This window comes from Streptomyces sp. NPDC055189 (assembly GCF_053606765.1).
Window position 1 is genome coordinate 111,913 of the sequence record NZ_JBSGSG010000012.1, and the last position, 54,824, is coordinate 166,736.

Consider the following 54,824-nt stretch of genomic DNA (forward strand, 5'->3'; position numbering starts at 1 on the left):
AGGGCGAGGATGCCCGTGGAGAGGAGTGCGGCGCCCGCGAAGTCGATGCGGGCCTTGACCCGCTCGGTGTGCAGGCGAAGGCGCAGGCCGATGATGAGCAGGGCGAGGCCGCCGATGGGCACGTTGACGTAGAAGACCCAGCGCCAGTCGAGCTGGTCGGTGAGGAAACCGCCGAGCAGCGGGCCGCCGACCAGCGCCACGGGCATCATCGCGCCGATCATCGACTGCGAGCGGCCCGCCTGTGAGGGCGGCAGCATGACGCCGATGATGGAGATGGCGCCGACCATCAGGCCGCCCGCGCCCAGGCCCTGCACGGCGCGGAAGGCGATGAGCTGCCCCATGTCCTGCGCGATTCCGGAGAGGACCGAGCCCGCGAGGAACACCGCGATCGACCAGATGAAGCTGCCCTTGCGCCCGTAGAGATCGCCGAGCTTTCCCCAGATGGGCGTGGAGACCGACGCGGTGAGCAGGTAGGCCGTCACCACCCAGGAGAGGTGGTCGAGGCCGCCGAGGTCGCCGACGATGGTGGGCAGGGCGGTGCCCACGATGGTGCCGTCGAGCAGTCCGAGCATCAGGCCGAGCAGCAGTCCGAAGAGGACCAGCTTGGAGGGGCCGGACTCTTCGGGCGGTGGTGGTCCGCCGTCCGCGGGTACGGCGCCCGGGGTGCTCGTGTCTTCCGTGGTCAGGCTCATGGATCCCCCTGGTGTGAAGTGGCTTCGGGTCAGGCGGCGTACGGCGTGTGGGACTTGGCGTCCCGCAGGGCGTGCGCCCACCAGGCGAGTTGGTCGAGCAGCGCCTTGGCCGCCGTGTCGACCGCGGGGTCCTCGACGGTGCCGTCCTCGCCGAACTGGCCGAAGGCGTTGTGGAAGCTGACCGTGTTGCGGATGGTCATGGCGTTCAACTCCGCCATGACCAGGCGCAGTTGTTCCACCGCACGCAGGCCGCCGGAGAGGCCGCCGTAGGAGACGAAGCCGATCGGCTTCCCGTGCCACTGCGTGTTGTGCCAGTCGACGGCGTTCTTCAGGGACGCCGGGAAGCTGTGGTTGTACTCCGGCGTGACGAAGAGGAACGCGTCGGCTGCCGCCAGGCGCGGCGAGACCAGGGCGAGGGCTTCCTCGGTGCCGGGTGCGGGCGGTTGCCCGAAGGCGGGGAAGACGGTGGGCAGCGGGGTCTCGGCGAGGTCGACGACATCGGTGGTCATGTCGCCGCGCTGGTCGAGGTGTCCCGTGAGCCACCGGGTGACGACGGGTGCGAACCGGCCCTCGCGGGTGCTGGCGACGACGACGGCCACGCGGAGAGGCTCTGTGGTGGTGGACATGGGTACCCCTTGGGAGCAACGGAATGTGTACGGCGTATCGAGCTGCGTACAACGTACACGCGAGATGTGTACAGCGTCTACAGAGAGATACGTTGTACGCTCACGTTCCGACGTCGATCCGAGAGAGGTGCCCGGCTGTGGCTGGCCAGAAGAAGGACGGCAAGGACGGCAAGGACGGCAAGGCGGTGCCGGACAAGTCGCTGTGGGAGCGCCTGGAGCAGCCGGCCGCGCCCCGCGCATCGCTCTCCCTGGAGCGGATCGGCGCCGTGGCGGTGCAGGTCGCCGACGCGGAGGGCTTCGCCGCCGTCACCATGCGGCGGCTCGCGACCGAGCTCGGGGTCGCGCCCATGGCGGCGTACCGGCATGTCTCGGGAAAGGACGACCTGTGGGCGCTGATGGCCGAGCGGGTGGCGGCCGAGTACCGCATCCCGGACGAGGTGACCCAGTGGCGCGAGGTGCTGCGCGCCTACGCCCTGCTGACCCGGGAAATGATGCTGCGCCACCCGTGGGTGGGTGAGCTGCCCACGGCCCTGTTCGTGCTCACGCCGGGCCGGCTGACCATCGCGGAACGGCAGTTGGCGGCGCTCGACGGCCTCGGGCTCGACGAGGACACGATGATGATGGCCTTCCGCACGGTCAGCGCCTACGCGCACGGCGCTGCCTCGTCCGAGGTGGCCGTGCGGGAGTGGACGCAGGCCGAGGGCTGGTCGTCGGGGGCCGAGACCCGGATGGGCCTCGCGCCGCAGATGACGTACCTCATGGACACCGGCCGCTACCCCACCTACCGGCGCTATGGACTGCGGTCGCGCCGCAAGGACGACGCCACCTGGACGTTCGAGACGGGCCTCGAATGCGTCCTGGACGGGATCGCGGCGCGGCTCGGCATCTGAATCCGACGCGAGCCGAAAAGGGCGAAGCCCCGGCCCTCCTGGACGGAGGAGGGCCGGGGCTTCCCCCTTTTCTCGGCGCGGCGAGAGGTCTTGCGGCTCAGTACGAGGAGCCGGACGCGCCCAGCGAACCCGTGGGGTGCCAGACCGTCTTGGTCTCCAGGAAGGCCGTCAGGCGGTGCGTGCCCGGATCCGCCGACCAGTCCACAGGCTGTGGACGGACGACGCGCTTGAGGTTGTCCGCGGCGGCGACCTCCAGCTCCTTGGCCAGTACGTCGTCCTCGACGCCCGCGAGGTCGATCGCGTTCACGTCCTGGTGCGCGGCGAGCGACGGGGTGATCTCCGCCGTCCTGCCGGACAGGATGTTCACGACGCCGCCCGGCAGGTCGGAGGTGGCGAGCACCTCGCCGAGGGAGAGCGCCGGGAGCGGGGAGGACTCGCTCGCGATCACCACGGCCGTGTTGCCCGTCGCGATCACCGGGGCGATCACCGAGACCAGGCCGAGGAACGACGACTTCTGCGGGGCGACGACCGTCACCACGCCCGTCGGCTCGGGCGAGGAGAGGTTGAAGAAGGGGCCCGCGACGGGGTTCCCGCCGCCGACGATCTGGGCGACCTTGTCGGTCCAGCCCGCGTACCAGACCCAGCGGTCGATCGCCGCGTCCACGACCGCGGCGGCCTTGGACTTGGACAGGCCCTCGGCCTCGGCGACCTCGCGGACGAACTGGTCCTTGCGGCCCTCCAGCATCTCCGCGACGCGGTAGAGGATCTGTCCGCGCAGGTAGGCTGTCTTGCCCGCCCAGCCGCCCTGCGCCTTGCGCGCGGCGACGACCGCGTCACGCGCGTCCTTGCGGGACGACAGCGGGGCGTTGGCCAGCCACTTGTCCTTGGAGTCCGTCACCTCGTACACCCGGCCGCTCTCGCTGCGGGGGAACTTGCCCCCGACGTACAGCTTGTAGGTCTTGAAGACACTCAAACGGTCAGACATCGAGGTACGCCTCCAGGCCGTGGCGACCGCCCTCGCGGCCGTAACCCGATTCCTTGTAGCCGCCGAAGGGCGAGGTCGGGTCGAACTTGTTGAACGTGTTGGCCCAGATGACGCCCGCGCGCAGGCGATCGGCGACCGCGAGGATGCGGGAGCCCTTCTCCGTCCAGATGCCGGCGGAGAGGCCGTACTGGGTGTTGTTGGCCTTGGCGACGGCCTCTTCCGGCGTACGGAAGGTGAGCACCGAGAGCACCGGGCCGAAGATCTCGTCGCGGGCGACGGTGTGCGCCTGCGTGACGTTCGTGAAGAGCGTCGGCGCGAACCAGTAGCCGGACGAGGGCAGTTCGCACGGGGCGGACCAGCGCTCGGCGCCCTCCGCCTCGCCCGTCTTGGTCAGGGCGGTGATACGGGCGAGCTGCTCGGCGGAGTTGATCGCGCCGATGTCCGTGTTCTTGTCGAGCGGGTCGCCCAGACGCAGGGTGGTCAGGCGCCGCTTCAGTGCGTCGAGCACCTCGTCCTGGACCGACTCCTGTACGAGGAGACGCGAGCCCGCGCAGCAGACCTGGCCCTGGTTGAAGAAGATGCCGGTGACGATGCCCTCGACGGCCTGGTCGATGGGGGCGTCGTCGAAGACGATGTTCGCGCCCTTGCCGCCCAGTTCGAGCGTGACCTTCTTGTCCGTGCCCGCGACCTGGCGGGCGATGGCCTTGCCGACGGCGGTCGAGCCGGTGAAGGCGACCTTGTTCACGTCCGGGTGGGCGGTGAGGGCGGCGCCCGCGTCGCCGTACCCGGGAAGGATGTTGACGACGCCCTTGGGCAGGCCCGCCTGGCGGCAGATGTCCGCGAAGAACAGGGCGCTCAGGGGAGTGGTCTCGGCGGGCTTCAGGACGACCGTGTTGCCCGTCGCGAGGGCCGGGGCGATCTTCCAGGCCAGCATGAGGAGCGGGAAGTTCCAGGGGATGACCTGGCCGGCGACGCCCAGCGGCTGCGGGTTCGCGCCGTATCCCGCGTGGTCGAGCTTGTCGGCCCAGCCCGCGTAGTAGAAGAAGTGCGCGGCGACCAGGGGGAGGTCGGCGTCGCGCGTCTCCTTGATGGGCTTTCCGTTGTCGAGGGTCTCCAGGACGGCCAGTTCGCGGCTGCGCTCCTGGATGATCCGCGCGATCCGGAAGAGGTACTTGGCGCGCTCGGCGCCCGGCAGCGCCGACCACTTCTCGAAGGCCTTGCGCGCGGCCTTCACCGCGCGGTCGACGTCTTCGGAGGATGCCTGCGCGACTTCGGAGAGGACCTCTTCGGTGGACGGGGAGACCGTCTTGAACACCTTGCCGTCGGCGGCTTCGGTGAACTCGCCGTCGATGAACAGGCCGTAGCTCGGCGCGATGTCGACGACGGAGCGCGACTCGGGCGCCGGGGCGTACTCGAAAGGAGTGGAAGTCATGGGTCAGTCCACCGTCACGTAGTCGGGGCCGGAGTAGCGGCCCGTGGCCAGCTTCTGGCGCTGCATCAGCAGGTCGTTGAGGAGCGATGAGGCGCCGAAGCGGAACCAGTGGTTGTCCAGCCAGTCCGCGCCCGCGGTCTCGTTCACCAGGACGAGGAACTTGATCGCGTCCTTGGTGGTGCGGATGCCGCCCGCGGGCTTCACCCCGATCTGCACGCCGGTCTGCTCGCGGAAGTCGCGCACCGCTTCCAGCATCAGGAGGGTGTTCGCGGGGGTCGCGTTGACGCCGACCTTGCCGGTGGACGTCTTGATGAAGTCCGCGCCCGCGAGCATGCCGATCCAGGAGGCGCGGCGGATGTTGTCGTACGTGGACAGCTCGCCGGTCTCGAAGATGACCTTGAGCCGGGCCTCGCCGGAGGCTTCCTTCACGGCGCGGATCTGCTCGAACACCGTCATGTAGTCACCCGCGAGGAAGGCGCCGCGGTCGATGACCATGTCGATCTCGTCGGCGCCCGCCGCGACGGCCTCGCGGACGTCGCCGAGCTTCACGTCGATGGCGGCGCGGCCCGCGGGGAAGGCGGTCGCGACCGAGGCGACCTTGACGCCGCTGTCGCCGACGGTCTCCTTGGCGGTGGCCACCATGTCCGGATAGACGCAGACCGCGGCGGTCCTCGGGGTGCCGCGGTCGGTCGGATCGGGGTTCACGGCCTTCGCGCCGAGCGCCCGGACCTTGCCCGGGGTGTCGGCGCCCTCCAGCGTCGTCAGGTCGATCATCGAGATGGCGAGATCGATGGCGTACGCCTTCGCCGTCGTCTTGATCGAACGGGTGCCGAGGGCAGAGGCGCGCGCCTCAAGGCCGACCGTGTCGACGCCGGGCAGCCCGTGGAGGAAGCGGCGCAGCGTGCTGTCCGACGCTGTGGCGTCCGTCAGCGCGTGTGCGATGGGGGCGGATGCATGGGGCATGGTCACGAGGGGAGCATATCTACGCGCGTAGCGGCTGTACAGGGGGCGGGTCGCACGAGAGGTCGAGGGGGTACGGCAGGACCGGCGGCGGCCCGGCGCCCGACCTCAGGCAGAATCAGAGGTATGACCGACCCCCAGCCCCCTGTCGCGGAGCCCGAGTACAAGGACCGGACCTTCCGGTCGTCCGGCGGTATCGCCGGAGGCGTCCTGCTGCTCGCCCTCGGCGGCTGGCTCGGCATCGACGCGATGATCCGTGGCGAGGGCCGCACCCCGTGGCTCGCGCTCGCCGGACTGCTCCTGGCGGTGCCGCTCGTCGTCGCCTTCACCGTGCGCCCCGCCGTGTACGCCAACGACGACCGGCTCCGCATCCGCAACCCCTTCCGGACCATCACGCTGCCGTGGGCGTCCGTCTCGGGGCTGCGCTCCGGGTACTCGAACGAGGTCTTCACCCAGTCGGGCACCAAGTACCAGCTCTGGGCCATCCCGGTCTCCCTGCGCGGACGCAAGAAGGTCGCAAGGCGGAAGTCGCAGGGGGCGGCGGCCGGTGATCCGAGCGTCCTGGACCCGCGGCGCCCCCCTCGGTCGGAGTCCCTGCGCTCGGCCGGCGACCAGATCATGGACGACCTGCGCGAACTCTCCGAGCAGCGCGCCGGTGCGGAGTCCGCGCAGGGCGAGCCCGCCGTGCGCTGGGGCTACGAGGTCATCGCCCCGGCCGTCGCGGGAGCGGTACTGCTCGCGGTGCTGCTCGCCGTCGGCTAGGGCAGTGCGGGGAGCACGGGCAGCGCGGGGAGCGTCCGGCGGCTCACGGCGGCCCGTGCCAGGCCAGCAGCATGTGGCCGCCGAAGGCCGCTGACGTCAGCGCCGCCCCCAGCATCACCGTGACGGTGACGTGCGTGCGCGCCCGTGCCAGGGCTGCCGCGAGCGGCAGCAGCAGGGGGAACGCGGGGAGCAGGAAGCGGGCGCGCGGGAAGTAGACGCCCTTGCTGCCTAGGACGATCAGCAGCAACAGGCCCGTGAAGAGCAGCAGCGGCAGCGGCTGGCGGTCGGCCGCCGACAGGACGAACAGCGCCACCGAGCCCAGCAGGGTCGCCGTCACCATCATCAGGAACAGTTGCGGACGCTCGACCGACAGCAGGTCGAAGACGGTCCGCAGGGTGCCCGCCCCGCCGTCCCACTCGTTGCGCCACAGCTTCTGCACGGCGAAGTAGCCGTCCCAGCGGCCAAGCCGGAACCCGACCCAGACGACGTACGAGAGCCAGCCGAGCGGGGCGAGCAGGGCACCCGCGAGGACGCGTACCGCGAAACGGCGACCCCTTCCCCGGCGCCACAGCGTGAGCAGCGCCGTCAGGGAGACCGCAGCCGCGAGCGCGACCCCCGTGGGGCGTGTCAGGCCCGCGAGCGCGGCCAGCGTGCCCGCCCAGATCCAGCGCCCGGTGAGCGAGGCGTACAGCGCCCACGCGGTGAGCGCCGTGAAGAGCGACTCCGTATAGCCCATCCACTGCACGAGGGCGACGGGCAGTGAGCCCCAGAGCGCCGCGAGCAGGACGCCGGCCCGGCGTCCGTACAGATGGTCGCCCACCACGAAGATCCCCCACGCCGCGAGGAACGAGCAGGCGACGGAGACCGTGAGCCCCACCGCCCCGCGCGGCTCCGGCACGATCACGCTGCCCGCCCTGATGAGCAGGGGATGCAGGGGGAAGAACGCGAGGTTGTTCGCGTCGATCTGCGTGCCCAGGGTGTGCGCGTAACCCTGGTCGGCGATCTTCAGGTACCAGTCGCAGTCCCACGACTCCGCGAGGAGGTGCCAGACGTCCCGGTGCTCCCTGCGGGCCCAGAGCGCGAAGACCACGGCACCGAAGAGACGTACGGCGGCGTACGCGAGGAGCGCGGGCGAGGCGTGGCGCAGAGGGGAGCGCCGCTTCGGGGTGGGGCGGCGGGACGGGGAAACGATCCGGGGCGCGGCGGCGGGGGCCGCTGCGGCCGAGGTCTCTGGGGTCGGTCCGTACGGCACTGCGGCAGCTCCCGGAACGTGATCGTGCGCTGCCGGTCACCCTTCCCGGGGGACCGGCAGCGCACCGGATCACTGCGGCAGCCGCGCCGTCACAACCACTCGAAGGGGTGGCCCTGCCGGGCCACCCGCCTCAGGAGACCGCTAGATGCCCGCGGCCGCGGACAGGTCGCGCTTGATCGCCGCGAGGAGGTCCGCCGCCCTGGCGCGGGCGGCGGGCAGGTCGGCCTTGGCCGCCACCGGGACCACGACCTCCAGGTAGCACTTGAGCTTCGGCTCCGTGCCGCTCGGGCGGACGATGACGCGGGCCCCGTCGAGCGTGTAGCGCAGGCCGTCCGTGGGCGGCAGCTTGTCCGTGCCCCGCGTCAGGTCCTCGGCCTTCGTCACGGGCAGGTCCGCGAGCGCCGTGGGCGGCTGCTCGCGCAGGCGGCGCATCGCGTCGGCGATCAGGGAGAGGTCCTCCACGCGGACGGACAGCTGGTCGGTGGCGTGCAGCCCGTGCTCCACGGCGAGGTCGTCCAGGAGGTCGAGGAGCGTGCGGCCCCCCGCGGCGGAGCCGCTATCGGACTCAGCCTTGAGCTCGGACGCGAGCTCCGTGAGGAGCAGCGCCGCCGTGATGCCGTCCTTGTCGCGTACGCCTTCGGGGTCCACGCAGTAGCCGAGGGCTTCTTCGTATCCGTAGCGCAGGTCGTCGACGCGGGCGATCCACTTGAAGCCGGTGAGGGTCTCCTCGTACGCGAGGCCCGCCTTCTCGGCGATGCGGCCCAGGAGGGAGGAGGACACGATCGACTCGGCGAACGTGCCGCGGGCGCCCCTGCGCACGAGGTGCGCCGCGAGGAGCGCGCCGACCTCGTCGCCCCGGAGCATGCGCCAGTCGGCGCCGTCCTTGACCGCGGCGGCACAGCGGTCCGCGTCCGGGTCGTTGGCGATGATCAGGTCCGGGTCCGTCTCGCGGGCCTTCGCGAAGGCCAGGTCCATCGCGCCCGGCTCCTCCGGGTTGGGGAACGCGACCGTCGGGAAGTCCGGGTCGGGCTCCGCCTGCTCGGCGACGAGGGCGGGCACGGGGAAGCCGGCCCGGTCGAACGCCGCGAGCAGGGTGTCCTTGCCGACGCCGTGCATCGCCGTGTAGACCGTGCGGGCCGTCCGGGGGGAGCCGGGGGCCAGGACGGCGTCCGTGCGGGCCAGGTAGGCGTCCAGGACGTCGTCCGCGAGGGTCTCCCAGCCGGACTCCGGGCGGGGCACGTCGTTCAGCGAGGCGACCGCGTCGATCTGCGCGGCGATCTCCGCGTCCGCGGGCGGCACGATCTGCGAGCCGTCGCCCAGGTAGACCTTGTAGCCGTTGTCGCGCGGGGGGTTGTGGCTCGCCGTCACCTCTACGCCGGCGACGGCCCCGAGGTGCCTTATGGCGAAGGCGAGTACGGGGGTGGGGAGCGGGCGGGGGAGAACGGCGGCCCGCAGGCCCGCGCCGGTCATCACGGCCGCGGTGTCGCGCGCGAAGTCCGTGGACTTGTGGCGGGCGTCGTAGCCGATGACGACGAGACCGCCGGTCTGGCCCTGCGCCTTGAGGTACGCGGCGAGGCCCGCGGCGGCTCGGATGACCACGGAGCGGTTCATGCGCATGGGGCCCGCGCCGAGCTCGCCGCGCAGGCCCGCGGTGCCGAACTGGAGGGTGCCGCTGAAGCGGGCGGCCAGCTCTTCGGTGTCCCCGGTGTCGATGAGCTTGGCGAGTTCCTCGCGGGTCTCGGGATCCGGGTCCTCGGCCAGCCACGCCTGGGCCAGCGCGATGAGTTCAGAGTCGTCCGGCACGTGTCTTCAGCCTCTCGTATGCGGTTCCTTGGCAGGGGCCTGGCGGGTGTTTCTGTCCCGCCGCTTCGCGGCGGATGTCTCCTACCCACTCGCCTGATTACCCCGCGTCGGGGTGGGACTGCCTGTGCCGCCGCTTCGCGACGGATATCTCCCGCCCACCCACCCGATTACCCCGTGACGGTGAGGGGTTCTTGTCCCGCCGCTTCGCGGCGGGTGTTCCCCGCCCACCCACCCGATTACCCCGCGTCGACAAGGGCTTGTGCGCTCGGCCGGTGATGCGGGGTAAACGGGCGGGTGGGCGGGAAAGCCTGTGCGGCAATGGGCACCGCAGGGCGCCAAGGCAAAGAGCGCGGCGGCCCCGCCAGGCAGGCCCCCGTCAGCTAAGGCGCCCCGCCAGGCAAGGCGCCCCGCCGGGCAAGGCGCCCCGCCGGGCAAGGCGCCCCGCCGGGCAAGGCGCCCCGCCGGGCAAGGCGCCCCGCCAGGCAAGGCGCCCCCGCCCGGAAAAATCAGATCCGGCCCAGCACCCGGCCGAGCAGCTCCCCCATACGGGTAGCGCTGTCGCGGCCCGCCTGGAGGACCTCTTCGTGGTTCAGGGGCTCGCCCGTCATGCCCGCGGCGAGGTTCGTGACGAGGGAGATGCCGAGCACCTCCGCGCCCGCCTCGCGCGCGGCGATCGCTTCGAGGACCGTCGACATGCCTACCAGGTCCGCACCGATGGTGCGGGCCATGCGGACCTCGGCCGGAGTCTCGTAGTGCGGGCCGGGGAACTGCGCGTAGACGCCCTCTTCGAGGGAGGGGTCGACCTCCTTGCAGAGGGCGCGCAGGCGCGGGGAGTACAGGTCGGTGAGGTCGACGAAGTTCGCGCCGACGATCGGCGACGTGGCCGTCAGGTTGAGGTGATCGCTGATCAGGACCGGCTGGCCGGGGCGCATGCCCTCGCGCAGGCCGCCGCAGCCGTTCGTCAGCACGATCGTCTTGCAGCCGGCGGCCACCGCGGTGCGCACGCCGTGCGAGACGGCGGCCACGCCACGGCCCTCGTAGTAGTGGGTGCGGCCCAGGAAGACCAGGGCGCGCTTGTCACCGACCTTGAAGGAGCGGATGCGGCCGCCGTGGCCCTCCACCGCCGGCGGCGGGAAGCCGGGCAGCTCGGTGACGGGGAACTCGGCGTCGGGCACGCCGAGTGCGTCCACCGCCGGCGCCCAGCCGGAGCCCATCACAAGGGCTACGTCGTGGGTCTCGGCGCCCGTCAGCTCACGCAGGCGCGCGGCGGCGGCGTCGGCGGCGGCGTAGGGGTCGCCCTGGATGTCGTCCGGAATAACTGAAGCGTTCACGCGGATGAGAGTAGCCGCTCGCGCCCTACGCGCGTAGATGACGATGCTCACGGGATTCGGATCGTTGTCTTGTCGTTTCCGACGAGAGCCCCGGAGCGAGGGGGCAGGTGCGCCTAGCAGGGGCGCTTGCGGAGCTCCATCACATAGTCGTGAGGTGCGCCCGCGGTCTCCGCCGCGTCGGCCAGCTCCCCGAGATAGCGCGCGGACGGCAGGCCGCCCTCGTATCCGTTGAGGACGTACACCCAGGCCGGTTCCTCGCCGTCGAGCGTGTGCACGCGCACCCGCATCCGGCGGTAGATGTCGAGCCCCACGCCCTCCCACCGGTCCATGGAGTCCTCGTCCATGGGGGCGACGTCGTACAGGGTCACGAAGACCTGCGAACGAGGCGCCTCGACGATCGTGGCGAGGGCGCCCTCCCACCCCATGTGCTCCCCGCCGAACGTCAGCCGCCAGCCGTTCAGCCAGCCGGTCTGGCGCAGCGGCGAGTGCGGGGCGCGGCGGGACATGAGCCGCGGATCCAGATTGCCGGCGTACGCGGCGTAGAGCGACATGTGGTCGAGGGTACGGCAGGTGACGCGTGCGTCCCTCCGGCAACGGAAGTGCCCTTCTTGTAGGAAGAACGGCCCGGATCGGCCCGGATGGCGCCCCCGGGGGCGAAGCACCTTGAAGCGTGCGGGACAATGGAGTACGTGACTCGGATCGTGATCATTGGCGGCGGACCCGGCGGATACGAGGCGGCACTCGTTGCCGCCCAGCTCGGCGCGGAGGTGACCGTCGTCGATTGCGACGGTCTTGGCGGGGCGTCGGTGCTCACCGACTGCGTCCCGTCGAAGACTCTGATCGCCACGGCCGAGGTGATGACCAGCTTCGACTCCTCGTACGAGGAGCTCGGCATCATCGTCGCGGACGACACCCCGCACATCGACACTCCCGCGCGCGTGGTCGGCGTCGACCTCGGCAAGGTCAACCGGCGTGTGAAGCGCCTCGCGCTCGCGCAGTCCCACGACATCACCGCGTCCGTCACGCGTGCGGGCGCGCGCGTGCTGCGCGGCCGTGGCCGCCTGGAGGGCCAGCAGGACACCGACGGTTCGCGCAAGGTCGTCGTGCGCGCGGCCGACGGGACCGAGGAGACCCTGGTCGCCGACGCCGTCCTGATCGCCACCGGCGGTCACCCGCGCGAGGTCCCCGACGCGCTGCCCGACGGCGAGCGGATCCTGAACTGGACCCAGGTGTACGACCTGGACGAGCTCCCCGAAGAACTCATCGTGGTCGGATCCGGTGTCACCGGTGCCGAATTCGCCGGTGCCTATCAGGCGCTCGGGTCCAACGTCACGCTCGTATCCAGTCGTGATCGCGTGCTGCCCGGCGAGGACCCGGACGCCGCCGCCGTCCTCGAAGACGTCTTCCGGCGTCGCGGCATGAACGTCATGTCGCGCTCGCGCGCCGCCTCCGCCAAGCGGGTGGGCGACCGCGTCGAGGTGACGCTCGACGACGGCCGTGTCATCTCCGGTACGCACTGTCTGATGGCCGTGGGCGCCATCCCGAACAGCAGCGGCATGGGTCTGGAGGAGGCCGGGGTCAGGCTCAAGGACTCCGGGCACATCTGGACCGACAAGGTCTCGCGCACGTCCGCCCCCGGTGTGTACGCCGCCGGTGACGTCACCGGGATCTTCGCCCTCGCCTCCGTCGCCGCCATGCAGGGGCGCATCGCGATGTACCACTTCCTGGGCGATGCGGTGCAGCCGCTGAACCTGAAGACGGTGTCGTCGAACGTCTTCACCGACCCCGAGATCGCGACCGTCGGCTACAGCCAGTCCGACGTCGACAGCGGCAAGATCGACGCCCGCGTCGTCAAACTGCCGCTCCTGCGCAACCCGCGCGCGAAGATGCAGGGCATCCGCGACGGCTTCGTCAAGATCTTCTGCCGTCCCGGTACGGGCATCGTGGTGGGCGGTGTGGTCGTCGCGCCGCGCGCTTCGGAACTGATCCACCCCATCTCGATCGCGGTCGACAACAATCTGACCGTCGAGCAGATCGCGAACGCGTTCACCGTGTATCCATCCCTTTCGGGCTCGATCGCCGAGGTCGCACGTCAACTTCACACGCGTAAGTCGGCGGGCGAAGCCTGATCGCGAACTGATCGTCGGTTGAACGCCGAATGATCGGGGTTCCGGCGGGGTAGTAACTCCGCGCAGGTCACGGGCTGTTGTCGCCCATTCGCCCGGCATAGTCGGGGTGAGTAGGCGCCTATACCACTTCCCACCCAGCTGTGCGAACAACTTCTGTAATTCGGCGCAAACTGCTGAAAGCAGACGGTCGTTGGGGTTACTGTCAGTTTCGTGTTCGCTGCAGAACGTCGCCAATTGATCCTCGAAATGGTGCGGGCCAACGGAGCTGTATCGCTCCGGGAGCTCGCCCGCGTCGTCCAGACCTCCGAAGTGACCGTACGGCGGGACGTGCGCGCGCTGGAGGCAGAAGGACTCCTCGACCGCCGACATGGCGGTGCGGTATTGCCGGGCGGATTCACGCGGGAGTCCGGCTTTCCGCAGAAATCACATCTCGCGACCGCCGAGAAGACGGCTATCGCCGATCTCGCGGCGGGACTCGTCGAAGAAGGCGAAGCCATCGTCGTCGGGGCGGGTACGACCACGCAGGAGCTGGCCCGACGGCTCGCGCGGGTGCCCGGTCTGACCGTCGTCACCAACTCCCTCTTGGTGGCACAGGCCCTGGCTCATGCCAACCGCGTCGAGGTCGTCATGACCGGCGGCACCCTGCGCGGTTCCAACTACGCACTCGTGGGCAGCGGGGCCGAACAGTCCCTGCAGGGTCTGCGGGTCTCGCGCGCCTTCCTGTCGGGCAGTGGTCTGACCGCCGAGCGCGGCCTCTCCACGTCCAACATGCTCTCCGCGAGCGTGGACCGTGCGCTCGTCCAGGCGGCCGCCGAGGTCGTGGTCCTCGCGGACCACACCAAGCTCGGTACCGACACGATGTTCCAGACGGTGCCGACGGACGTCATCACCCGCCTGGTCACGGACGAACCGCCCACGCACGACGACCGTGCGGCCACCGAGCTGCAGGCCCTGGCTGACCAGGGTGTGCAGATCGCGGTCGCGGGCGGGAGCGCGAACTCCAACTCCGGACCAGGGGTGGATTCCGTCCCGGCGCGGCAGCCGCGCCGGGACGTGCCACTGCCGGGTCAGCGCCGTAACCACGGCGGTCACGGGGCGGGACCCGGTGCGCAGTTGCGCAGTGCGGTGCTCGGGGAGCAGCAGCCCGGGGAGCGCGCCGCGCGGGTGGCGGATCTACGCCGCCGCTGAACCGGATCCTGAACCGGGTCCGGAAGTGGATTCCGAAGTGGATCTACGCCGCCGCTGAACCGGCCGCCCGGCTCGTGCCGGGCTCGTCGGGTGCCGATCCTTCCGGCTTCAGGCCGCGCAGGGTCAGCATCAGGAGGCGGTCCGCCAACTCCGGCTCGTCGGGGGTCTCTTCGGCGGCCAGCGCGATCGCGTTGGTCAGCTGCATGAGGTCGCCGATCGAGACGCCGTGGCGCACGGCGCCTGCCTGCTGTGCCCGCACGAGCAGGGCCGTGCCCGCCTCGCGCATCGGCCTGCTGCACCGGGAGAGTGCCGAACTGTCGTCGTGCGACGCCGACATGAGGGCGCGGGAGAGCCCGCGGTACTCACCCGCATGAGTGATGATGGCGCGCAGCCACGTCACCAGGGCCGAGCAGGGCTGCGGATCTTCGAGGAGCGCGCGGGAGCGGTCCAGGAGATCACTCACCGCCTCTTCGAAGACGGCGCTCATCAGGGCGTGGCGGTTGGGGAAGTGGCGGTAGAGGGTGCCGATGCCTACGTTCGCGTGGCGGGCGATGTCCTCAAGGGAGGCGTCCGTGCCGTGTTCCGCGAAGGCGGTGCGGGCCTCTGCGAGGAGCCGGTCGTAGTTGCGGCGCGCGTCCGCTCTTTTCGAGCGGGGGCGCTTTTGCGGGCTCTCTGCCATGCGGGCCTCCCTGGACGTGCCTCAAGTCTGCCCGAAGCTTGCGAACCGTCGATCACCGGCTCCGCCGAGTTCGTCCTCAAACTCCCCCAAGCTCTTAAAGAGCAGGGGGACCCCCATGACGGGCTGAGACCTTACTGGCCGGGCTGGATGCTCCAGCCCGGCCAGTAACGAGTGCTGCTCTGCGGTCAGTCCTTGATCTCGCAGATGACCGCGCCGGAGGTCAGGCTCGCGCCCATCTCCGCCGTGAGGCCCTTGATGGTGCCCGAGCGGTGGGCGTTGAGGGGTTGTTCCATCTTCATGGCCTCCAGGACGACGACCAGGTCGCCCTCCTTGACCTCCTGGCCCTCCTCGACCGCGACCTTGACGATCGTGCCCTGCATGGGCGAGGCCAGGGTGTCGCCGGAGGCCGCGGGGCCGGACTTCTTCGCCGCGCGCCGCTTGGGGCGGGCGCCGCCCGCGGCGGCCGTGCGGGCGATGGTCATGCCGAGCGAGGAGGGCAGCGAGACCTCAAGGCGCTTGCCGCCGACCTCGACGACCACCGTCTCGCGGCCCGGCTCCTCGTCCGTCTCGGCGTCGGCCGGAGCGGCGAACGCCGGGATCTCGTTGACGAACTCGGTCTCGATCCACCGGGTGTGGACCGTGAACGGGTCGGCGGAGCCGGTCAGTTCGGGGGCGAAGGCCGGGTCCCTGACGACCGCGCGGTGGAAGGGGATGGCGGTGGCCATGCCCTCCACGGTGAACTCCTCCAGGGCGCGGGCGGCCCGCTGCAGGGCCTGCTGACGCGTCGCGCCGGTGACGATCAGCTTGGCCAGGAGCGAGTCCCAGGCCGGGCCGATCACCGAGCCGGACTCGACGCCCGCGTCCAGGCGCACGCCGGGACCCGAGGGCGGGTCGAAGAGGGTCACCGTGCCGGGCGCGGGCAGGAAGCCGCGGCCGGGGTCCTCGCCGTTGATGCGGAACTCGAAGGAGTGGCCCCGCATCTGGGGGTCTCCGTAACCGAGCTCCTCGCCGTCGGCGATGCGGAACATCTCGCGGACCAGGTCCAGGCCGGTGACCTCTTCGGTGACCGGGTGCTCCACCTGCAGACGGGTGTTGACCTCCAGGAAGGAGATCGTGCCGTCGGTGCCGACCAGGAACTCCACGGTGCCGGCGCCCACATAGCCGGCCTCCTTGAGGATCGCCTTGGACGCCGCGTACAGCTCGGCGTTCTGCGCCTCGCTCAGGAACGGCGCGGGGGCCTCCTCCACCAGCTTCTGGTGGCGGCGCTGCAGCGAACAGTCACGGGTGGACACCACGACCACGTTGCCGTGCTGGTCGGCCAGGCACTGCGTCTCCACATGCCGCGGCTTGTCCAGGTAGCGCTCCACGAAGCACTCGCCGCGACCGAAGGCCGCGACGGCCTCGCGCACGGCGGAGTCGTAGAGCTCGGGGACCTCTTCGAGGGTCCTCGCGACCTTCAGACCGCGTCCGCCGCCACCGAAGGCGGCCTTGATCGCGATCGGCAGGCCGTGCTCCTCGGCGAAGGCCACGACCTCGTCGGAGCCGCTGACGGGGTCCGGCGTACCGGCCACCAGCGGGGCACCCGCGCGCTGCGCGATGTGCCGGGCGGCGACCTTGTCGCCCAGGTCACGGATGGCCTGCGGCGGCGGGCCGATCCAGATCAGATCGGCGTCCAGTACGGCCTGGGCGAAGTCGGCGTTCTCCGAAAGGAAGCCGTATCCGGGGTGGATCGCATCCGCCCCCGCGTCCTTGGCCGCGGCCAGCACCTTGGAAATGTCCAGGTAGCTGGTGGCCGGAGTGTCACCGCCCAGGGCGAACGCCTCATCTGCCGCGCGTACATGCAGCGCATCCCGGTCAGGATCTGCGTAGACGGCTACGCTCGCGATCCCTGCATCCCGGCATGCCCGAGCAACGCGGACAGCGATTTCGCCACGGTTGGCGATGAGCACCTTGCGCACGATGGCTCCCTCCTTGAAACAAGCCGAGTTTAGGGACTGCCGACACGACCTTTCGACCCGTCCCCAATGGTGAGCTTGCCCACACGGAGCGTGATCCGGGGCCTGCCCGTCCGCGAAATCCCTTGTCGCACCACGGTACGCAGGGTCCCTTGTGGGCAGACTAACGCGCCGATGTGGTCAAGGTCTCTGTGAGAGCGCGCTGCGGCACAGGGGCATTCTTTGTGGAGTCCCTACGAATGGCCCAATGATTCTTTGCTTGCCGCAGAGCCCTTGTCCCTCGGTTTACCCGTTAGTAGCGTTCGCGATGTCTGGCACGTACTAGCGGTAACAGCGGAAGAGGGTGGGCGCCGTGGCGCGTAGACCGGTGGCCTGGGTGGGCGCGATCGTGCTCTTGGCGGAGGCGGTGGGCATCGCGTTGCTCAACTGGTTCCTGGGGCTCGTCGTGAACAAGCAGGACATGTCGCTCGCCGGGCTCGACCCGCACGCGATGTCCGTGTCGACGTGGATCGCGGGCGGCGTCTTCGGCCTCTACCTCGCGCTGTGCGGCGTCGTCATGGCGCTCTCGGCGATCCGCGACCGCGCGCCGGGCCGCCTCGGCCGGCTGCTCCTGATCAGCGCCGCCGTGGTGCACGGCCTGCTCGGGGCGTTCTCGGTCGGCCTGGTGGGCTGGCCCGCCTTCGCCTTCATGATGGTCGTGCTCGGCCTGATCGTCCTGACGCTGGTGGCGTACGACAAGAGGCCCGCCGAGGTCTCCGACGAGCCGCAGGCCGGCGGCGCGCCGGAGAACGGCGCCCCGCAGCCCGCCTGAGACCTCGCCTGAGACCTCCTCTGAGCGGTCCTGACTACTTGGCCCACAACTCCGTGATGCCGACGCCGAGTTCGCCGAGCAGGCGGCGGAGCAGCGGCAGCGAGAGGCCGATGACGTTGCCGTGGTCGCCCTCGATCGAGTCGATGAAGGGGGCCGAGAGGCCGTCGAGCGTGAACGCGCCCGCCACGTGCAGGGGTTCACCGCTCGCCACGTACGCGGCGACCTCCGCGTCCGAGGGGTCGCCGAAACGGACGACGGTCGAGGCGAGCGCCGACACATGGCGTCCGGCCACGGTGTCGTACACGCAGTGGCCGGTCTGCAGGATGCCCGCGCGGCCGCGCATGGACTTCCAGCGGGCGGTGGCCTCCTCGGCGTCGGTGGGCTTGCCCAGCGCCTGTCCGTCCAGTTCGAGGACCGAGTCGCAGCCGACGACCAGGGCGCCCTTGGCGTCCGGGCGCGCGGAGACGACCGACGCCTTGGCCTCGGCCAGGGCGACGGCGAGTTCGGCGGGGGTGGGTGCGGAGATCGCGTCCTCGTCGACCCCGCTGACGATGACCTCGGGGGCGAGACCGGCCTGCCGGAGCAGACCGAGCCGGGCGGGGGACTTGGAGGCGAGGACGAGACGGCGGGGCTGATCACTCATGCGGTCAGCGTAGCGAGCTTCGGCCGGTGCCTCAGCCGGTGAGTCTCAGTGCATGGTGAGCCTCAGTGCATGCCGAGGACGAACATCGCCACGACCATCGCCAGGGCGAGGACGAGGCCGGCGCGGCGCATCTTCGCCTGCATGTCCCGCATGTCCTTGGGCGGGTTGTTCTCCGGGTCGGACCACAGCATGAGACCGATACTGCGCGCGGCGACGGCGGGGCGCCTGAGTACGCGTACTCAGGCGCCCCGGACCGTGACACTCATTCCGGGTCTCCCCGGTCCGCCTAGCCGGGCCAGTAGGTGCGGCCCCACGCCGTCGGGCCCGGCGCGGGCAGGCGGTCGCGGGCCACGCGGGCGGGGTCCGCCCAGGCGTCGAGCACCGCGGGCGCGCCGGACGGCTGGTTCGCCACCGCCGCAGCGCGCGCCTGGACCACCGCGAGGGCGGCGGCCAGCTCCTCCGGGGTGGGGTTGCCCCGTACGACCTTGATCATGAACGGACTCCTCGTTCTCCTCGCTGCGGCGCGGACTGCCCGCAGCGCGGTCTGCGCGGTCTGGGCGCGGTCTAGAGGGGGATGTTGCCGTGCTTCTTCGGGGGAAGGGATTCCCGCTTCGTACGCAGCTGACGCAGGCCCCGCACCAGATGGGCGCGGGTCTCCGACGGCATGATCACGGCGTCGATGTAACCGCGCTCGGCGGCCGTGTACGGGTTGAGGAGGCGGTCCTCGTACTCCTGGATCAGGCGGGCCCTGGTCGCCTCGACGTCGCCGGTGGCCTCGGCCGCCGCGATCGTCTTGCGGTGCAGGATGTTCACCGCGCCCTGCGCGCCCATCACCGCGATCTGCGCGGTCGGCCAGGCCAGGTTGAGGTCGGCGCCCAGGTGCTTGGAGCCCATGACGTCGTACGCGCCGCCGAACGCCTTGCGGGTGATGACGGTGATCAGCGGGACCGTCGCCTCCGCGTAGGCGTAGATCAGCTTGGCGCCGCGGCGGATGATGCCGGTGTGCTCCTGCTCGACGCCCGGCAGGAAGCCGGGCACGTCCACGAAGGTGATGACCGGGACGTTGAACGCGTCGCAGGTGCGGACGAAGCGGGCGCCCTTCTCGGAGGCGTCGATGTTCAGGCAACCGGCGAACTGCGTCGGCTGGTTGGCGACGATGCCCACCGGGCGGCCCTCGATGCGGCCGAAGCCGGTGACGATGTTCGGCGCGAACAGCGGCTGCGTCTCGAAGAACTCGGCGTCGTCCAGGACGTGCTCGATCACCGAGTGCATGTCGTACGGCTGGTTGGCGCTGTCCGGGATGAGGGTGTCGAGTTCGCGGTCCTCGTCCGTCAGCTCCAGGTCCGCCTCCTCGGGGAAGGCGGGCGGCTCGCTGAGGTTGTTCGAAGGCAGGTAGGAGAGGAGGGACTTGACGTACTCGATCGCGTCCTTCTCGTCGCCCGCCATGTGGTGCGCGACACCGGAGGTGCTGTTGTGGGTGCGGGCACCTCCCAGCTCCTCGAAGCCGACGTCCTCGCCGGTGACCGTCTTGATGACGTCGGGCCCTGTGATGAACATGTGCGACGTCTGGTCGACCATGACGGTGAAGTCGGTGATCGCGGGGGAGTAGACGGCGCCGCCCGCGCACGGACCGACGACGAGCGAGATCTGCGGGATCACGCCGGACGCGTGCGTGTTCCGGCGGAAGATCTCCCCGTACATCCCGAGGGCCATGACGCCCTCCTGGATGCGGGCGCCGCCGGAGTCGTTGATGCCGATGACCGGGCAGCCGGTCTTCAGGGCGAAGTCCATGACCTTGACGATCTTCTGGCCGAAGACCTCGCCCAGGGCGCCGCCGAAGACGGTGAAGTCCTGCGAGAACACGGCCACGGGGCGGCCGTCGACGGTGCCGTAACCGGTCACGACGCCGTCGCCGTAGGGGCGGTTGGACTCCAGGCCGAAGTCGGTCGAGCGGTGCTGGGCGAACTCGTCGAACTCGATGAAGGAGTGCTCGTCCAGGAGCAGATCGATGCGCTCACGCGCCGTCAGCTTGCCCTTGGCGTGCTGCTTCTCGACCGCGCGGGCCGAACCGGCGTGCTTGGCCTCCTCGATGCGGCGCTGCAGATCAGCGAGCTTGCCCGCAGTCGTATGGATGTCGATGCCGGCGTCACCTGAGTCGGGGGTGGCGGGGGTATCGCTTGCGGCGCTTGGCACGGGCACGTTGGGCTCTTCCGGCTCGGACATAGGGATGCGGCTCCCTGCCTGCTCAAAGGGGCGACTGGCGGCTTGCGGCTGTTTGCTGCGGTGTTCGTGGCTGCGGTTTCGCAGTACTGCGGATGCGATTCGGCAGCACTGTGGCTGCTGGTGATCGCTTGCTACTGACTCGTAGGGTATCGGCGGCGATACGGATAGGCAGTGCGGCGTTTACCACACCTAAGGTGGCTTGCATGACGCCGCGAGATGCTTCAGACGACCCTGCCGACCTCCCCGGGGGCAACCGCTGGTCCGACCTCGACCGGCCGCCCCTGAACGCCGCGTCTTTGCGGCGCGCACTGGTGCGGGGAGGTCTGTGGACCTCTCTGGACGTGGTGCCCGCGACGGGGTCGACCAACACTGATCTGGTTGCCCGCGCCGACGAGCTGCCCGAGGGCGCGGTCCTCGTCGCCGAGGAACAGAGCTCGGGCCGCGGCCGCCTGGACCGCCGCTGGTCCGCGCCCCCGCGCTCCGGGCTCTTCTTTTCCGTGCTCCTGAAGCCGGGGGCCGCGGTGCCGGTCGAGCGGTGGGGGTGGCTGCCGCTGCTCACCGGGGTCGCCGTCGCCACGGGGATTTCGCGGGCGGCGGGGGTGGACACGGCGCTGAAGTGGCCGAACGACCTCCTCGTGACGGTGGGGGGCGAGGAGCGCAAGGCGGGCGGGATCCTGGCCGAGCGGGCCGGTCCCGCGGATCCCGCGGACGGCGGGGGCGTGGTGGTCGGCATCGGGATCAACGTGACCCTGCGCGAGGAGGAGCTGCCGGTACCGGGCGCGGGGTCGCTCGCGCTGGCCGGAGCGGCGACCACGGACCGGGACACCGTGCTGCGGGCCGTGCTGCGTTCTCTGGAGCAGTGGTACGGGGAGTGGCGCACCGCCGAGGGTGATCCGGTGGCTTCCCGCCTCCAGGAGACGTACGCGGCGGGCTGCGCGACGCTCGGCCGCAAGGTCCGCGCGGAGCTGCCGGGTGATCGGTCGATCATCGGGGAGGCGGTGGCGGTGGACGGCGACGGACGTCTGGTGCTGGCTACGGGGGACGGGGTGCAGGAGCCTGTGGGGGCGGGGGATGTTGTGCATTTGCGGGGGATTTAGGGGTTTTAGGGGGAGGGCTGGGGGGCGGGCGCTTGCTGGGTGCGGGCCCGGTGCCGGGTGCCGGGTGGGTGCGGTGCGCTGCTTGCCGTGCTCCGGGCGGAAATAACCGGACACCCCCTCACGTCTCGATGCCGGCTGCGGGTGTGTCGGGGCGCTTCCTCCCGTGGTCGGCGTGCTCCGTGGTGCCTGCCCGCCCGTTTGTTCGGTGAGGTGGTGTTGCGGGGGAACGGGTGGGTGGCTGGGAAAGCTTGTTCGTTCAGGTGAGGATGCGGGGCAAACGGGCGGGTGGTGAGGAAAGGTGTGTTCGTCAGCGCGGCCACAGGGGACCCACAGTCCAAGGCGCCCCGCCAGGTAAGGCGTGAGCTGCGGCACACCTGCCGTAAAGTTGGCGCCGGTCGATACCTGACCGCGGCAGATCGGAAGGGCAGCAGGAGTGACCGTCGACGACACCGGCTCCGGAGCGGGTGCATCCCCCGGCCCAGACGGTGAGCCCGGGCGTACCACCGGGTCCGTCGACGCGTTCGATTCCATGGACTCCGGGGACGAAAAGCCGGGGGATTCCGAGAAGGACCCCCTCGCCCTGCGCCTCGAAGGGCTGATCCTCGGCGCGGACCGCCGCTACACCCCGTTCCAGGCGGCCCGCAGCGCCGGCGTATCCATGGAGCTGGCCTCCCGCTTCTGGCGGGCCATGGGCTTTCCCGACATCGGCCAGGCCAAGGCCCTGACCGAGGCGGACGTCCTGGCCCTGCGCCGCCTCGCCGGTCTCGTGGAGGCGGGCCTGCTCAGCGAGGCGATGGCCGTGCAGGTGGCGCGGTCGACCGGGCAGACCACCGCCCGCCTGGCCGAATGGCAGATCGACTCCTTCCTGGAGGGTCTGACGGAGCCGCCCGAGCCGGGCATGACGCGGACCGAGGTCACGTATCCGCTGATAGAGCTGCTGCTGCCCGAGCTGGAGGAGTTCCTCGTCTATGTGTGGCGGCGCCAGCTCGCCGCCGCCACCGGACGTGTCGTGCAGGCCGCGGACGACGAGGAAATGGTCGACCGGCGGCTCGCCGTCGGCTTCGCCGACCTCGTCGGCTTCACGCGGCTCACCCGGCGCATGGAGGAAGAGGAGCTCGGCGAGCTCGTCGAGGCCTTCGAGACCACCGCCGCCGACCTTGTCGCCGCGCACGGCGGACGCCTCATCAAGACGCTGGGCGACGAAGTCCTGTACGCCGCCGAGAACGCGGGCGTGGCCGCGGAGATCGCCCTGCGGCTCATCGAGACCATGGCCAACGACGAGACGATGCCCGAGCTGCGCGTGGGCATCGCCTTCGGCACGGTCACGACGCGGATGGGCGACGTATTCGGTACGACGGTGAATCTCGCGAGCCGCCTCACGTCGATAGCGCCTCGTGACGCCGTCCTGGTGGACGGCGCGCTCGCCGAGGAGCTGACGCGTACGGGGGAGGCGCCGGCCTCCGAGACCGAGGCGGCACAGGCCGCGGAGCTGGCCGAGAAGGAGGGCTCCGAGGCGCCCTCCTACCGCTTTGCGCTGCAGCCGATGTGGCAGCGACCCGTGCGAGGGCTCGGCGTCGTGGAGCCCTGGCTGCTTGCCCGGCGGGGCTGAGTTTCTTTCTCCGGACCGCCGTCTCGCGGCGGAGTTTCCCGCGCGCCCACCCGTTTGCCCCGCAGCGGTGGCATGATCCGCAGGGTGGCCCGGTAACGGGCGTTAACCAGACGTGGAGGAAGTCATGGGTGGCGAGCAGCGGTTCGGGGAATTCGTCAGCGTCCGGCGGCACGACTACGTCGCCGAGCTCGTCCTCGACCGGCCGGGGGCCATGAACGCCGTGTCCACGGACATGGCCCGCTCCATCGGCTCCGCCTGCGCCGCGCTCGCGGAGGACCGTGACGCCCGCGTCGTGGTCGTGACCTCCACCCACGGGCGGGCCTTCTGCGTCGGCGCCGACCTGAAGGAGCGCAATTCCTTCTCCGACGCGGAGTTGGTGCGCCAGCGGCCCACGGCGCGCGCCGCCTACACCGGCGTACTGGAACTGCCCATGCCGACCGTCGCCGCCGTGCACGGTTTCGCGCTCGGCGGCGGGTTCGAGCTCGCGCTGGCCTGCGATCTGGTCGTCGCCGACCCGACCGCCGTGGTCGGGCTCCCCGAGGTGTCGGTCGGCGTGATTCCGGGCGGTGGCGGTACGCAGCTGCTTCCGCGCCGGGTGGGTGCGGCGCGGGCCGCCGAGCTGATCTTCACCGCGCGGCGCGTGGAGGCGGCCGAGGCGCGGGAGTTGGGGCTCGTCGATCTGCTGGTTACCGAGGGCGAGGACCGTACGGAAGCGCTCGCGCTCGCCGGGCGGATCGCCGCCAACTCGCCCGTCGGGCTGCGCGCCGCCAAGCGTGCACTGCGCCTCGGTCACGGGCTCGATCTGCGTGCCGGTCTTGAGGTCGAGGACGCGGCCTGGCGCTCGGTGGCCTTCTCCGGTGACCGGGCGGAGGGTGTCGCGGCGTTCAACGAGAAGCGGAAGCCCAAGTGGCCCGGAGAGTGAGCCGGAGGGCTGAGCCGCGGGGTGTGTCCACACGCTGAGTGATGTTCCAAACGTCCAAAATGTCGTAAATCTCCTAGCCTAGGGAGATGGGAGAGGACGTTCGGCTGCGGGCCGTGGTCGTGCTGGCGCAGGGCATGGCTGCCGCGCACACTCCGCGTGAGTCCTGGCGGGCGGCTGCTCGCGGCGCGTGCCGTGCGCTGTCCGGGAGTTTCGCCGCCCTGTCCGTCTGGGAGCGGGACCTCGGGCGGCTGAGGGTGCTCGTGAACGTGGGCGAACGGGCCGATGGGGAGGAAGAGTTCCCGGAGCGCGAGGCGTATCCGGTGAACGAGTTCCCCGAGATCACCGAGTTCCTGCACGAGCGCTGGGCGGGCGGCGGCGAGCCGCACGCCTGGGTCGAGACGGCGGCGGGGCCCGCGGAGGCCTCCGCTCCGGGCTACTGCCACCAGCGCGTCGCCGCCCTGCGCAGGCGGGGCCGCGGGTGCTGCGTGGTCGCGCCGATCGTGCTGCACGGGCGGGCGTGGGGCGAGCTCTATGTGGCGCGTCCGGTGGGGGCGCCGGTCTTCGGCCGCAAGGACGCGGACTTCGCGACGGTGCTCGCTTCGGTGGTCGCGGCGGGCATCGCGCAGACCGAGCGCCTTGAGGAGGCCCGCCGACTCGCCTTCACCGACTCGCTGACGGGCCTCGCCAACCGGCGGGCGGTGGATCTGCGCCTCGAGGAGGCGGTGGAGCGGCACCGTAGGGACGGGGCGGTGGTGAGCCTGGTCGTGTGCGATGTGAACGGCCTCAAGCGGGTCAACGACACCCGGGGCCACGCGGTCGGCGACCGTCTTCTCGAACGCTTCGGTTCCGTGCTCTCCCTCTGCGGGGCGATGCTGCCGGGGACGCTCGCCGCGCGGCTCGGCGGGGACGAGTTCTGCCTGCTCTCGGTGGGTCCTTCGGCCGACGAGGTGGTGCGGGTCGCCGACGAACTCTGCGTACGGGCGTCCGAGTTGGAACTGGGGGACGGAGTCGCGTGCGGGGTCGCTTCTACGGAGGACCCGATCGGCGAGGTCCACTCGGCCCGCCGCCTGTTCCGCCTCGCGGACGCGGCCCAGTACCGCGCGAAGGCGGCACGCGCGGTGAAGCCGGTGGTCGCGGGCCGCGAGGGCGCGGACGACCCGGTGGTACGCCTCGCGAACTCGGAGCCCTCCCGCCCGTCGGGCGAGAGACGCCGCTTCCGGGGGCGGGGGCCGGGGCCACGGGGTGGCGGCGAGCGGGGGTCCTTCGGCGCTGGGGAGGGGGAGCGGGGGTCTCGGGGTGCCGGGGAGAGCGAGCGGGGGTCTCGGGGGTCGGCGTGAGGTGTCGTCTCCTGGGGGGCGCCGCTTTCGCGGATGCGGGTGGGAGTGCCCGGGGCGGCGAGCGCGGCTTCCGCTCCTCCGCGCCCCTCGCCTCCCTCGGCTTCAGGGAAGCGGGCGAGGGCCCGCGGGTCGCGTGAGGTGTCGTCTCCCGGGGGCTGTGGCTTTCTCGGCTTTTGGGGGCCCGGGGGGTGTGAGTTCGGGTCTCTTGAGTGGGCGTGGCGTGTCCCGGCGTCGGTGGTGAGTGTTGTCGGGGTGCCTGTGACGTACCGCCGGGTAAGTGGCTCAGCTCGTATTCGACCGTGACACTTGGCGATTCAGTCCGTACGCTGCTGAATATGGATATGCACACCGTGGTCCTGGGGACGTCCGGGACAACCGCGGCGGACGTCGTCGCCGTCGCGCGCGGCAACGCCCGCATCGAGCTTTCGGCGGAAGCCGTGACCGCCCTCGCCGCGTCGCGCGAGATCGTCGACGCCCTCGCGGCCAAGCCCGAGCCCGTCTACGGCGTATCGACCGGCTTCGGCGCCCTCGCCACCCGGCACATCGGCCCGGACCTGCGCGCCCAGCTGCAGCGCAACATCGTCCGCTCGCACGCGGCGGGGATGGGCCCGCGCGTGGAGCGCGAGGTGGTCCGCGCGCTGATGTTCCTGCGGCTGAAGACGGTCTGCTCCGGCCGGACCGGCGTACGCCCCGAGGTCGCGCAGACCATGGCCGACGTGCTCAACGCGGGCATCACGCCCGTCGTCCACGAGTACGGCTCGCTCGGCTGCTCCGGAGACCTCGCGCCGCTCAGCCACTGCGCCCTCACGCTCATGGGCGAGGGCGACGCGGAAGGCCCGGACGGAGAGCTGAAGCCGGCCGGCGAGCTGCTCGCCGCGCACGGCATCACCCCCGTCGAGCTGCGCGAGAAGGAGGGCCTCGCCCTCCTGAACGGCACCGACGGCATGCTCGGCATGCTGGTCATGGCCCTCGCCGACCTCGACGCCCTCTACAAGTCCGCCGACATCACCGCCGCCCTCACCCTGGAGGCGCTCCTCGGCACCGCCAAGGTCCTCGCCCCCGAGCTGCACGCCATCCGCCCGCACCCGGGCCAGGGGGCGTCCGCCGCCAACATGCTCGCGGTACTCAAGGGGTCGGGCCTCACCGGCCACCACCAGGACGACGCGCCGCGCGTCCAGGACGCCTACTCGGTGCGGTGCGCACCGCAGGTCGCGGGCGCCGGGCGCGACACGATGGCGCACGCGCGCCTCGTCGCCGAGCGCGAGCTCGCCGCCGCCGTCGACAACCCCGTCGTCCTGCCCGACGGCCGCGTCGAGTCCAACGGCAACTTCCACGGAGCCCCGGTCGCCTACGTCCTGGACTTCCTCGCGATCGCCGCCGCGGACCTCGGCTCGATCTCCGAGCGCCGCACGGACCGGCTGCTCGACAAGAACCGTTCGCACGGCCTTCCGCCCTTCCTCGCGGACGACGCGGGCGTGGACTCGGGCCTGATGATCGCCCAGTACACGCAGGCGGCCCTCGTGAGCGAGATGAAGCGGCTCGCGGTGCCGGCGTCCGCCGACTCGATCCCGTCCTCCGCGATGCAGGAGGACCACGTCTCGATGGGCTGGTCCGCGGCCCGCAAGCTGCGTACCTCGGTCGACAACCTCACCCGCATCGTCGCGATCGAGCTGTACGCGGCGACGCGCGCGGTCGAACTCCGCGAGGGCCTCACCCCGGCCCCGGCCACGCAGGCGGTCATCGAGGCCGTCCGCAAGGCGGGCGTCCAGGGCCCCGGGCCGGATCGTTTCCTCGCCCCGGACCTGGCGGCGGCGGACGAGTTCGTCCGCTCCGGCGCGCTGCTCGACGCGGTCGAGCCGGTTACGGGTCCGCTGGCCTAGCCACACCGCGTCGTACGACGAAGGGGGCGCCGTCACCTGGTGACGGCGCCCCCTTTCCGTATCCGTATCCGCGTCTACGTGGTGACGGAACGTCAGTCGCGGTCCACGTGCTCGTGGGTGATGCCGCCCTTGACCGCGTCGACCTCGAAGTCGGTCTTGTTCCAGTCCTTGGATACGACGTCGACGGACCAGACGAGGTCGCCGCTGTCGTTGTCGTCGAGGCCGACGGAGGTGACCGTGCCCTTCGTCTTGTCCGTGGCGGTCTTGGCCGCCTGCTCCGGCGTCTGCTTGACGCGGGAGAGCCAGTCGGCCGTCTCCTTCTTGTCGCCGGCGTCCCGGTCGCCCTCGGGCGCGGAGCTGAGCACCTTGCCCGAGACGGCGTCGATGTGGACGGTGTGCGAGGTCCCGTCCTTCTCGGTCACCTTCGCGACCCACTGCGGGCCGTCGGAGCCGCTGCTGGCACTCGGACTCGGACTCGGACTCGCGCTCATGGCGTCGTCGTCATCGTCGGCGTCGTCCTTGACGTCGTTCGCGCTCTTGAGGTCCAGGTCGGTGAGCTTGCCGCCCGAGACCTTGTCCACCGCCGTGGCGGCGGCCTTGTCGTAAGTGACCTTGGTGTCGCCGAGCAGAGCCTTGCGCTCCGTCTGGTCCTGCGTGAGCGACATGCTGCCCGAGGGGGACGGGGTGGCCTCCCCCTCCGGAACGGTCTTCGCCGCTTCCGAGGTCGCCGCGGACGACGCCTTGCCGCTGTCATCGCCGCAGCCTGTCACCAGTGCCGCGGAGGCCACGACGGCGCACACGGCGCCGACGAGACGGAGATGGCGGGCGCGCGGGGCGCCGCTCCTGCTGTGCCGGGATTCGAGTCTCATGACGCAATGCCTAGCCGCCCGGCCGCCCGACCATGTTGCGGACGCGCCGGGGTCACCCGCCAGGGGCACCCGTTCGACGGCTCAGTACGCCGGGCCCTGACGTTCCCGGCGTACCGAATACGCGACGAACCCAGCTCCGAGGCCCAGGAACGCCGTCCCGCCGATGAGGTACGGCGTCGTGTCGACACCGGCGCCCGTGTCCGCCAGGCGGTTCTGCGCGGGCGCCGCGCTGTCGGCGGTGTCGGCGGTGTCGTCCGAGGGCAGCGTCGCGCGGCGCTGCTCGGTGTGGACGGCCTGCTGGGCGTCGGGGGCCTGTGCGGGTGCCTGTGGTGGTCTGAACGTCGCCGTCGCGTTCGCGGAGGGAACGAACCACAGGGCGCCGAGAAGGGCCCCCGCGGCAGTGGCGGTCAACAGCGATCGACGTGCGGACACGGAATCGGATCCCCCTTGTGGCGCTGGCGAATTGGCCGTGTGGGGCGATGGTAATGAAAGGCGCGGGTCGCGGGAAAGTCGCGGGGGCCCCGGGTCGTACGCTCCGACCCATGAGCACACCTGAGACATCACGCTTTGTACGGCTCCGCGTCGAATTGGTGGTGGAGGTCGACGGCTCCGGCGAACTGTCGGCGTCGGCCCTGCGCCGCATCGCGGAGGACGAGCACATGCCCGCCGAGGAGCGGCAGCACGCCGAGACGGCCGTCAAGGAGGACGACGCCGAGGCGCTCGCCTATTTGGTGGATCCGTTCGACCTGGTCAGCCAGGTGCCGGGGGTGGAACTCTCGCAGGCTTCCTGGAGCAGCGAGCAGATCGACTACGACCCCGATTCACCGGACTGGGAGGGGGACGAGGATGATGAGGACGACGAGGTTGAGGATGGGGACGGCACCGGCGGCCGGGGGCTCTAGCCGGTAGACGGAAATTGATACGTCTACCGGACGGAAAAAACGGAACCCGTAGCCCCGGACGGCAACCGCCGCCCGGGGTTCCGTCGTCTCAGAGGTGCACGGCTGTCACCGGCGCATCGCACGACGTGGTGTTCCCCACATCTTCCGCGGTAGTGGAACGGGACGAACCGGGCAGGACGTTGTACGGGATTACGGGGACTCCCGGCGTTCTTGGCGTGTTGGGGATTTCAGCAACGATGGGAAAGCGTGTGATGACGGACAGTAGGCGGCGGCGCGGACGGCGCAAGGGCCTTGCGGCCGTGTCCGCCCTGGTCGGCGGCGTCCTTGTGCTCTCGGCCTGTAGCAGCGACGACGGCGACAAGAGCAGCGCCGGCGGCAAGGAGTCCCAGAACCAGGTCGACGAAGCAGCCGCCAAGAAGACCTCCGAGGCCGATATCAAGATCGCGCCCAAGGACGGCTCCGACAACGCGGGCATCAACAACGCGGCCAAGGTCAAGGTCAGTAAGGGCTCTCTGACGGACGTCACCATGACGACCGACGACGGCACCGCGGTCGAGGGGCAGATAGCGGCCGACAAGAAGAGCTGGAAGCCCAGCGCCCAGCTCGACCGCGCCAAGACGTACAAGATCACCGCTACGGCCGTGGACTCAGAGGGCCGCAAGGCCCACGAGAACTCGAAGTTCACGACGGTCTCCCCGAAGAACAGCTTCATCGGGAACTTCACGCCCGAGGACGGCTCCACGGTCGGCGTGGGCATGCCGGTGTCGATCAACTTCGACAAGGCGATCACGAACAAGAAGGACGTTCAGTCCAACATCAAGGTGTCGTCGAGCAGCGGCCAGGAGGTCGTCGGCCACTGGTTCGGCAACAACCGCATCGACTTCCGCCCCGAGGACTACTGGAAGGGCAACTCCACCGTCACCCTGAAGCTGTCCCTCGACGGCGTGGAGGGCGCGGACGGCGTCACCGGCGTTCAGCAGAAGACGGTCCAGTTCAAGATCGGGCGTAACCAGGTCTCCGTCGTCGACGCCAAGACGAAGACGATGAAGGTCATGCGGGACGACAAGGTCATCAAGACCATCCCGATCTCCGCGGGCTCCCCGGAGAACAAGACGTACGAAGGCCAGATGGTGATCTCCGAGAAGTTCAAGGAGACCCGGATGGACGGCGCCACGGTCGGCTTCACCGACGGCGACGGCAAGGGTGAGTACGACATCAAGGACGTGCCGCACGCCATGCGCCTGTCCCAGTCGGGCACGTTCATCCACGGCAACTACTGGGGCGCCAAGTCGATCTTCGGCGGCGCCAACACCAGTCACGGCTGTGTCGGCCTCCAGGACGCCAAGGGTGCCGGTGACAAGAGCACTCCGGGTGCCTGGTTCTACGACAACTCGATGATCGGTGACGTCGTGGACGTCCGGAACACCGGCGACAAGACGGTCCAGCCGGACAACGGCTTCAACGGCTGGGTCATGGACTGGGCGCAGTGGCAGGCCGGTTCGGCGGTCTGAGCCGACCGAAGGACTTCCCGCGCAACTGAACGGCAGCGGCCCGCAACCCCCACCAGGGTTGCGGGCCGCTGCCGTTCGGGCTTCTCATCGCCCCTCATTGCTTCTCATCGTTCTCTTATGCCGCCCTTATCCGTTCATCACGGTGCGTACTTAGCTTCACGCACATGTTCTTCACCTACCTGAGGCGCGAGTTGCGCCGCCGCAGAAAAGCGGCCCTCGTCGTGGCCTCCGGTCTCGCGCTCGGCATCGCGCTTGTCATCGTCGTCAACTCCGTGTCGTCCGGCATGGAGCAGGCACAGGGCAAGGTCCTCCAGTCGCTGTACGGGCTCGGCACCGACATGACCGTCACCAAGGCGGCCACCCCGGCCAAGGAGGGCGGCAGCGGTCAGACGGAGGGGCGCCCGCGCTTCAAGTTCGACGCCAAGGATGCCGACGACGAGGACGGCAAGGAGCAGAGCAGCGACCGCGTCATGGTGCAGGGCTTCCAGACGCTGTCCACGTCCACGGTGACCAAGGTCGGTGACCAGAGCGGTGTCGCGGACGCCGTCGGCGGGCTGAGCCTGCAGGTCATGAAGGTCAACGGGCAGTTCGAGCGGGGGCAGTTCGAGCAGGCGCCCGGCTCCACCGGCAAGGGTGAGCGGCCCGGCGGCGGGGGTGGCGGCAGTGATCAGCAGGAGGGGCAGGTGCGCGGCGGCGGCGCCGATTTCGACGTCGACTCCTACAGCGTCTACGGGACCGATGTCAGCAAGCTCGATCTGGGCCCGCTGACCTCCTCGAAGATCAGCAAGGGCCGTACGTTCACGGGGTCGGAGGCCGACGCCAAGGTGGCCGTCGCCGATGCCTCGTACGCCAAGGAGAAGAAGCTCGCCGTCGGTGACACCGTCACGATCTCCGGCACCAAGATCAAGGTCGTCGGCATCGCGACGCCCGACAGCGGGGACGCGGCGGCCAACCTCTACCTGCCGCTGAAGCGTGCGCAGACCCTCGCCGACTCGAAGAACAAGATCACGACGGTGTACGTCAAGGCGGCGGACTCGCAGCAGATCGACGCGGTCAAGAGCGCCATCCAGAAGAACGTCTCCGGCACGACCGTGACCACGTCGACCGACCTCGCGGACACCGTCTCGGGCTCGCTCTCCACCGCCTCCGACCTCGCGACCAGCGTCGGCAAGTGGCTCTCCATGGCCGTGCTCGTCGCGGCCTTCCTCGTCGCGGGCCTGCTTACCTCGTCGGCGGTCAGCCGTCGCGTGAGGGAGTTCGGCACCCTGAAGGCGCTCGGCTGGAAGAGCGGCCGGGTGACCCGGCAGGTCATCGGTGAGGCGGTCGTCAACGGCCTGGTCGGCGGAGTGCTCGGCATCGCCGTCGGCCTCGGCGGTGCGTACGCGGTGACGGCGATCAGCCCCACCCTCACGGCGGAACTCGGCTCGGCCGGCGGACAGGCGGGCGGCGGCATGGGCGGCGGCGGCATGGGCGGCGGGCCCGGCGGTGGCGGCCCTGGCGGCGCCCTGCGCGAGTCCGCGTCGAAGGCCCTGGACATCTCGCTGACCGCGCCGGTCAGCGCCACCACCATCGCGCTCGCCGTCGGCCTCGCCGTGGCCGGTGGCCTCATCGCGGGCGCCTTCGGCGGCTGGCGTGCCTCGCGGCTGCGGCCCGCGGACGCCCTGCGCCGCGTCGAGTAGGCGGCCGCAGCGACCGCCGCGCGCCGGGCTGGCGGTCCCCGCGACCGCCGCTCGCGCCGCCAACCCCCTTACGTATCGCAGGAGTCACACCATGTATCAGCTCAAAGGCGTCACGAAGCAGTACCGCAGGGGCAAGGAGAGCGTCGACGCGCTCGCCGGAGTCGACCTGGCCATCGGAGACGGTGACCGGCTCGTCATCCAGGGTCCGACGGGCGGCGGCAAGTCCACGCTCCTGCAGATGCTCGGCGGGCTCGACCGGCCGACGTCCGGCAGCGTCGAACTCGACGGCGTCGACCTGGCCGCGCTGCCCGAAGCGCGCCTCACCAAGGTCCGCGCCGAGTCGATCGGCTTCGTCTTCCAGTCCTTCAACCTGATCCCGACGCTCAGCGCCCAGGAGAACGTCGAGACGGCGCTCGTCCCCCTCGGCATGCGCGCCGCGGACCGCCGCGAACGCGCCGCCGACGCCCTCGCATCCGTGGGCCTCGGCGAACGCCGCAGCCACCTGCCCGCCGAACTCTCCGGCGGCCAGCAGCAGCGCGTCGCCATCGCCCGCGCCCTGGTCAAGCGGCCGAAGGTACTGCTCGCTGACGAACCGACCGGCAACCTCGACGAGTCCATGCGCGACGAGATCATGGAGCTGCTCGAAGGGCTCTGGAAGGAGCACGGCCTCACCTTCGTGATGGTCACGCACGACAGCGCGATCGCCCGGAAGGCCCCGCGCCTGGCGACGATCAAGCGCGGGCAGATCAAGGTCACGGAGCGGGCCGCGCAATAGCAATGGAGCGGGCCGCGCAGTAGCCACGGAGCGGGTTCACGTGAACAACTGAACAACCAACTCGTCACTTCTGGCGCACTATTGAGCAGATGTTCGACTCTGAGCAATACTTCCTCGTCCAGGGGCGGGAGCCCCTTTGACCTCCAGGGGGAGACTTGCGCCAAAAAGTGAAGAGAGCCTATGGGGCCACGATCGCCACAGCGGCGGCCGTGGCCCTTGCCGCGGGCATGACCAGCCCGGCGTCGGCGGCGAAGCAGTCGCCCGACGCACAGGCGGCAGCCGCGCAGCCGGCGGGCCTCAAGAGCGCCGGACAGACCGCGCACCGCATCACCCTCATCACCGGAGACCGCGTCACCGTCGACTCCAAGGGGCGCGTCACCGGCTTCGAGCGGGCGAAGGGGCGGGAGCGGATACCCGTACTGACCAAGCGCGTCGGCGGTCACACGCTCGCGATACCGGCCGACGCGCAGCGGCTGATAGCCGCCGGCAAGCTCGATCAGCGTCTGTTCGACGTCACCGAGCTCAGCAAGAAGGACAACCGCAAGGCCCAGCAGAAGGGCCTGAAGCTGATCGTCGGCTACAAGGGCTCGGCAGCCGGGGCCAGGTCCGATGTGCGTGGCGCGGGCGACACCACGGTCCGCAGGACCCTGAAGTCCCTGAACGCCGAGGCCATCACCACCCCGAAGCAGGACGCCACCGACCTGTGGTCCGCGCTCGTCGCGGACAAGGGCGGCGCCACCGCGTCCGGCGTCAGCCGCGTCTGGCTTGACGGGGTCCGCAAGGCCCGCCTCGACAAGAGCGTGCCGCAGATCGGCGCAGACAAGGCGTGGGCGGCCGGCTTCGACGGCAAGGGCGTCAAGGTCGCCGTCCTGGACACGGGCGTCGACGCCACGCACGCCGACCTGAAGGACCAGGTCGTCGGCGCGAAGAACTTCACGCCCGCGGCGGACGCCACGGACCACTACGGCCACGGCACGCACGTCGCCTCCATCACGGCGGGCACCGGCGCGAAGTCGGGCGGCAAGCTCAAGGGCGTGGCGCCCGGCGCCAAGCTCCTGAACGGCAAGGTCCTCGACGACACCGGCTCCGGTGACGACTCCGGGATCATCGCGGGCATGGACTGGGCGGCCGAGCAGGGCGCCGACATCGTCAACCTGAGCCTCGGCGGCACCGACACCCCCGGTGTCGACCCGCTCGAAGCGCAGGTCAACAAGCTCTCCGCGGAGAAGGGAATCCTCTTCGCGATCGCGGCCGGCAACGACGGAATGCCCGGCAGCGTGGGCTCCCCGGGCAGCGCGGACGCGGCTCTGACCGTCGGCGCGGTCGACGACAACGACAAGCTCGCCGAGTTCTCCAGCCAGGGCCCGCGCGTCGGCGACGGCGCCATCAAGCCCGACGTCACCGCCCCCGGCGTGGACATCACGGCGGCCGCCGCCCCCGGCAGCGTCATCGACCAGGAGGTCGGCCAGAAGCCCGAGGGCTATCTGACGATCTCCGGTACGTCCATGGCCACCCCGCACGTGGCGGGCGCGGCCGCGCTGCTCAAGCAGCAGCACCCGGACTGGAAGTACGCCGAGCTCAAGGGCGCGCTGACCGCGTCCACGAAGGGCGGCAAGTACACGCCGTTCGAGCAGGGTTCGGGTCGCATCGCCGTCGACAAGGCCATCAAGCAGTCGGTCGTCGCCGAGCCGGTGTCGCTCTCCTTCGAGCCGCAGGCGTGGCCGCACACCGACGACAAGCCGGTCGCGAAGAAGGTGACGTACAAGAACCTCGGCAAGGAGGACGTCACCCTCGACCTCGCGGTCACGGGCACCAACCCCAAGGGCGCCGCGGCACCCGCGGGCTTCTTCAAGCTGGGCGCGAAGACGGTGAAGGTCCCCGCGGGCGGTACCGCTGCGGTCGACCTGACCACCGACACCAAGCTCGGCGGCACGGTCGACGGCACGTACTCCGCGTATGTCGTGGCGACCGGCGGCGGGCAGTCCGTGCGCACGGCGGCCGCGGTCGAGCGCGAGGTCGAGTCGTACGAGCTGACGCTGAAGCACATCGGGCGCGACGGACAGGCCCCGAAGTACTACGACAGCGACCTGGAGGGCATCTCGGGGCTCGCCACCGAGAAGTCCTTCGACCCGTACGATGCCTCCGGCACGGTCAAGATCCGTGTCCCCAAGGGCGGTTACCTGCTGAATACCAGCATGTACGCCGACCCGCGGGACTTCACCAAGGGCGCCGACTGGCTCTCCCAGCCGAAGCTGAGCATCACCAAGGACACGACGGTGACGCTGGACGCCCGTACGACCAAGCCGGTCGACATCACCGTGCCGTCGGCGGACGCCAAGCCGTACTTCGGTTACCCGGACTGGACGGTCGAAGTCGACCGCGGCAGCTACTCCTTCGGCTGGTGGCTCGACGGCGGATACACCAACTTCCGTACCGCTCACCTGGGCCCGCAGGTCACCGATGGCTCGCTGCGCCAGCAGTGGGACGGCCACTGGCTCAAGGGTGACGACGCCGAGTACAACACCGTGGCCGGCGGCAAGGTCAAGCAGGTCGCGACCGGCTACACCAAGCACTACAAGGCGTCCGACCTCGCCACGGTGAAGGTCGACATGGGTGCGGCGGCCAAGGGCAAGAAGGGCACGATCGGCGCCCTGGGTTACCTCCCCGGCAGCACGAGCGGGTCCTCGATCAACATTCCGCAGGCGCTGCCCGGCACCCGGACGCTGTACCTGTCCACGGCCGACAGCGTGAAGTGGGGCCTGGACTTCGAGCAGCACGCCGGGGTCGACCAGGACGGCTGGCCGATCGTCGACGCGGTCTACACGCTGGGCGCGGCGCAGAAGTTCACCGGGGGCAAGAGCTACGAGAAGACGTTCAACACGGCCGTCTTCGGTCCCCGCATCGGCGGCCAGTACGGCGTGACCCGGCAGGGCAACGAGATCGGCGGCTATCTGCCGCTGTTCGCCGACGGCAAGACGCACGCGGGCTCCTCGGTCTTCTCCGACGTGAAGACGACCCTCTACAAGGGCGCCACCAAGATCGGCGAGAACAAGGACCCGCTGCTCGGCGGAGCCACGTTCAAGGTCCCGTCGGCCGACGCCGAGTACAAGCTGACGACGTCCGTGAAGCGCAGCGTCAAGGTGGCGGCCGCCTCCACGCGCATCGACGCGAGCTGGACGTTCCGCTCCAAGAAGGCCGACAACGCGAAGCTGCCGGTCTCCACGGCGCGGTTCGCCGCGGCGACCGACCCGGGCAGCAAGGCCAAGGCGGGCGAGACGCAGTCCGTGCCGGTGACGGTGCTGGGCGCCGCGGCCGGCTCGAACCTCAAGTCGCTCACGACGTACGTGTCGTACGACTACGGCCAGACCTGGAAGAAGGCCACCGTCACCGGCGGCAAGATCAAGGTCAAGAACCCGGCCGCGGGCAAGGGAATCTCCTTCCACGCCAAGATCACGGACAAGAAGGGCAACAAGTCGACGCTGTCGATCTACAACGCCTACTACGGCAAGTAGAACGCCACGCCGGATGAGTTAGCCGTCTTTGAGGGGCGCGGCGCCGAAAGGGCTGTCGATCACGTATCGCCAGCAACCATCGGCGCCGCGCCTCGCCGTTTCGGTACGCGTACAGCGAACTGGGCTTCGCCCAGGCTGAGTTGTCGGCGAAAGTGCTCTCGTCCCCCCGCGGAAGAGAACTCGGCACCGCCCACCCCAGAGGAAGCCGACGTCACATGACTGCCCACACCGTCGAGTACATCCGTTACCGCATACCCTCCGAGCGCTCCGCGGAGTTCCTCTCCGCCTACACCCGTGCCGCCGTTCCGCTGGCCGTGGCGCCGCAGTGTGTCGACTACGAACTCTCGCGCTGCGAAGAGGACTTCGAGCACTTCATCCTGCGTATCACCTGGACGTCGACCAAGGACCACCTGGAGGGCTTCCGGGGGTCGGAGTACTTTCGCGCGTTCTTCGCGGAGATCCGGCCGTTCGTGGAGAACATCGAGGAGATGCGGCACTACACGCCCTCCGCCGTGCGCGGCACGGGCGCGTCGACGCCGACCCTGTACACCTGGGCGGGCGGCGAGGAAACCTTCGGGCGCCTGACGGAGAGCTTCTACGAGAAGGTCCTGGGGGACGATCTCCTCGCCCCGCTCTTCGCGGACCTGCCCGCGGAGCACGCCCTGCACGTCGCCCAGTGGCTCGGCGAGGTCTTCGGCGGCCCCGCCGCGTACTCGCAGGAGCACGGCGGTCACACCCACATGGTCGGCAAGCATCTCGGCAAGGGCATCACCGAGCCGCAGCGCCGCCGCTGGGTCAACCTCATGCAGGACGCGGCGGACGACGCCGGCCTTCCGACGGACGCCGAGTTCCGGTCCGCCTTCCTCGCCTACATCGAGTGGGGCACACGGCTCGCGGTCTATTTCTCGGGCCCGGAGGCCGCCCGCCCCGCCGAGCAGCCGGTGCCGCTGTGGAACTGGGGCGCGGCGCCGCCGTACCAGCCGTGACGCGTCAGCGCGGTGCGCCCGAGCGCGCCGCGTCCGCTCCCCAGCTGGCGAGCAGCCGCAGGGCGTCCGCCGACGCCGAATCCGGCTCCGCGTGGTATGTCACCAGTGACTGATCGTGATCGTCGGGCAGGCGCAGCGTCTCGAAGGACAGGGTGAGATCGCCCACCAGGGAGTGGTGCAGCCGCTTGACGCCGTGGCCCTTCTCCCGCACGTCGTGCGTCGCCCACAGGCTGCGGAACTCCTCGCTCTTCACGGAGAGCTCGCCCACCAGCGCGGAGAGCTGCGGATCGTTCGGGAAGCAGCCCGCCTCCATCCGCAGGAAGCTCACCATGTCCGACGCCTTCTGGTCCCAGTCCCGGAAAAGGGCGCGCGACTCGGGGTGCAGGAAACAGATCCGCGCCCAGTTGCGCTCCTCGGGCGGCAGCGCGCCCCAGTCGCCGAAGAGCGCGGCGGCCATGCGGTTCCAGCCGAGGATGTCCGAGCGGCGGCCCACCACATAGGCGGGCACGCCCTCCATCGCGTCGACGAGCTGGAGCAGCGCGGGACGCAGGTGCTGCGGGCGGGCCGCGCGCTTCTTCTTGTGCTGCTTGGGCTTGGCCAGGTGCGTCAGATGCGCGTGCTCGGCGTCCGTCAGGCGCAGGGCACGGGCGATCGCGTCCAGGACCTCGCCCGAGACATTGCGGCCGTTGCCCTGCTCAAGACGGGTGTAGTACGCGACGGACACACCCGCGAGCTGCGCGAGCTCCTCGCGGCGGAGCCCCGGCACCCGCCGGTGCCGCCCGAAATTCGGCAGCCCGACGTCCTCCGGCTGCAACCGGGCCCTGCGGGTGCGCAGGAACTCGCTGAGCTCGGCGCGGCCGTCGAGGGGCTCGGGGGCGGGGGAGTGCGCAGGCTGGTCGGAGTCCATACATTCCAGTATCCGGGGTCGTACGCATACGAGCCTGTCCCCGTCAGTAGTAGGACCACTGGACGTAGGCAGAGCCGTGACCTGGGTAGATGCCCGTATGGCTGGCACGGTGGATTGCATGACCGCACAGACCAGCACCACCAGCACGGCAAACACCACAACCGTTTCCGCCTACGCCGCCCCGTCCGCCAAGGCCCCCCTGGAGCGGACCACCATCCCGCGCCGCCCGGTGGGCGAGACCGACGTACTGATCGACATCAAGTACGCCGGAATCTGTCACTCGGACATCCACCAGGCGCGCGACGGCTGGGGCGAGGGCATCTTCCCGATGGTGCCGGGCCACGAGATCGCCGGTGTCGTCACCGAGGTCGGCTCAGCCGTCACCAAGTTCGCCGTCGGCGACCGCGTCGGCGTCGGCTGCATGGTCGACTCCTGCCGCGAGTGCGAGAACTGCAAGGCGGGCCTCGAGCAGTACTGCGACAAGGGCAACATCCAGACGTACAACGCCCTGGACAAGAACGGCGAGCCGACCTACGGCGGCTACTCCACGCACGTCGTGGTGGACGAGGCCTTCACCCTGCGCATCCCCGACGGCATCTCCCTCGACGTCGCCGCGCCGCTCCTGTGCGCGGGCATCACCACGTTCTCCCCGCTCCACCGCTGGCAGGCGGGCCCCGGCAAGAAGGTCGCCGTCGTCGGCCTCGGCGGTCTCGGCCACATGGGCGTCAAGATCGCGCACGCCATGGGCGCAGAGGTCACCGTCCTCTCCCAGTCCCTGCGCAAGAAGGACGACGGCCTGCGCCTCGGCGCCGAGCACTACTACGCGACCAGTGACGACGCCACCTTCGAGCAGCTGGCCGGCTCCTTCGACCTGATCCTCTCGACGGTCTCCGCGCCGCTGCCGCTGGACAAGTACCTTGGCCTGCTGCGCCCGGAAGGCGCCTTCGTGAACGTCGGCGCCCCCGAGGAGCCGGTCTCCCTCAACCTCTTCTCCGTGATCGCCGGCGGCAAGACCCTCGCGGGCTCCATGATCGGCGGCATCCGGGAGACCCAGGAAATGCTGGACTTCTGCGCCGAGCACGGCCTGGGCTCGGAGATCGAGCTGATCAACGCCGACCAGATCAACGAGGCGTACGAGCGTGTCCTCGCCAGCGACGTGCGCTACCGCTTCGTGATCGACGCGTCGACCATCTGAGGCAGTGAGCAGGCAGTGAGCAGGCAGTGAGCCACCGACCGCGCCCGGGGCATTCCCCCGGTCGCGGTCGCGGTTGTCCGGCGCGTGGCCGGAAGTCGACTCGGCCCGTGGCCCTAGGCCGCATTGCGCAGCAGGTGGGGGGCCGTGTGACCGATGCGGGGCGGGCGGCCCGTGCCTAGTCTGAAGGGCGTCAGCACGGGCACTCCGACGCACAGGAAGAGGTCGCACGATGACCGTCGAGCTCAATCACACCATCGTCGCCGCGAAGGACAAGAACGCCTCCGCCCAGTTCCTCGCCGACATTCTGGGCCTTGAAGTGAGCCCGCAGTACGGCCCGTTCATCCCCGTCGAGATCCCCAACGGCGTCACGCTGGACTACATGGAGGCCAGCGGACCGATCATCCCGCAGCACTACGCCTTCCTGGTCTCCGAGGACGACTTCGACGACATCTTCGGCCGTATCAAGGACGCGGGGCTCACCTATTGGGCCGACCCGCACCACCACACCGTCAAGGAGATCAACACCAACGACGGCGGCCGGGGCGTGTACTGGGACGACCCGAACGGCCACAGCCTGGAGATCCTCACCAAGCCGTACGGCAGCGGGAGCTAGGGGCTGCCCCGGGAACTACTCCGGGGAACTCCCCTCCTCCGCGAGGAAGTCGAGCACGAGCGGCGTCGCGACCTCCGCGAACTCCTCGAAGTACGCGTGCCGGGCCCCGGTGACGAGCCGCATCCGTGCCCCGGAGATGCGTTCCGTGAGCAGGGGCGCATTGGCGGTCGGATTGAACACGTCGTCGGTGCCGTGCACGACGAGCGTCGGGGCGGTGATGCGCGCCAGCGCGTCCCAGGCGTCGTGCCGGGCGCTGGCGCGCAGATGGCGGCGGCGCGCGTGCGGGGGCATGGCAGGATCGCCCATGGTGTGGAACACGGGCTTTCGGGAGGCGCGATCACGCTCGGCGATCCAGCCGGGCGTGTACATCAGCTCCAGGAGGGCGCGGCGGGCCGCCGCCGCGTCGGGCTGGCTGAGGGCACTGCGCACCTCGGGCCCGCGTTCGACACCGTGCGGCGCCCCCGGTGACGTACAGCCGAGTACGAGCCGGTCGACCCGCTCCGGGTGGTCGGCGGCGATCCACTGGGCGACACGCCCGCCCATCGACGTGCCGTACACATGGGCGCGGTCGATGCCCGCGTGGTCGAGGACGGCGACGACATCGCGGGCGAAGCCGGGCGTGCTGTAGCTGTCGGTGTCGGGGTGGCCGCTCTCGCCGGTGCCGCGCCAGTCGAGCACGACGGTCAGGTACGAGGCGGCGAAATCGTCCCGCACCGGGTCCCACCAGCGGTGACTGTTGGACTGCCCGCTGAGCAGGACCAGGGGGCGGCCGGAGCCGTGGACTTCGTAGTGCAGGGCGGTGCCGTCGGCGGCTTCAGCGAAGGGCATGGGACGAACGGTAACCACATGCCGCCGTCGCTAGGGTGCCGGGATGATCGAGACACCCGAGGACTTCGCCGCGAGCACCGTCCGGCGGGAGGGGGAGCGCGGCCGCGCATGGCTCGCGACCCTGCCGGAACTGGCCGGGGAACTGCTCGACCGCTGGGACTGCGTGCCGTCGGCGCCGGTCACGCACGGGCAGGTCGGCGTCATCATTCCGGTCCGCCGCCGGTACGACGGGACGCCCGCCGTCCTGAAGATCTCCTTCCCGCACCCCGGCAACGTCCACGAGCCGGACGCCTTCACGGTGTGGGCGGGGCGGGGCGCCGTCCGCCTGCACGAACGGGACGACCCGCGGTTCGCGATGCTTCTCGAACAGGCCGGTCCCGGCTCGCTCGCCGATGAGCCGGACGCCGACGCGGCGCTGACGGCCGCGGGCCTGCTCGCCCGGCGGCTCGCCGTACCGGCGCCCGCGGGATTGCCCCGGATCGGCGCGCGGTGCGCGGAGTGGGAGCGGGAACTGCGGGACGACGACAAGGAGTTGGGCTCGCCCCTGGACTCCCGCGTACTCGATGCCGCGATCGCCGCCCTGCGGGAACTGGGGCCCGACCAGCCGGACACCCTCATCCACGGGGATCTGCACGCGGGCAATGTCCTGCGGGGCGAGCGCGAGCCGTGGCTGGCCATCGACCCCAAGGGGTACGCGGGCGACCCGGCGTACGACACGATCACCCTGCTCCAGCACCGCTTCGAGGAGCTGCTCACCGCCCCCGACGCGAAGGCGGCCGTCCTGCACCGCCTCGCCGTCTTCTCGGAAGCCGCCGGGGTGGACCCGGAGCGGGCCCGGAGGTGGACGCAGGCCCGTGCGGTGACGATGGCGTACTGGGGCCGGCTGAACGGTGATCCGCAGTGGCGGATCATGGCGGCGGACGGTCTGGCGGAGGCGCTGGTGTAAGGGCTGATCTCAGAGGCCCCGCTCAGAGGCCCGGCTCAGAGGCCGCGTTCAGAGGACGGGCTCAGGGATTTCGCCGGGGGCAGAACGCTGATCCCTTCCGGTGGGACGGGCGGCTCATACCCTGGGAAGGTGAGCAGCCACGAGCGGAACCTTGAGCGGAACCCCGAGGGAAATCCCGAGCCTGCGCAGGCCGGGCGGGAGGCGCGCGTCATCCCCCTGCGCCCGCGCTCGCGCCAGGCGGACACAGCCTCCGGGCGCCCCGCGCAGCCCGTGCGCCCCGTGCACACAACTCCTGTGCACACAACTCCCGTGCCCCCGGCGGCGAAAGAGCCGCTGTGGCGCGACGTCATCGGTGATGTCCTGCGCCGCGAGCGCCTCGCACAGGAGCGCACGCTCAAGGACGTGGCGGACGCCGCCCGCATCTCGATGCCGTACCTCTCCGAGGTGGAGCGCGGCCGCAAGGAAGCCTCGTCCGAGGTCCTCGCGGCCGGCGCCCGTGCTCTCGGCCTCAGCCTGTCCGACCTTCTCTCCCTGGCACAGGGCGAGTTGACCCGCCAGGCACACGCACACGCACAGGCTGCACGGCCGCGTCCGCGTCAGGGAGACATCCGCCTCGCCGCTTGAGGGTTCAGGCCGCCGCGGCGAGCATCCGCCGGCTGAGCACCTCGTCCGCGAGCCCGTACGCCACCGCGTCCTGCGCGGTGAACACCTTGTCGCGGTCCATGTCCGCGCGCAGCGTGGCGACATCGTGCCCCGAGTGCCGGGAAAGCACGTCCTCCACCTGCGAGCGGATCCGCATCATCTCCTTGGCCTGCAGCGCGAGGTCGGAGACCGTGCCCTGCCGCCCGCCGCTCGCGGGCTGCCCGAGCAGCACCCTGGAGTGTTCGAGAACGAACCGCCGCCCCGGGTCACCCCCGGCGAGGAGCACGGCTGCGGTGGACGCGGCCTGCCCGACGCAGAACGTCGAGATGGGCGCACTGATGAAGCTCATGGTGTCGTAGATGGCCATGAGCGAAGTGAAGGAGCCACCAGGGGAGTTGATGTAGATGGCGACTTCGCGATCCGGCTGGGACGACTCCAGATGCAGGAGTTGCGCGATGACGACATTGGCGACCCCGTCGTCGATCTCCGTCCCGAGGAAGATGATCCGCTCCGAGAGCAGCCGGCTGTAGACGTCGTAGGAACGCTCGCCCTGCGGAGTGCGCTCGACGACGGTCGGAATCGTGTACTGGCTCATGACCTCAGACCCCCAGTCCCATCCGCGGCTTGGTCGCCGCGGGCCGCACGTCGGCGAGCGAATCGAGCACCCGGTCGACCATCCCGTACTCCTTGGCCTGCTCCGCGGTGAACCACCGGTCGCGGTCGCCGTCCCGCGAGATGGTCTCCTCCGACTGCCCGGTGTGCTGGGCGGTGAGCCGCTCGACGGCCTTCTTCGTGAACTCCAGGTTCTCGGCCTGGATCGCGATGTCGGCGGTGCTGCCGCCGATGCCGGCGGAGGGCTGGTGCATCATGATCCGCGCGTTGGGCAGGGCGTAGCGCTTGCCCGCGGTCCCGACGGTCAGCAGGAACTGCCCCATGCTCGCGGCGAACCCCATGGCCAGGGTCGACACGTCATTGGGAATCAGCCGCATGGTGTCGTAGATGGCGAGCCCCGCGGTGACGGAGCCGCCGGGGCTGTTGATGTACAGACTGATGTCGGTCCGCGGATCCTCGGCGGAGAGCAGCAGCATCTGCGCACAGACCCGGTTCGCGGAGACCTCGTCGACCTGGGTCCCCAGAAAGACGATCCGCTGGGTCAGCAACTGCGCGGCCAGATGATCGTCGAACCGCGTCGAGGGCGTCTCGTCCTCCGAGGCGCTCGGCCCCCGGCCGTTGAAGATGGGTGGCATCGCTCAACCTCCTGACGGTGGGAGCGGCTCACCTGCGAGCCGCCGTCCTGTCCCACCACCTTCGGGCCACCGCACGCGCCGCGTAAGGCTTCTCTGCCCGCGGCAGATTCGCTGACGGCAGAGGGCGCCCGGGAGGTCCTGCGAGGTCAGAGGCCCGCTGGATGCCCGGAGAGCCAGGCGGCATGCCGGTCACGGAGCCGGTCGCGCTCCTCGGACGTCGTCAGGATGACGTCCGCACCGCCGTCGTAGGGATGGTGGATGCGCCGGAGTTCCGTGTCGGTGACGAACACCTCGACGAGCCGCTCGTCCGCGACGGCGCGCAGCAGGTCGTCGAGGCAACCGCGTTCCCAGGGGCGCCGGTCTGCGTACAGACGGGTGTGGGTGTGGAATTCCGGGTCGGGATCGTCCTGCTCGGACACGGTCCACCAGCGGACGCCGTCCGGATGCAGCGTCTCGCGGTGCGTCGAGAAGCAGGCGGGCCCGGTCGGGGTGTCCGACCAGTCCATGGTCACCACGAACACGTCCGTGCCCGCGAACAGTTCGTCGAGGACCGTGTTGTACCGGTCCAGGACGATCGCGTACTCGTCCTCGGACGCCGGGTAGCGCTTCGAACCGGGAAGGCTGTGGAAGCGCACCCAGCGGTCGGCGTACGCGCCGCGGAAGGTGTGGGCGAGGGGAACGCAGGAGGGGCGGCGTTCCCGCCACAGTGCCGCGAGGAGGCCGGGATCGAGTCCGGTCACTCAGCCGTGGGAGCGGCAGAGGGCGCCGGAGCGATCCCCGTCGGGCAGGCCCGGCCCCAGTTGGTTTCCGAGGGGCTGTCCAGCTGCAGGCCCGTGCCGCCGATTCCGCAGTAGCCGTCGGGGTTCTTGTCCAAGTACTGCTGGTGATATCCCTCGGCGGGCCAGAACGGGCGGGGGGCCGCCGGAAGGATCGTTGTCGTGATCGTGCCGTGGCCCGCCGCGTTCAGGACCTGCTGGTACGCGTCCAGGGACGCCACAGCGCCCGCTTCCTGCTCGGCGGTGTGGGTGTAGATCGCCGAGCGGTACTGGGTGCCCACGTCGTTGCCCTGGCGGAAGCCCTGGGTGGGGTTGTGGGACTCCCAGAAGAGCTTCAGGAGCGCGGCGTACGAGATGCGGGTCGGGTCGAAGACCACGCGGACCACTTCCGCGTGACCGGTCAGGCCCGAGCAGACCTCCTCGTACGAAGGGTTCTCGGTGTAACCGCCCTGGTAGCCGACGTACGTCGTCCAGACGCCCTCCGTCTGCCAGAACTTGCGCTCCGCGCCCCAGAAGCAGCCGAGCCCGAAGTCCGCGATCTCCAGGCCGTCGGGGTACGGGCCCAGGAGCGGGTTGCCGAGGACCGTGTGGCGGGAAGGGACGTCGAATTCGGGGGTCGCGCGGCCCTTCAGGGCCTGCTCGGGGGTGGGGAGCTCGGGCGTGCGGCCGAAGAGCATGGGGGCTGTCCTCCTGGAGCGGGGTGAAGCGTAGGCGAGCGGCTTTTACGTCAACGTGTTCGGAGGTGACCGCATTCCTCGGCATTCCCCGGCCGGAAGGCGGGCGGCGGGGCGCCTCAGTGCGACAGCGTCGCCGGGCTGCCGCCGTTCGCCTCGTACCCCGCGACGGCGAGCGCGCGGTACACCGCGTAGTCCGCGGCCGGGTCGGCGGAGACCGTCCAGGGCAGGGCGCCCACGTGGCCGTCCACGTGGATCAGCTGCTTCATCGCCTCGGCCCAGCGCTCGCAGCGGACCAGGAAGAAGACCAGGAGGTGCCGCACGTGCGCCAGCATCGGGTCGTCCGGGCGGGCCGAGTGCACGGCGTAGAGCGCGCCGCCGACCGCCTTGGTGACGGTCTCGCTCTCGTAGAAAGCGCGGACCAGATTGACCTCGGGCAGGTGCTCGTACACCGCGAAGAGCGGGAGCGCGGCCAGGAGCGAGCCCTTGGGGGCGCGGGCCGCTGCGGCCTCCGCGAAGCTGTTCGCGAGATCGCGCGAGCCGTGCCACTTCTCGCACCAGTAGTGCAGGGCCGCCAGATGCGCCCCCATATGCGCGGGCGCGCGGTCCAGGATCTTCAGCCACAGCTGCTCGAACTCCTCGCGGGGGTACGCGAGGCCGCGGGCGATCGACAGCTCGATGATGTACGGAACGGGGTCGCCGGGGGAGAGCAGCGCCGCCTGCGCGCAGGCCTCCTTCGCCTCCTCCAGGATGATCCGGAACTCGTCCGTCCCCGACGTCGAAGAGCGCCAGGCCTGCTGGACCAGGAACTCCGCGTGCACCGCCGCGCCGCCCGCGTCCTTGGGCGCCTCGGCCCGCCACACGCGCAGCCACTGCCCGCCGGGCTGGTCGCTGACCCCGCCGGGACGCTGCTGCAGCTCCAGGGATGCCGCGCCCGCGAACGCCTGCACGCGCTGCCAGCGCACCTCCCCGTGGATCTCCGTGCCCGCGAGCAGCTGCGAGGCCGCCTTCCAGCTCTGTGACTGCTGGACCACGTCCAGGACGTCCAGGAGGTCGTGGTCAGGGCCCGGCATGCGGATGTCCAGCTCCTCCTGACGCGCGAAGCCGTAGTCCGCGGGGTCCGCGGCGTCCGGTGAACCGGGGGCGACCTGGCGAATTCCGCCGCGCCTGCGCAGCAGGACAGGGCCGAGCACCGCCCCGATCATGATCGCCGCCATCAGCACCCAGAGAATTTCCATGAGTACAAGCGAACCAGACTGCTCGGACACTTGGCGAACCAGTCTCGAACTTGTCGGCCCCCACCCCGTCCCGGACTAGGCTCTGGCCGCATGAGTGACACGTTCAGCAGCCAGAGTTTCGAGACCGTCGCGATCCACGCGGGCAACACCGCCGACCCGCTCACCGGCGCGGTCGTCCCGCCGATCTATCAGGTGTCGACGTACAAGCAGGACGGCGTCGGCGGGCTGCGCGGCGGCTACGAGTACAGCCGCAGCGCCAACCCCACCCGCACCGCCCTGGAAGAGAACCTGGCCGCCCTGGAGGGCGGCAGGCGCGGGCTCGCCTTCGCGTCGGGTCTCGCCGCCGAGGACTGCCTGCTGCGTACGCTGCTCGGTCCCGGCGACCACGTGGTCATCCCCAATGACGCGTACGGCGGCACGTTCCGGCTCTTCGCCAAGGTCGTCTCGCGGTGGGGCGTCGAGTGGTCGGTGGCCGACACCTCCGACCCGGTGGCGGTACGGGCCGCGGTGACCGACCGTACGAAGGCGATCTGGGTGGAGACCCCCTCCAACCCGCTGCTCGGCATCACAGACATCGCCGCCGTCGCCCAGGTCGCCAAGGAGACGGGGGCGCGCCTCGTCGTCGACAACACCTTCGCGAGCCCTTACCTCCAGCAGCCTCTCGCGCTCGGCGCGGACGTCGTCGTGCACTCCCTGACGAAGTACATGGGCGGGCACTCGGACGTCGTGGGCGGCGCGCTCGTCGTGGGCGACGACGCGCTGGGCGAGGAGCTCGCGTTCCACCAGAACGCGATGGGCGCGGTGGCCGGGCCCTTCGACGCGTGGCTGGTCCTGCGGGGCATCAAGACCCTTGCCGTGCGGATGGACCGGCACAGCGAGAACGCGACGAAGGTCGCCGAGATGCTGACGCGGCACGCGCGCGTGACGCGCGTTCTCTACCCCGGCCTTCCGGAGCACCCCGGTCACGAGACCGCCGCCAAGCAGATGAAGTCCTTCGGCGGGATGGTGTCCTTCCAGGTCGCCGGGGGCGAGGAGGCCGCGGTCGCCGTCTGCGACCGCTCGAAGCTGTTCACCCTGGGGGAGTCGCTCGGTGGCGTGGAGTCCCTGATCGAGCACCCCGGGCGGATGACGCACGCGTCCGTGGTGGGCTCGGCCCTCGAGGTCCCCGCGGACCTGGTGCGGCTCTCGGTGGGCATCGAGAACGCGGACGACCTGCTGGCCGATCTGCAGCAGGCGCTCGGCTAGCGGCGCTTCTGGTGGGCGGGACCTGCACCGCCGCTTCGCGGCGGATCTTTCCCGCCCACCCACCCGATCACCCCGCATCAAGGCTCTGCGCAGGAGCCCTACCAGCGCGTCAGCGGTGGAGTCGTCTCCGAAGGCGGCTCCACCCAGGGCTGGGCGATCGACGCCCAGATGACGAAGGCGACGGCTGCGCCGAGCAGCAGGAACCACAGCAGCCTGCGCAGCGCCCTTCTGCGGCGCAGCATGCGGCCGCCGCGGCGGACCGCGTCTTCGTAGAGCTCGGGCGGGACCGAGGGGGGCGTGCCGTCGTCCAGAAGGTGGCGGACGGCGTCCTCCTTGCGGTCGAACTGGTTCATGACGGGGCCGCCTCCCCCAGGGGCCGCGGCGGCGCGGGGCCGCGCGGCGGATGCAGGACCGTCTCCATCGCGCGGGCGCAGATCGTCCCCACCCGGTCGGCGGGCAGCCCGAGCAGCGCGGCGGCCTGCTCCTCGGCGACACCTTCGTAGAGCCGCAGGACGAGAATCAGCCGCTCCTGGGGCGTGAGCCGGGCCAGGACGCCGCCGTGGCCGCGGTGCCGGCGCCAGGCACCGCGGGCGAACCGGATGGCCAGCTGCTGGCGGGTGCGGTCGTACGGGTCCTCGCCGCGCATCCGGTCCCAGGAGGCGTACGAGTGCGCCAGGGAAGCGGTCAGCAGGGCACGCGCGCGTGGGTTGGCGTCCGGCGGCTCGGCGGTGAGCAGCGTCGCGGCATGCAGCAGCCTGCCTGCCGCGCCCGCGACGAACGCCTCGAACTCCCGGGCCCGGCGGGCGTTCAGGAACGCCTGCCGCTCGCGCACCGCGCCTCCCGCCTGGAGGGGTCCGGCCCCCGGTCTCATATGAGGCCAGGCACACGGCCGGGGTCAATAGGCAGGAGGAGCCGGAGCGCAGGCGTCAGGAAGCGGGCGTGTCCGGAGGCGTCTGCGAGGTCTGCCGGGCGGAGAGCGCGGAATTGAAGCGCGTGAGGAGCGTGCAGAAGCTTTCGCGCTCCTGCGGGGACCAGTCGTCGGTCAGCTCGGCCATGAGGTCGCGCCGCGAGGAGCGCACTTCGTTGAGGCGCGCCTCGCCGCGCGGCGACAGCTGCAGCACAACGGCGCGGCCGTCCTCGGGGTGCGAGGTGCGTTTGACGAGGCCCGTGTCGACCAGTGGGGCGACCTGCCGGGTGACCGTCGACGAGTCGATGCCCATGCTCGCCGCGAGCGCCTTGACGCCCATCGGCCCCTCCTTGTCGAGGCGGTTGAGCAGCAGATATGCGGCGCGGTCCATGGAGTTGCGGACCTGTCCGACGCCGCCGAGGCGTGTCTGCTCCGCACGGCGGGCGAACACGGCCACCTGGTGCTGCAGCGTGTCGAGGAGGCCGGGATCGCTGGCGGTCGTCATGTCCGGAGTTGTGGGCATGGCCGGGGGCTCACTTCATGCGAGGGCGATGGGTTGGGGGACAGGGTACGCGGCCGGGACGCGAGGCGTACCGGCGCTGCGCAAACCAGTCTCGGCCCGTGGTCACCACAGGAGGACCCTGTTGTGAACTGGGAGACTGGCCGTCATGAGCTACCGCACGCCTCACTCCTTGCCGACGGTCACCCTCGACGACGTGCGCGGTGCCCAGAAGATGCTCTCGGGTGTGTCCAGGGTGACGGCGATGGAGGGCAGCAGGCACCTGTCGCAGCTGGTGGGATCGCCGGTCCACTTCAAGTGCGAGAACCTCCAGCGGACGGGCTCCTTCAAGCTGCGCGGGGCGTACGTACGGATCGCGGGGCTGCTCCCGGAGGAGCGCGCGGCCGGGGTGGTGGCCGCGAGCGCGGGCAACCACGCGCAGGGCGTGGCCCTGGCGTCCTCGCTCCTCGGCGTGCGCTCCACGGTCTTCATGCCGGTGGGCGCCCCGCTGCCCAAGGTCGCCGCGACCCGTGAGTACGGCGCCGAGGTGCGGATGCACGGTCAGGTGGTCGACGAGACGCTGGCCGCCGCGCAGGAGTACGCGCACGAGACGGGCGCCGTGTTCATCCACCCCTTCGACCACCCGGACATCATCGCGGGGCAGGGCACGGTGGGTCTGGAGATCCTGGAGCAGTGCCCCGAGCTGCGCACCCTGGTCCTCGGTATCGGCGGCGGCGGGCTCGCGGCGGGCATCGCGGTGGCGGTCAAGACGCTGCGCCCCGACGTGAAGCTGATCGGCGTGCAGGCCGCGGGCGCCGCCGCGTACCCGCCCTCGCTGGCCGCCGGGCACCCGGTGTCCATCGAGAACCCGGCGACGATGGCCGACGGCATCAAGGTCGGGCGGCCCGGCGACGTGCCGTTCCGGATCATCGAGGACCTGCTCGACGACGTGGTCACCGTCTCCGAGGACGAGCTGTCCAGCGCGCTGTTGCTCTGCCTGGAGCGGGCCAAGATGGTCGTCGAACCGGCCGGTGCGAGCCCCGTCGCGGCGCTTTTGAGCAGGCCGGAGGAGTTCGAGGGCCCTGTGGTCGCGCTCCTGTCGGGCGGCAACGTGGATCCGCTCCTGATGCAGCGGATCCTGCGCCACGGCATGGCGGCCGGGGGCCGCTATCTCTCGCTGCGCCTGCGTCTGACGGACCGGCCGGGGGCGCTTGCCACGCTCCTCGGGGCGTTGTCAGTGGTCGACGCTAACGTCCTGGACGTGAGCCACGTGCGGACCGATCCGCGCCTCGGACTCACGGAGGCGGAGGTGGAGTTGCACCTGGAGACGAAGGGCCCCGCGCACTGCGTCGAGGTCGGCACGGCTCTGCGCGAGGCGGGTTACACCGTCATCGGCTGACGGTCCGCGAGCCGTTCTGCGTTTTCCACAGGCTTCGCCCATCCCGTTGTAAAGACGCGATGTATCGCGTTATGGTGTGTCTCACGTCACTGGTCGCCGGGCGCGTCCTACCCGGCAAATCTAAGCTTTTCCGTAGGAAGTCACCCAAACCACTGGGAGAACCCTCATGCCAGGCGCCATCTACGCCGAAGGCCTTGTGAAGACCTTCGGCGACGTAAAGGCTCTGGACGGCGTCGATCTGGATGTCCCGGAAGGCACCGTGCTCGGCCTCCTCGGACCGAACGGCGCGGGCAAAACCACCGCGGTGCGCTGTCTGACGACGCTGCTGACACCGGACCGCGGCCGGGCGGTCGTCGCGGGCATCGACGTACTGAAGAATCCGAACGAAGTACGGCGCTCGATCGGCCTCTCGGGCCAGTTCGCCGCCGTCGACGAGTACTTGACGGGCCGCGAGAACCTCCAAATGGTGGGCCAGCTCTATCAGATGAAGGCCAAGGAGGCGAAGGCCAGGGCGGGCGAGCTGCTCGACCGGTTCAACCTCGCCGACGCCGCGGACCGCCCCTCCAAGACGTATTCGGGAGGCATGCGCCGCCGCCTCGACCTCGCGGCAGCGCTCGTCGTGTCGCCCCCGGTGATGTTCATGGACGAGCCGACGACGGGCCTCGACCCGCGCAACCGGCAGCAGCTCTGGGAGGTCATCCAGGAGCTGGTGTCGGGCGGCACGACCCTGCTGCTCACCACGCAGTACCTCGAAGAGGCCGACCACCTCGCGCACGACATCTGCGTCGTCGACCACGGCCGGGTCATCGCGCGCGGCACCTCCGACCAGCTCAAGGCGCAGACCGGCGGCGAGCGCGTCGAGGTCGTGGTGCACGAGCGCGAGCACATCACCCCGGCCGAGGAGGTCCTGCGGGGCCTCGGCAAGGGCGAGGTCGCCGTCGAGAGCCACACCCGCAAGCTCACGGTCCCGGTCTCCGGCGGCGCCAAGCTGCTCGCCGAGGTCATCCGCGAGCTGGACAACCGCGGTGTCGAGATCGACGACATCGGGCTGCGCCGCCCCACCCTGGACGACGTGTTCATCTCGCTGACGGGCCACGTTGCGGAGGCGGCACCGAACGGCGAGAACGGCGAGAACGGCCAGGACGCCAAGGGCGCCGAGGACATGGAGGACGCGAAGTGAGCGCTGTATCCGACACCCGGCCGATCCTGGCGCCCCGCCCCAAGGGCGGCGTCGTCCAGTCGGCCAGGGACTCGCTCGTCGTGGCCAAAAGGAACCTGATCCGCATGACCAGGATCCCCGAGATGATCCTTTTCGGGGTCATCCAACCGGTGATGTTCGTGGTCCTTTTCACGTACGTCTTCGGCGGTTCCATCAACATTCCGGGCGCACCCGCGGGCAGCGCGAGCGCCTACAAGGAATTCCTGATGGCGGGCATCTTCGCGCAGACCGTCACGTTCGCCACGGCGGGCGCCGGCGCGGGCATCGCGGACGACATGCACAAAGGCCTGATCGACCGCTTCCGGTCGCTGCCGATGGCACGCGGCGCCGTGCTGACCGGCCGCACCCTCGCGGATCTGGTGCAGACGGCCGTGACCCTGGCCGTGCTCGCCGTGGTGGCGCTGATCGTCGGCTGGCGCACGCACGAGAACATCGGCAAGGTCCTCGCGGGCTTCGGCCTGCTCCTCCTGCTCGGCTATGCCTTCACGTGGATCGGTGCGCTGATCGGCCTGTCCGTGCGGACCCCCGAGGCGGCGACCTCGGGCGGCCTGATCTGGCTGTTCCCGCTGACGTTCATCTCGAACGCGTTCGTGCCGGTCAACGGCATGCCGAGGTTCCTGCAGTACGTCGCCGAGTGGAACCCGTTCAGTGCCACGGTGGCAGCGGCCCGGGACCTGTTCGGCAACACGATCGAGGGCGTTCCCAAGTCGGTCACGGGAGCCTGGCCGATGGAGCACCCCGTCCTGGCTTCGCTGATCTGGTCCGTGCTGATCATCGTGGCGTTCCGCACGCTCGCGGTCCGCAAGTACCGCCGGGCGGACTAGCCGGGCCCGGACACGCGAAAGGCCCCCGCACGCCCGGTGCGGGGGCCTTCCGTTTCGCCGGAGCGTGCCTCAGGCCTGGTACGGCTTCGCCTGGAGGATCTTCACCGAGGCGAGCTTGCCGTTCGGCAGTTCGTACTGCGCGTCCTCGCCGATCTTCTTGCCGTTCACGCCGCTGCCCAGCGGCGACTGCGGCGAATACGTCTCGATATCGGCGCTCGCGTACTCGCGGGAGGCGAGCAGGAACGTCACGGTGTCGTCCTCGTCGCCGTCAAAGGCGATCGTCACGACCATGCCGGGCGCGACCACGCCGTCCGCGGCCGGTGCCTCACCGACCTTTGCGTGCTCCAGGAGCTGGGTCAGCTGGCGCACGCGGAGCTCCTGCTTGCCCTGCTCCTCCTTGGCCGCGTGGTACCCGCCGTTCTCGCGCAGGTCGCCCTCCTCACGCGCCGCCGCGATCTTCGTGGAGATCTCGGTGCGCGCGGGACCAGACAGGTACTCCAGCTCGGCCTTGAGCTGGTTGTACGCCTCCTGGGTCAGCCAGGTGACGTTTTCGCTGGTCTGGGTCACAGGTGCTCCTCGTAGGTACTGGGAATACAAAGCATCGCCCTACCCAGAAGGATGTTCCCTAACGGGTGGGCGAAACCACGAGCCTAACAATTCAGGCGCGTGAGGGGGAGGACATAAGCCATCAGAAATACGTCGACGCAGGTGAGCGCCGGTACACCGGGGGCGTCGGCTGGTCAGCGTGACGCAAGGGGCGCGCCGGCGCCGGTCAGCGGGCGAGCCGGCGTCAGTCCGAATGGCAGCCGAGCAGCTCGGCACTCGTCCCGCGGGCCTTCGTACGGAGCGTGACGACCTTGTCGATCCGGCCGGTGTCCTGGTCGAAGCGGAAGTCCGCGCGACCCACCTCTTCGCCGTCCTCGGCCTGCGAGCGCAGGGTGCAGTAGCCGTGCGCGTCCGCGTCCTTGCGTACTTCCAGGTGCACCTTGACCGCGCTGTCCGACACGACGTCGAACTTGATCACTTCGCCGCTGACCTTGGTGCCGGAGACGTAGTCGTATCCGAACCAGCCGATCATCAGGAGGAAGAGCACACCGAGGACGCTGCCGATGATCTTCAGCTTGCGGTCCGCCCGCTCGTCGGCCGAGCGCGCCTGGTCGTAGCGACCCTCGGGGAGCTTGTCGCTCACGGCGGCCATGATCGTCCTCCAGGAAAAGGGGATGCCGGAATTTTCCGCCCCCCGCTTCCGTCACTATAGAAGCCGCCCATTGCGCCAAATCGACCAGGGCGCCGGATCACTGAGGATCGAGTCTTGACTGAGCAGCTGCGACTGATGGCCGTGCACGCCCACCCCGACGACGAGTCGTCGAAGGGCGCGGCCACCATGGCCAAGTACGTGTCCGAGGGGGTGGACGTGCATGTCGTGACCTGCACGGGCGGGGAGCGCGGCGACATCCTCAACCCCAAGCTCCAGGGTGACAAGTACATCCAGGAGAACATCCACGAGGTGCGCCGCAAGGAGATGGACGAGGCGCGCGAGATCCTCGGCGTCAAGCAGGACTGGCTCGGCTTCGTCGACTCGGGTCTGCCCGAGGGCGACCCGCTGCCGCCGCTGCCCGAGGGCTGCTTCGCCCTTGAGGACGTCGACAAGGCCGCCGGTGAGCTGGTCCGGCAGATCCGCTCCTTCCGTCCGCAGGTCATCACGACGTACGACGAGAACGGCGGCTATCCGCACCCCGACCACATCATGACCCACAAGATCTCGATGGTGGCCTTCGACGGTGCGGCCGACGCCGAGAAGTACCCGGAGAGCGAGTTCGGGCCGGTCTACCGCCCGCTGAAGCTCTACTACAACCAGGGCTTCAACCGTCCCCGCACCGAGGCGCTGCACCACGCGATGCTCGACAAGGGCATGGAGTCGCCCTACGGGGACTGGCTCAAGCGCTGGGACGAGTTCGAGCGGGTCGAGCGCACCCTGACCACCCACGTTCCCTGCGCCGACTTCTACGAGGTCCGGGACAGGGCGCTGATCGCGCACGCCACGCAGATCGACCCCGAGGGCGGCTGGTTCCGGGTGCCGATGGAGCTCCAGAAGGAGGTCTGGCCCACGGAGGAGTACGAGCTCGCGAAGTCGCTCGTCGATACATCCCTCCCCGAGGACGACCTCTTTGCGGGCATCCGCGACAATGCCTAGCGTGAACGTACATCTGGCAATGACGCATCTC

55 protein-coding genes (2 of these 55 only partly in view) are annotated in these 54,824 nt (G+C 70.4%); 26 read left to right on the forward strand and 29 right to left on the reverse strand.

Translation table 11 applies throughout. The features are described 5' to 3' along the window. Together ACWFR3_RS12030 and ACWFR3_RS12035 are read right to left on the reverse strand one after the other, a co-directional pair. On the reverse strand, positions 1-692 hold the 5' portion of the coding sequence (locus ACWFR3_RS12030) for an MDR family MFS transporter (protein WP_453734453.1). It extends 826 nt beyond the left edge of the window; the window shows 692 of its 1,518 coding nt (coding positions 1-692); it begins with the start codon at positions 690-692; the stop codon falls past the left edge of the window. Between the two features lie 29 nt (positions 693-721). Then, positions 722-1,318, reverse strand: coding sequence for an NADPH-dependent FMN reductase (locus ACWFR3_RS12035; RefSeq protein ID WP_453734454.1), 597 nt, complete (start codon positions 1,316-1,318; stop codon positions 722-724). A gap of 137 nt (positions 1,319-1,455) precedes the next feature. Here ACWFR3_RS12035 and ACWFR3_RS12040 point away from each other — a divergent pair, with 137 nt between their 5' ends. After that, positions 1,456-2,208, forward strand: coding sequence for a TetR/AcrR family transcriptional regulator (locus ACWFR3_RS12040; protein ID WP_453734455.1), 753 nt, complete (start codon positions 1,456-1,458; stop codon positions 2,206-2,208). A gap of 97 nt (positions 2,209-2,305) precedes the next feature. Here ACWFR3_RS12040 and ACWFR3_RS12045 read toward each other — a convergent pair whose 3' ends face one another. From ACWFR3_RS12045 to deoC, 3 genes are read right to left on the reverse strand one after another with little or no spacing between them, the layout of a single operon-like run. Continuing rightward, positions 2,306-3,193 (reverse strand): aldehyde dehydrogenase family protein, encoded by an 888-nt coding sequence (locus ACWFR3_RS12045; protein ID WP_453734456.1) that lies wholly within the window; start codon positions 3,191-3,193, stop codon positions 2,306-2,308. Then, positions 3,186-4,625, reverse strand: a complete 1,440-nt coding sequence (locus ACWFR3_RS12050; RefSeq protein WP_453734457.1) for an aldehyde dehydrogenase family protein — start codon at positions 4,623-4,625, stop codon at positions 3,186-3,188. The genes ACWFR3_RS12045 and ACWFR3_RS12050 overlap by 8 nt, the downstream gene beginning before the upstream one ends. Before the next feature lie 3 nt (positions 4,626-4,628). Continuing rightward, positions 4,629-5,588, reverse strand: coding sequence for a deoxyribose-phosphate aldolase (deoC, locus tag ACWFR3_RS12055; RefSeq protein WP_453734514.1), 960 nt, complete (start codon positions 5,586-5,588; stop codon positions 4,629-4,631). 123 nt (positions 5,589-5,711) lie between these two features. Between deoC and ACWFR3_RS12060 the strand changes: the two genes are divergently transcribed. Then, complete coding sequence (locus ACWFR3_RS12060) at positions 5,712-6,347, forward strand: PH domain-containing protein (protein WP_453734458.1); 636 nt, start codon at positions 5,712-5,714, stop codon at positions 6,345-6,347. A gap of 43 nt (positions 6,348-6,390) precedes the next feature. Here ACWFR3_RS12060 and ACWFR3_RS12065 read toward each other — a convergent pair whose 3' ends face one another. The 4 genes from ACWFR3_RS12065 to ACWFR3_RS12080 form a co-directional block, all read right to left on the reverse strand. Beyond that, a complete protein-coding gene (locus ACWFR3_RS12065; RefSeq protein ID WP_453734459.1) occupies positions 6,391-7,599 on the reverse strand; it encodes a hypothetical protein in 1,209 nt (402 codons plus the stop codon). Positions 7,600-7,740: 141 nt separating this feature from the next. Further along, the gene (locus ACWFR3_RS12070; RefSeq protein ID WP_453734460.1) at positions 7,741-9,402 is read right to left on the reverse strand and encodes a phospho-sugar mutase; all 1,662 of its coding nucleotides are present in this window, start codon (positions 9,400-9,402) and stop codon (positions 7,741-7,743) included. 506 nt (positions 9,403-9,908) lie between these two features. After that, positions 9,909-10,733 (reverse strand): purine-nucleoside phosphorylase, encoded by an 825-nt coding sequence (locus tag ACWFR3_RS12075; RefSeq protein ID WP_453734461.1) that lies wholly within the window; start codon positions 10,731-10,733, stop codon positions 9,909-9,911. Between the two features lie 113 nt (positions 10,734-10,846). Then, the gene (locus tag ACWFR3_RS12080) at positions 10,847-11,284 is read right to left on the reverse strand and encodes a gamma-glutamylcyclotransferase (RefSeq protein ID WP_249588135.1); all 438 of its coding nucleotides are present in this window, start codon (positions 11,282-11,284) and stop codon (positions 10,847-10,849) included. Between the two features lie 129 nt (positions 11,285-11,413). Between ACWFR3_RS12080 and ACWFR3_RS12085 the strand changes: the two genes are divergently transcribed. Both ACWFR3_RS12085 and ACWFR3_RS12090 read left to right on the forward strand, forming a co-directional pair. Further along, positions 11,414-12,862: an NAD(P)H-quinone dehydrogenase gene (locus ACWFR3_RS12085; protein ID WP_453734462.1), complete on the forward strand. Its 1,449-nt coding sequence runs from the start codon at positions 11,414-11,416 to the stop codon at positions 12,860-12,862. A 210-nt stretch (positions 12,863-13,072) separates the two neighbouring features. Continuing rightward, positions 13,073-14,050: a DeoR/GlpR family DNA-binding transcription regulator gene (locus ACWFR3_RS12090; protein ID WP_453734463.1), complete on the forward strand. Its 978-nt coding sequence runs from the start codon at positions 13,073-13,075 to the stop codon at positions 14,048-14,050. A 43-nt stretch (positions 14,051-14,093) separates the two neighbouring features. Here the strand turns inward: ACWFR3_RS12090 and ACWFR3_RS12095 are convergent, their stop codons facing one another. Together ACWFR3_RS12095 and ACWFR3_RS12100 are read right to left on the reverse strand one after the other, a co-directional pair. Beyond that, positions 14,094-14,729: a TetR/AcrR family transcriptional regulator gene (locus ACWFR3_RS12095; protein ID WP_453734464.1), complete on the reverse strand. Its 636-nt coding sequence runs from the start codon at positions 14,727-14,729 to the stop codon at positions 14,094-14,096. Positions 14,730-14,914: 185 nt separating this feature from the next. Then, positions 14,915-16,687, reverse strand: coding sequence for an acetyl/propionyl/methylcrotonyl-CoA carboxylase subunit alpha (locus ACWFR3_RS12100; RefSeq protein WP_453734465.1), 1,773 nt, complete (start codon positions 16,685-16,687; stop codon positions 14,915-14,917). A 349-nt stretch (positions 16,688-17,036) separates the two neighbouring features. Between ACWFR3_RS12100 and ACWFR3_RS12105 the strand changes: the two genes are divergently transcribed. Next, positions 17,037-17,495 carry a hypothetical protein gene (locus tag ACWFR3_RS12105; protein WP_453734466.1) on the forward strand — a complete coding sequence of 153 codons (459 nt, stop codon included), beginning with the start codon at positions 17,037-17,039 and terminating at the stop codon, positions 17,493-17,495. Positions 17,496-17,529: 34 nt separating this feature from the next. Here ACWFR3_RS12105 and ACWFR3_RS12110 read toward each other — a convergent pair whose 3' ends face one another. From ACWFR3_RS12110 to ACWFR3_RS12125, 4 genes are all read right to left on the reverse strand, one after another. Beyond that, positions 17,530-18,138, reverse strand: coding sequence for a nucleoside triphosphate pyrophosphatase (locus ACWFR3_RS12110; RefSeq protein ID WP_453734467.1), 609 nt, complete (start codon positions 18,136-18,138; stop codon positions 17,530-17,532). Positions 18,139-18,200: 62 nt separating this feature from the next. Then, positions 18,201-18,329, reverse strand: a complete 129-nt coding sequence (mmpB, locus tag ACWFR3_RS12115; protein WP_360777023.1) for a morphogenic membrane protein MmpB — start codon at positions 18,327-18,329, stop codon at positions 18,201-18,203. 95 nt (positions 18,330-18,424) lie between these two features. Beyond that, entirely contained in the window at positions 18,425-18,631 is a 207-nt protein-coding gene (locus tag ACWFR3_RS12120; protein WP_351170687.1) for an acyl-CoA carboxylase subunit epsilon, read from the reverse strand. 71 nt (positions 18,632-18,702) lie between these two features. After that, positions 18,703-20,361 (reverse strand): acyl-CoA carboxylase subunit beta, encoded by a 1,659-nt coding sequence (locus tag ACWFR3_RS12125; RefSeq protein ID WP_453734468.1) that lies wholly within the window; start codon positions 20,359-20,361, stop codon positions 18,703-18,705. A gap of 203 nt (positions 20,362-20,564) precedes the next feature. Here ACWFR3_RS12125 and ACWFR3_RS12130 point away from each other — a divergent pair, with 203 nt between their 5' ends. From ACWFR3_RS12130 to hutH, 5 genes are all read left to right on the forward strand, one after another. Beyond that, positions 20,565-21,458, forward strand: coding sequence for a biotin--[acetyl-CoA-carboxylase] ligase (locus ACWFR3_RS12130; RefSeq protein WP_453734469.1), 894 nt, complete (start codon positions 20,565-20,567; stop codon positions 21,456-21,458). 433 nt (positions 21,459-21,891) lie between these two features. Then, positions 21,892-23,067 carry an adenylate/guanylate cyclase domain-containing protein gene (locus ACWFR3_RS12135; protein ID WP_453734470.1) on the forward strand — a complete coding sequence of 392 codons (1,176 nt, stop codon included), beginning with the start codon at positions 21,892-21,894 and terminating at the stop codon, positions 23,065-23,067. A gap of 124 nt (positions 23,068-23,191) precedes the next feature. Further along, on the forward strand, positions 23,192-23,989 hold the full coding sequence (locus tag ACWFR3_RS12140) for an enoyl-CoA hydratase/isomerase family protein (RefSeq protein ID WP_453734471.1): 798 nt from the start codon (positions 23,192-23,194) through the stop codon (positions 23,987-23,989). A gap of 86 nt (positions 23,990-24,075) precedes the next feature. Beyond that, a complete protein-coding gene (locus tag ACWFR3_RS12145; RefSeq protein WP_453734472.1) occupies positions 24,076-25,326 on the forward strand; it encodes a diguanylate cyclase domain-containing protein in 1,251 nt (416 codons plus the stop codon). Positions 25,327-25,667: 341 nt separating this feature from the next. Beyond that, the gene (hutH, locus tag ACWFR3_RS12150) at positions 25,668-27,206 is read left to right on the forward strand and encodes a histidine ammonia-lyase (protein ID WP_453734515.1); all 1,539 of its coding nucleotides are present in this window, start codon (positions 25,668-25,670) and stop codon (positions 27,204-27,206) included. Positions 27,207-27,298: 92 nt separating this feature from the next. Here hutH and ACWFR3_RS12155 read toward each other — a convergent pair whose 3' ends face one another. Both ACWFR3_RS12155 and ACWFR3_RS12160 read right to left on the reverse strand, forming a co-directional pair. After that, complete coding sequence (locus ACWFR3_RS12155; RefSeq protein ID WP_453734473.1) at positions 27,299-28,075, reverse strand: PepSY domain-containing protein; 777 nt, start codon at positions 28,073-28,075, stop codon at positions 27,299-27,301. A gap of 81 nt (positions 28,076-28,156) precedes the next feature. Then, the gene (locus ACWFR3_RS12160) at positions 28,157-28,507 is read right to left on the reverse strand and encodes a hypothetical protein (RefSeq protein ID WP_453734474.1); all 351 of its coding nucleotides are present in this window, start codon (positions 28,505-28,507) and stop codon (positions 28,157-28,159) included. 110 nt (positions 28,508-28,617) lie between these two features. Between ACWFR3_RS12160 and ACWFR3_RS12165 the strand changes: the two genes are divergently transcribed. The 6 genes from ACWFR3_RS12165 (at position 28,618) to ACWFR3_RS12190 (ending at position 37,440) form a co-directional block, all read left to right on the forward strand. After that, positions 28,618-28,977: a hypothetical protein gene (locus ACWFR3_RS12165; protein WP_453734475.1), complete on the forward strand. Its 360-nt coding sequence runs from the start codon at positions 28,618-28,620 to the stop codon at positions 28,975-28,977. Positions 28,978-29,228: 251 nt separating this feature from the next. Beyond that, on the forward strand, positions 29,229-30,488 hold the full coding sequence (locus ACWFR3_RS12170; RefSeq protein WP_453734476.1) for a L,D-transpeptidase: 1,260 nt from the start codon (positions 29,229-29,231) through the stop codon (positions 30,486-30,488). Positions 30,489-30,652: 164 nt separating this feature from the next. Next, positions 30,653-32,167, forward strand: a complete 1,515-nt coding sequence (locus ACWFR3_RS12175; protein WP_453734477.1) for an ABC transporter permease — start codon at positions 30,653-30,655, stop codon at positions 32,165-32,167. Between the two features lie 91 nt (positions 32,168-32,258). Next, positions 32,259-32,942 (forward strand): ABC transporter ATP-binding protein, encoded by a 684-nt coding sequence (locus ACWFR3_RS12180; RefSeq protein WP_453734478.1) that lies wholly within the window; start codon positions 32,259-32,261, stop codon positions 32,940-32,942. A gap of 167 nt (positions 32,943-33,109) precedes the next feature. Further along, entirely contained in the window at positions 33,110-36,454 is a 3,345-nt protein-coding gene (locus ACWFR3_RS12185; RefSeq protein ID WP_453734479.1) for a S8 family peptidase, read from the forward strand. A 215-nt stretch (positions 36,455-36,669) separates the two neighbouring features. Then, positions 36,670-37,440, forward strand: coding sequence for a globin domain-containing protein (locus ACWFR3_RS12190; protein WP_453734480.1), 771 nt, complete (start codon positions 36,670-36,672; stop codon positions 37,438-37,440). A gap of 4 nt (positions 37,441-37,444) precedes the next feature. Here ACWFR3_RS12190 and ACWFR3_RS12195 read toward each other — a convergent pair whose 3' ends face one another. Continuing rightward, positions 37,445-38,347, reverse strand: coding sequence for a helix-turn-helix domain-containing protein (locus tag ACWFR3_RS12195; RefSeq protein ID WP_453734481.1), 903 nt, complete (start codon positions 38,345-38,347; stop codon positions 37,445-37,447). 118 nt (positions 38,348-38,465) lie between these two features. Between ACWFR3_RS12195 and ACWFR3_RS12200 the strand changes: the two genes are divergently transcribed. Together ACWFR3_RS12200 and ACWFR3_RS12205 are read left to right on the forward strand one after the other, a co-directional pair. After that, positions 38,466-39,542: an NAD(P)-dependent alcohol dehydrogenase gene (locus ACWFR3_RS12200; protein ID WP_453734482.1), complete on the forward strand. Its 1,077-nt coding sequence runs from the start codon at positions 38,466-38,468 to the stop codon at positions 39,540-39,542. Positions 39,543-39,771: 229 nt separating this feature from the next. Continuing rightward, complete coding sequence (locus tag ACWFR3_RS12205; protein WP_453734483.1) at positions 39,772-40,155, forward strand: VOC family protein; 384 nt, start codon at positions 39,772-39,774, stop codon at positions 40,153-40,155. Positions 40,156-40,170: 15 nt separating this feature from the next. On the opposite strand, the gene ACWFR3_RS12210 is transcribed toward ACWFR3_RS12205, so the two are convergent. After that, entirely contained in the window at positions 40,171-40,983 is an 813-nt protein-coding gene (locus tag ACWFR3_RS12210) for an alpha/beta fold hydrolase (protein WP_453734484.1), read from the reverse strand. Between the two features lie 43 nt (positions 40,984-41,026). On the opposite strand from ACWFR3_RS12210, the gene ACWFR3_RS12215 reads away from it, so the two are divergent. After that, positions 41,027-41,929 (forward strand): aminoglycoside phosphotransferase family protein, encoded by a 903-nt coding sequence (locus tag ACWFR3_RS12215; protein ID WP_453734485.1) that lies wholly within the window; start codon positions 41,027-41,029, stop codon positions 41,927-41,929. Between the two features lie 129 nt (positions 41,930-42,058). After that, positions 42,059-42,553: a helix-turn-helix domain-containing protein gene (locus ACWFR3_RS12220; protein ID WP_453734486.1), complete on the forward strand. Its 495-nt coding sequence runs from the start codon at positions 42,059-42,061 to the stop codon at positions 42,551-42,553. Positions 42,554-42,557: 4 nt separating this feature from the next. Here the strand turns inward: ACWFR3_RS12220 and ACWFR3_RS12225 are convergent, their stop codons facing one another. The 5 genes from ACWFR3_RS12225 to ACWFR3_RS12245 all read right to left on the reverse strand — a co-directional run bounded on the left by ACWFR3_RS12225 (position 42,558) and on the right by ACWFR3_RS12245 (position 46,506). Continuing rightward, positions 42,558-43,166: a ClpP family protease gene (locus ACWFR3_RS12225; RefSeq protein WP_453734487.1), complete on the reverse strand. Its 609-nt coding sequence runs from the start codon at positions 43,164-43,166 to the stop codon at positions 42,558-42,560. 4 nt (positions 43,167-43,170) lie between these two features. Continuing rightward, on the reverse strand, positions 43,171-43,818 hold the full coding sequence (locus ACWFR3_RS12230; RefSeq protein WP_453734488.1) for a ClpP family protease: 648 nt from the start codon (positions 43,816-43,818) through the stop codon (positions 43,171-43,173). 146 nt (positions 43,819-43,964) lie between these two features. Further along, positions 43,965-44,558, reverse strand: coding sequence for a DUF3885 domain-containing protein (locus ACWFR3_RS12235; protein WP_453734489.1), 594 nt, complete (start codon positions 44,556-44,558; stop codon positions 43,965-43,967). After that, complete coding sequence (gene msrA, locus ACWFR3_RS12240; protein WP_453734490.1) at positions 44,555-45,271, reverse strand: peptide-methionine (S)-S-oxide reductase MsrA; 717 nt, start codon at positions 45,269-45,271, stop codon at positions 44,555-44,557. The genes ACWFR3_RS12235 and msrA overlap by 4 nt, the downstream gene beginning before the upstream one ends. A 116-nt stretch (positions 45,272-45,387) precedes the next feature. Beyond that, the gene (locus tag ACWFR3_RS12245) at positions 45,388-46,506 is read right to left on the reverse strand and encodes a hypothetical protein (protein ID WP_453734491.1); all 1,119 of its coding nucleotides are present in this window, start codon (positions 46,504-46,506) and stop codon (positions 45,388-45,390) included. 90 nt (positions 46,507-46,596) lie between these two features. On the opposite strand from ACWFR3_RS12245, the gene ACWFR3_RS12250 reads away from it, so the two are divergent. Beyond that, positions 46,597-47,751 (forward strand): cystathionine gamma-synthase, encoded by a 1,155-nt coding sequence (locus ACWFR3_RS12250; RefSeq protein WP_453734492.1) that lies wholly within the window; start codon positions 46,597-46,599, stop codon positions 47,749-47,751. A gap of 98 nt (positions 47,752-47,849) precedes the next feature. On the opposite strand, the gene ACWFR3_RS12255 is transcribed toward ACWFR3_RS12250, so the two are convergent. From ACWFR3_RS12255 to ACWFR3_RS12265, 3 genes are all read right to left on the reverse strand, one after another. Next, complete coding sequence (locus ACWFR3_RS12255) at positions 47,850-48,104, reverse strand: hypothetical protein (protein WP_453734493.1); 255 nt, start codon at positions 48,102-48,104, stop codon at positions 47,850-47,852. After that, complete coding sequence (locus tag ACWFR3_RS12260) at positions 48,101-48,583, reverse strand: sigma factor-like helix-turn-helix DNA-binding protein (protein WP_453734494.1); 483 nt, start codon at positions 48,581-48,583, stop codon at positions 48,101-48,103. The genes ACWFR3_RS12255 and ACWFR3_RS12260 overlap by 4 nt, the downstream gene beginning before the upstream one ends. A 94-nt stretch (positions 48,584-48,677) precedes the next feature. Next, complete coding sequence (locus ACWFR3_RS12265; protein ID WP_190085245.1) at positions 48,678-49,181, reverse strand: MarR family winged helix-turn-helix transcriptional regulator; 504 nt, start codon at positions 49,179-49,181, stop codon at positions 48,678-48,680. A 145-nt stretch (positions 49,182-49,326) separates the two neighbouring features. On the opposite strand from ACWFR3_RS12265, the gene ilvA reads away from it, so the two are divergent. The 3 genes from ilvA to ACWFR3_RS12280 all read left to right on the forward strand — a co-directional run bounded on the left by ilvA (position 49,327) and on the right by ACWFR3_RS12280 (position 52,599). Further along, entirely contained in the window at positions 49,327-50,556 is a 1,230-nt protein-coding gene (gene ilvA, locus ACWFR3_RS12270; protein ID WP_453734495.1) for a threonine ammonia-lyase, read from the forward strand. Positions 50,557-50,722: 166 nt separating this feature from the next. After that, complete coding sequence (locus tag ACWFR3_RS12275) at positions 50,723-51,736, forward strand: ATP-binding cassette domain-containing protein (protein ID WP_453734496.1); 1,014 nt, start codon at positions 50,723-50,725, stop codon at positions 51,734-51,736. Further along, on the forward strand, positions 51,733-52,599 hold the full coding sequence (locus ACWFR3_RS12280) for an ABC transporter permease (protein ID WP_453734497.1): 867 nt from the start codon (positions 51,733-51,735) through the stop codon (positions 52,597-52,599). Before ACWFR3_RS12275 ends, ACWFR3_RS12280 begins: the two co-directional genes overlap by 4 nt. 69 nt (positions 52,600-52,668) lie before the next feature. On the opposite strand, the gene greA is transcribed toward ACWFR3_RS12280, so the two are convergent. Both greA and ACWFR3_RS12290 read right to left on the reverse strand, forming a co-directional pair. Next, positions 52,669-53,166 (reverse strand): transcription elongation factor GreA, encoded by a 498-nt coding sequence (greA, locus tag ACWFR3_RS12285; RefSeq protein ID WP_453734498.1) that lies wholly within the window; start codon positions 53,164-53,166, stop codon positions 52,669-52,671. 223 nt (positions 53,167-53,389) lie between these two features. Continuing rightward, complete coding sequence (locus ACWFR3_RS12290) at positions 53,390-53,797, reverse strand: DUF4307 domain-containing protein (protein ID WP_453734499.1); 408 nt, start codon at positions 53,795-53,797, stop codon at positions 53,390-53,392. Between the two features lie 114 nt (positions 53,798-53,911). Between ACWFR3_RS12290 and mca the strand changes: the two genes are divergently transcribed. Together mca and ACWFR3_RS12300 are read left to right on the forward strand one after the other, a co-directional pair. Next, entirely contained in the window at positions 53,912-54,793 is an 882-nt protein-coding gene (mca, locus tag ACWFR3_RS12295; protein WP_453734500.1) for a mycothiol conjugate amidase Mca, read from the forward strand. A 19-nt stretch (positions 54,794-54,812) separates the two neighbouring features. Next, on the forward strand, positions 54,813-54,824 hold the start of the coding sequence (locus ACWFR3_RS12300; RefSeq protein WP_453734516.1) for a hypothetical protein. The gene runs 201 nt beyond the window's last position; 12 of the gene's 213 nt are visible here — the first part of the coding sequence; it begins with the start codon at positions 54,813-54,815; its stop codon lies off the right edge, out of view.

What these genes read in the sequence shown, in the direction of transcription:
- ACWFR3_RS12205 (WP_453734483.1), top strand. Translation starts at nt 39,772, where the DNA reads ATGACCGTCGAGCTCAATCACACCATCGTCGCCGCGAAGGACAAGAAC.
- mmpB (WP_360777023.1), bottom strand. Translation starts at nt 18,329, where the DNA reads ATGCTGTGGTCCGACCCGGAGAACAACCCGCCCAAGGACATGCGGGAC.
- ACWFR3_RS12190 (WP_453734480.1), top strand. Translation starts at nt 36,670, where the DNA reads ATGACTGCCCACACCGTCGAGTACATCCGTTACCGCATACCCTCCGAG.
- ACWFR3_RS12155 (WP_453734473.1), bottom strand. Translation starts at nt 28,075, where the DNA reads ATGAGACTCGAATCCCGGCACAGCAGGAGCGGCGCCCCGCGCGCCCGC.
- ACWFR3_RS12095 (WP_453734464.1), bottom strand. Translation starts at nt 14,729, where the DNA reads ATGGCAGAGAGCCCGCAAAAGCGCCCCCGCTCGAAAAGAGCGGACGCG.
- ACWFR3_RS12225 (WP_453734487.1), bottom strand. Translation starts at nt 43,166, where the DNA reads ATGAGCCAGTACACGATTCCGACCGTCGTCGAGCGCACTCCGCAGGGC.
- ACWFR3_RS12165 (WP_453734475.1), top strand. Translation starts at nt 28,618, where the DNA reads ATGAGCACACCTGAGACATCACGCTTTGTACGGCTCCGCGTCGAATTG.
- ACWFR3_RS12200 (WP_453734482.1), top strand. Translation starts at nt 38,466, where the DNA reads ATGACCGCACAGACCAGCACCACCAGCACGGCAAACACCACAACCGTT.
- hutH (WP_453734515.1), top strand. Translation starts at nt 25,668, where the DNA reads ATGCACACCGTGGTCCTGGGGACGTCCGGGACAACCGCGGCGGACGTC.
- ACWFR3_RS12180 (WP_453734478.1), top strand. Translation starts at nt 32,259, where the DNA reads ATGTATCAGCTCAAAGGCGTCACGAAGCAGTACCGCAGGGGCAAGGAG.
- ACWFR3_RS12290 (WP_453734499.1), bottom strand. Translation starts at nt 53,797, where the DNA reads ATGGCCGCCGTGAGCGACAAGCTCCCCGAGGGTCGCTACGACCAGGCG.
- ACWFR3_RS12195 (WP_453734481.1), bottom strand. Translation starts at nt 38,347, where the DNA reads ATGGACTCCGACCAGCCTGCGCACTCCCCCGCCCCCGAGCCCCTCGAC.
- msrA (WP_453734490.1), bottom strand. Translation starts at nt 45,271, where the DNA reads ATGCTCTTCGGCCGCACGCCCGAGCTCCCCACCCCCGAGCAGGCCCTG.
- deoC (WP_453734514.1), bottom strand. Translation starts at nt 5,588, where the DNA reads ATGCCCCATGCATCCGCCCCCATCGCACACGCGCTGACGGACGCCACA.
- ilvA (WP_453734495.1), top strand. Translation starts at nt 49,327, where the DNA reads ATGAGCTACCGCACGCCTCACTCCTTGCCGACGGTCACCCTCGACGAC.
- ACWFR3_RS12170 (WP_453734476.1), top strand. Translation starts at nt 29,229, where the DNA reads ATGACGGACAGTAGGCGGCGGCGCGGACGGCGCAAGGGCCTTGCGGCC.
- ACWFR3_RS12085 (WP_453734462.1), top strand. Translation starts at nt 11,414, where the DNA reads ATGGAGTACGTGACTCGGATCGTGATCATTGGCGGCGGACCCGGCGGA.
- ACWFR3_RS12045 (WP_453734456.1), bottom strand. Translation starts at nt 3,193, where the DNA reads ATGTCTGACCGTTTGAGTGTCTTCAAGACCTACAAGCTGTACGTCGGG.
- ACWFR3_RS12050 (WP_453734457.1), bottom strand. Translation starts at nt 4,625, where the DNA reads ATGACTTCCACTCCTTTCGAGTACGCCCCGGCGCCCGAGTCGCGCTCC.
- ACWFR3_RS12250 (WP_453734492.1), top strand. Translation starts at nt 46,597, where the DNA reads ATGAGTGACACGTTCAGCAGCCAGAGTTTCGAGACCGTCGCGATCCAC.
- ACWFR3_RS12175 (WP_453734477.1), top strand. Translation starts at nt 30,653, where the DNA reads ATGTTCTTCACCTACCTGAGGCGCGAGTTGCGCCGCCGCAGAAAAGCG.
- ACWFR3_RS12145 (WP_453734472.1), top strand. Translation starts at nt 24,076, where the DNA reads ATGGGAGAGGACGTTCGGCTGCGGGCCGTGGTCGTGCTGGCGCAGGGC.
- ACWFR3_RS12035 (WP_453734454.1), bottom strand. Translation starts at nt 1,318, where the DNA reads ATGTCCACCACCACAGAGCCTCTCCGCGTGGCCGTCGTCGTCGCCAGC.
- ACWFR3_RS12140 (WP_453734471.1), top strand. Translation starts at nt 23,192, where the DNA reads ATGGGTGGCGAGCAGCGGTTCGGGGAATTCGTCAGCGTCCGGCGGCAC.
- ACWFR3_RS12125 (WP_453734468.1), bottom strand. Translation starts at nt 20,361, where the DNA reads ATGTCCGAGCCGGAAGAGCCCAACGTGCCCGTGCCAAGCGCCGCAAGC.
- ACWFR3_RS12230 (WP_453734488.1), bottom strand. Translation starts at nt 43,818, where the DNA reads ATGCCACCCATCTTCAACGGCCGGGGGCCGAGCGCCTCGGAGGACGAG.
- ACWFR3_RS12255 (WP_453734493.1), bottom strand. Translation starts at nt 48,104, where the DNA reads ATGAACCAGTTCGACCGCAAGGAGGACGCCGTCCGCCACCTTCTGGAC.
- ACWFR3_RS12130 (WP_453734469.1), top strand. Translation starts at nt 20,565, where the DNA reads ATGACGCCGCGAGATGCTTCAGACGACCCTGCCGACCTCCCCGGGGGC.
- ACWFR3_RS12215 (WP_453734485.1), top strand. Translation starts at nt 41,027, where the DNA reads ATGATCGAGACACCCGAGGACTTCGCCGCGAGCACCGTCCGGCGGGAG.
- ACWFR3_RS12120 (WP_351170687.1), bottom strand. Translation starts at nt 18,631, where the DNA reads ATGATCAAGGTCGTACGGGGCAACCCCACCCCGGAGGAGCTGGCCGCC.
- ACWFR3_RS12080 (WP_249588135.1), bottom strand. Translation starts at nt 11,284, where the DNA reads ATGTCGCTCTACGCCGCGTACGCCGGCAATCTGGATCCGCGGCTCATG.
- ACWFR3_RS12110 (WP_453734467.1), bottom strand. Translation starts at nt 18,138, where the DNA reads ATGAGTGATCAGCCCCGCCGTCTCGTCCTCGCCTCCAAGTCCCCCGCC.
- ACWFR3_RS12210 (WP_453734484.1), bottom strand. Translation starts at nt 40,983, where the DNA reads ATGCCCTTCGCTGAAGCCGCCGACGGCACCGCCCTGCACTACGAAGTC.
- ACWFR3_RS12275 (WP_453734496.1), top strand. Translation starts at nt 50,723, where the DNA reads ATGCCAGGCGCCATCTACGCCGAAGGCCTTGTGAAGACCTTCGGCGAC.
- ACWFR3_RS12265 (WP_190085245.1), bottom strand. Translation starts at nt 49,181, where the DNA reads ATGCCCACAACTCCGGACATGACGACCGCCAGCGATCCCGGCCTCCTC.
- ACWFR3_RS12245 (WP_453734491.1), bottom strand. Translation starts at nt 46,506, where the DNA reads ATGGAAATTCTCTGGGTGCTGATGGCGGCGATCATGATCGGGGCGGTG.
- ACWFR3_RS12060 (WP_453734458.1), top strand. Translation starts at nt 5,712, where the DNA reads ATGACCGACCCCCAGCCCCCTGTCGCGGAGCCCGAGTACAAGGACCGG.